This is a genomic window from Pseudomonas sp. CFBP2511, from assembly GCF_030209255.1.
GTDB lineage: Bacteria > Pseudomonadota > Gammaproteobacteria > Pseudomonadales > Pseudomonadaceae > Aquipseudomonas > Aquipseudomonas avellanae.
On record NZ_JARVSI010000010.1, the window covers coordinates 284,168 to 341,490 of the forward strand.

General features: G+C 58.7%; 53 protein-coding genes (2 of these 53 running past the window's edge). 33 read left to right on the forward strand and 20 right to left on the reverse strand.

Features of this window, described 5'->3' with window-relative positions:
• From QRN38_RS09845 to gap, 6 genes are all read right to left on the reverse strand, one after another.
• Positions 1–72 carry the beginning of a YbaN family protein gene (locus QRN38_RS09845; RefSeq protein ID WP_003375928.1) on the reverse strand. The gene continues 387 nt to the left of window position 1, outside the view, so only the first 72 of its 459 coding nucleotides appear in the window; the start codon lies at positions 70–72; its stop codon lies off the left edge, out of view.
• Positions 69–683: a biliverdin-producing heme oxygenase gene (locus tag QRN38_RS09850; RefSeq protein ID WP_010201830.1), complete on the reverse strand. Its 615-nt coding sequence runs from the start codon at positions 681–683 to the stop codon at positions 69–71. The genes QRN38_RS09845 and QRN38_RS09850 overlap by 4 nt, the downstream gene beginning before the upstream one ends.
• 130 nt (positions 684–813) lie before the next feature.
• Positions 814–3,387: a TonB-dependent receptor gene (locus tag QRN38_RS09855; RefSeq protein WP_057418517.1), complete on the reverse strand. Its 2,574-nt coding sequence runs from the start codon at positions 3,385–3,387 to the stop codon at positions 814–816.
• Positions 3,388–3,507: 120 nt separating this feature from the next.
• Positions 3,508–4,473, reverse strand: a complete 966-nt coding sequence (locus QRN38_RS09860) for a FecR family protein (protein ID WP_044390983.1) — start codon at positions 4,471–4,473, stop codon at positions 3,508–3,510.
• Positions 4,474–4,540: 67 nt separating this feature from the next.
• Positions 4,541–5,059 (reverse strand): RNA polymerase sigma factor, encoded by a 519-nt coding sequence (locus tag QRN38_RS09865; protein ID WP_024668461.1) that lies wholly within the window; start codon positions 5,057–5,059, stop codon positions 4,541–4,543.
• Between the two features lie 123 nt (positions 5,060–5,182).
• The gene (gene gap, locus QRN38_RS09870; RefSeq protein ID WP_003375919.1) at positions 5,183–6,184 is read right to left on the reverse strand and encodes a type I glyceraldehyde-3-phosphate dehydrogenase; all 1,002 of its coding nucleotides are present in this window, start codon (positions 6,182–6,184) and stop codon (positions 5,183–5,185) included.
• A gap of 219 nt (positions 6,185–6,403) precedes the next feature.
• Between gap and edd the strand changes: the two genes are divergently transcribed.
• The 10 genes from edd to QRN38_RS09920 all read left to right on the forward strand — a co-directional run bounded on the left by edd (position 6,404) and on the right by QRN38_RS09920 (position 18,404).
• Complete coding sequence (edd, locus tag QRN38_RS09875; protein ID WP_057418518.1) at positions 6,404–8,230, forward strand: phosphogluconate dehydratase; 1,827 nt, start codon at positions 6,404–6,406, stop codon at positions 8,228–8,230.
• Entirely contained in the window at positions 8,227–9,192 is a 966-nt protein-coding gene (locus QRN38_RS09880; protein WP_007244897.1) for a glucokinase, read from the forward strand. The genes edd and QRN38_RS09880 overlap by 4 nt, the downstream gene beginning before the upstream one ends.
• Before the next feature lie 50 nt (positions 9,193–9,242).
• Entirely contained in the window at positions 9,243–9,980 is a 738-nt protein-coding gene (locus QRN38_RS09885) for a response regulator (protein WP_005764051.1), read from the forward strand.
• A gap of 61 nt (positions 9,981–10,041) precedes the next feature.
• On the forward strand, positions 10,042–11,448 hold the full coding sequence (locus QRN38_RS09890; RefSeq protein WP_010201840.1) for an ATP-binding protein: 1,407 nt from the start codon (positions 10,042–10,044) through the stop codon (positions 11,446–11,448).
• A 171-nt stretch (positions 11,449–11,619) separates the two neighbouring features.
• Positions 11,620–12,906, forward strand: coding sequence for an ABC transporter substrate-binding protein (locus QRN38_RS09895; RefSeq protein ID WP_005736422.1), 1,287 nt, complete (start codon positions 11,620–11,622; stop codon positions 12,904–12,906).
• 104 nt (positions 12,907–13,010) lie between these two features.
• Positions 13,011–13,919 (forward strand): carbohydrate ABC transporter permease, encoded by a 909-nt coding sequence (locus tag QRN38_RS09900; protein WP_003375907.1) that lies wholly within the window; start codon positions 13,011–13,013, stop codon positions 13,917–13,919.
• The gene (locus QRN38_RS09905; RefSeq protein WP_005615493.1) at positions 13,912–14,757 is read left to right on the forward strand and encodes a carbohydrate ABC transporter permease; all 846 of its coding nucleotides are present in this window, start codon (positions 13,912–13,914) and stop codon (positions 14,755–14,757) included. Before QRN38_RS09900 ends, QRN38_RS09905 begins: the two co-directional genes overlap by 8 nt.
• Positions 14,758–14,759: 2 nt before the next feature.
• Positions 14,760–15,920, forward strand: a complete 1,161-nt coding sequence (locus QRN38_RS09910; RefSeq protein WP_054070071.1) for an ABC transporter ATP-binding protein — start codon at positions 14,760–14,762, stop codon at positions 15,918–15,920.
• A 133-nt stretch (positions 15,921–16,053) separates the two neighbouring features.
• Entirely contained in the window at positions 16,054–17,415 is a 1,362-nt protein-coding gene (locus QRN38_RS09915) for a carbohydrate porin (protein ID WP_005736419.1), read from the forward strand.
• Between the two features lie 113 nt (positions 17,416–17,528).
• Positions 17,529–18,404: a D-hexose-6-phosphate mutarotase gene (locus tag QRN38_RS09920; RefSeq protein ID WP_044390990.1), complete on the forward strand. Its 876-nt coding sequence runs from the start codon at positions 17,529–17,531 to the stop codon at positions 18,402–18,404.
• Between the two features lie 414 nt (positions 18,405–18,818).
• On the opposite strand, the gene QRN38_RS09925 is transcribed toward QRN38_RS09920, so the two are convergent.
• Positions 18,819–19,685 (reverse strand): MurR/RpiR family transcriptional regulator, encoded by an 867-nt coding sequence (locus QRN38_RS09925; protein WP_003375897.1) that lies wholly within the window; start codon positions 19,683–19,685, stop codon positions 18,819–18,821.
• 218 nt (positions 19,686–19,903) lie between these two features.
• Between QRN38_RS09925 and zwf the strand changes: the two genes are divergently transcribed.
• From zwf to QRN38_RS09940, 3 genes are read left to right on the forward strand one after another with little or no spacing between them, the layout of a single operon-like run.
• Complete coding sequence (zwf, locus tag QRN38_RS09930; RefSeq protein WP_003375894.1) at positions 19,904–21,373, forward strand: glucose-6-phosphate dehydrogenase; 1,470 nt, start codon at positions 19,904–19,906, stop codon at positions 21,371–21,373.
• Entirely contained in the window at positions 21,360–22,073 is a 714-nt protein-coding gene (pgl, locus tag QRN38_RS09935) for a 6-phosphogluconolactonase (protein ID WP_057418519.1), read from the forward strand. Before zwf ends, pgl begins: the two co-directional genes overlap by 14 nt.
• A gap of 28 nt (positions 22,074–22,101) precedes the next feature.
• Entirely contained in the window at positions 22,102–22,776 is a 675-nt protein-coding gene (locus QRN38_RS09940) for a bifunctional 4-hydroxy-2-oxoglutarate aldolase/2-dehydro-3-deoxy-phosphogluconate aldolase (protein ID WP_005764046.1), read from the forward strand.
• 130 nt (positions 22,777–22,906) lie between these two features.
• Here the strand turns inward: QRN38_RS09940 and QRN38_RS09945 are convergent, their stop codons facing one another.
• Positions 22,907–23,146: a DUF3820 family protein gene (locus QRN38_RS09945; RefSeq protein ID WP_081025436.1), complete on the reverse strand. Its 240-nt coding sequence runs from the start codon at positions 23,144–23,146 to the stop codon at positions 22,907–22,909.
• Between the two features lie 219 nt (positions 23,147–23,365).
• Here QRN38_RS09945 and QRN38_RS09950 point away from each other — a divergent pair, with 219 nt between their 5' ends.
• The gene (locus QRN38_RS09950) at positions 23,366–23,842 is read left to right on the forward strand and encodes a PA2169 family four-helix-bundle protein (protein WP_057418521.1); all 477 of its coding nucleotides are present in this window, start codon (positions 23,366–23,368) and stop codon (positions 23,840–23,842) included.
• A 94-nt stretch (positions 23,843–23,936) separates the two neighbouring features.
• Here QRN38_RS09950 and QRN38_RS09955 read toward each other — a convergent pair whose 3' ends face one another.
• From QRN38_RS09955 to QRN38_RS09975, 5 genes are all read right to left on the reverse strand, one after another.
• Positions 23,937–25,445, reverse strand: coding sequence for a sensor domain-containing diguanylate cyclase (locus tag QRN38_RS09955; RefSeq protein ID WP_007244889.1), 1,509 nt, complete (start codon positions 25,443–25,445; stop codon positions 23,937–23,939).
• A 205-nt stretch (positions 25,446–25,650) separates the two neighbouring features.
• Positions 25,651–27,015, reverse strand: a complete 1,365-nt coding sequence (locus tag QRN38_RS09960; RefSeq protein WP_057418522.1) for a heavy metal sensor histidine kinase — start codon at positions 27,013–27,015, stop codon at positions 25,651–25,653.
• A complete protein-coding gene (locus tag QRN38_RS09965; RefSeq protein WP_005764042.1) occupies positions 27,005–27,682 on the reverse strand; it encodes a heavy metal response regulator transcription factor in 678 nt (225 codons plus the stop codon). Before QRN38_RS09965 ends, QRN38_RS09960 begins: the two co-directional genes overlap by 11 nt.
• Before the next feature lie 10 nt (positions 27,683–27,692).
• On the reverse strand, positions 27,693–30,797 hold the full coding sequence (locus QRN38_RS09970) for a multidrug efflux RND transporter permease subunit (protein ID WP_057418523.1): 3,105 nt from the start codon (positions 30,795–30,797) through the stop codon (positions 27,693–27,695).
• Positions 30,794–31,960 carry an efflux RND transporter periplasmic adaptor subunit gene (locus QRN38_RS09975; RefSeq protein WP_007244886.1) on the reverse strand — a complete coding sequence of 389 codons (1,167 nt, stop codon included), beginning with the start codon at positions 31,958–31,960 and terminating at the stop codon, positions 30,794–30,796. Before QRN38_RS09975 ends, QRN38_RS09970 begins: the two co-directional genes overlap by 4 nt.
• Positions 31,961–32,253: 293 nt before the next feature.
• Here QRN38_RS09975 and QRN38_RS09980 point away from each other — a divergent pair, with 293 nt between their 5' ends.
• From QRN38_RS09980 to QRN38_RS10010, 7 genes are all read left to right on the forward strand, one after another.
• Complete coding sequence (locus QRN38_RS09980; RefSeq protein ID WP_024667515.1) at positions 32,254–32,631, forward strand: hypothetical protein; 378 nt, start codon at positions 32,254–32,256, stop codon at positions 32,629–32,631.
• A gap of 312 nt (positions 32,632–32,943) precedes the next feature.
• Positions 32,944–33,528 (forward strand): fimbrial protein, encoded by a 585-nt coding sequence (locus tag QRN38_RS09985; RefSeq protein ID WP_007244885.1) that lies wholly within the window; start codon positions 32,944–32,946, stop codon positions 33,526–33,528.
• A 63-nt stretch (positions 33,529–33,591) separates the two neighbouring features.
• Entirely contained in the window at positions 33,592–34,344 is a 753-nt protein-coding gene (locus QRN38_RS09990) for a fimbrial biogenesis chaperone (RefSeq protein WP_007244884.1), read from the forward strand.
• Positions 34,345–34,475: 131 nt separating this feature from the next.
• Positions 34,476–37,046 carry a fimbria/pilus outer membrane usher protein gene (locus tag QRN38_RS09995; RefSeq protein ID WP_081025437.1) on the forward strand — a complete coding sequence of 857 codons (2,571 nt, stop codon included), beginning with the start codon at positions 34,476–34,478 and terminating at the stop codon, positions 37,044–37,046.
• Positions 37,043–37,825 (forward strand): fimbrial biogenesis chaperone, encoded by a 783-nt coding sequence (locus QRN38_RS10000; protein WP_024667519.1) that lies wholly within the window; start codon positions 37,043–37,045, stop codon positions 37,823–37,825. The genes QRN38_RS09995 and QRN38_RS10000 overlap by 4 nt, the downstream gene beginning before the upstream one ends.
• Before the next feature lies 1 nt (position 37,826).
• Positions 37,827–38,825, forward strand: coding sequence for a fimbrial protein (locus QRN38_RS10005; RefSeq protein WP_057418524.1), 999 nt, complete (start codon positions 37,827–37,829; stop codon positions 38,823–38,825).
• Between the two features lie 104 nt (positions 38,826–38,929).
• A complete protein-coding gene (locus QRN38_RS10010) occupies positions 38,930–39,154 on the forward strand; it encodes a hypothetical protein (RefSeq protein ID WP_003375863.1) in 225 nt (74 codons plus the stop codon).
• A 17-nt stretch (positions 39,155–39,171) separates the two neighbouring features.
• Here the strand turns inward: QRN38_RS10010 and QRN38_RS10015 are convergent, their stop codons facing one another.
• The 3 genes from QRN38_RS10015 to QRN38_RS10025 form a co-directional block, all read right to left on the reverse strand.
• Positions 39,172–39,924 carry a YkgJ family cysteine cluster protein gene (locus QRN38_RS10015; RefSeq protein ID WP_005764030.1) on the reverse strand — a complete coding sequence of 251 codons (753 nt, stop codon included), beginning with the start codon at positions 39,922–39,924 and terminating at the stop codon, positions 39,172–39,174.
• Between the two features lie 114 nt (positions 39,925–40,038).
• Complete coding sequence (locus QRN38_RS10020; protein WP_005764028.1) at positions 40,039–40,512, reverse strand: GNAT family N-acetyltransferase; 474 nt, start codon at positions 40,510–40,512, stop codon at positions 40,039–40,041.
• A gap of 62 nt (positions 40,513–40,574) precedes the next feature.
• A complete protein-coding gene (locus QRN38_RS10025) occupies positions 40,575–41,471 on the reverse strand; it encodes a chemotaxis protein (RefSeq protein ID WP_003375857.1) in 897 nt (298 codons plus the stop codon).
• A 642-nt stretch (positions 41,472–42,113) separates the two neighbouring features.
• Between QRN38_RS10025 and QRN38_RS10030 the strand changes: the two genes are divergently transcribed.
• The 9 genes from QRN38_RS10030 to QRN38_RS10070 all read left to right on the forward strand — a co-directional run bounded on the left by QRN38_RS10030 (position 42,114) and on the right by QRN38_RS10070 (position 50,897).
• A complete protein-coding gene (locus QRN38_RS10030; protein ID WP_024667522.1) occupies positions 42,114–42,623 on the forward strand; it encodes a disulfide bond formation protein B in 510 nt (169 codons plus the stop codon).
• 465 nt (positions 42,624–43,088) lie between these two features.
• Complete coding sequence (gene cyoA / locus QRN38_RS10035) at positions 43,089–44,030, forward strand: ubiquinol oxidase subunit II (protein WP_005764024.1); 942 nt, start codon at positions 43,089–43,091, stop codon at positions 44,028–44,030.
• Positions 44,031–44,033: 3 nt separating this feature from the next.
• Positions 44,034–46,046 (forward strand): cytochrome o ubiquinol oxidase subunit I, encoded by a 2,013-nt coding sequence (gene cyoB, locus QRN38_RS10040; protein WP_007244877.1) that lies wholly within the window; start codon positions 44,034–44,036, stop codon positions 46,044–46,046.
• Positions 46,047–46,049: 3 nt separating this feature from the next.
• The gene (locus tag QRN38_RS10045) at positions 46,050–46,682 is read left to right on the forward strand and encodes a cytochrome o ubiquinol oxidase subunit III (protein WP_005615570.1); all 633 of its coding nucleotides are present in this window, start codon (positions 46,050–46,052) and stop codon (positions 46,680–46,682) included.
• Complete coding sequence (gene cyoD / locus QRN38_RS10050) at positions 46,682–47,014, forward strand: cytochrome o ubiquinol oxidase subunit IV (RefSeq protein ID WP_003375849.1); 333 nt, start codon at positions 46,682–46,684, stop codon at positions 47,012–47,014. Before QRN38_RS10045 ends, cyoD begins: the two co-directional genes overlap by 1 nt.
• 10 nt (positions 47,015–47,024) lie before the next feature.
• Positions 47,025–47,912 (forward strand): heme o synthase, encoded by an 888-nt coding sequence (cyoE, locus tag QRN38_RS10055; protein ID WP_003375846.1) that lies wholly within the window; start codon positions 47,025–47,027, stop codon positions 47,910–47,912.
• Positions 47,913–48,168: 256 nt separating this feature from the next.
• Positions 48,169–49,053, forward strand: coding sequence for a glycosyltransferase family 2 protein (locus tag QRN38_RS10060; RefSeq protein WP_024667524.1), 885 nt, complete (start codon positions 48,169–48,171; stop codon positions 49,051–49,053).
• Between the two features lie 43 nt (positions 49,054–49,096).
• Positions 49,097–49,738 (forward strand): CatB-related O-acetyltransferase, encoded by a 642-nt coding sequence (locus QRN38_RS10065; RefSeq protein WP_032710332.1) that lies wholly within the window; start codon positions 49,097–49,099, stop codon positions 49,736–49,738.
• 139 nt (positions 49,739–49,877) lie between these two features.
• Positions 49,878–50,897, forward strand: coding sequence for a branched-chain amino acid aminotransferase (locus QRN38_RS10070; RefSeq protein ID WP_057418525.1), 1,020 nt, complete (start codon positions 49,878–49,880; stop codon positions 50,895–50,897).
• A gap of 63 nt (positions 50,898–50,960) precedes the next feature.
• On the opposite strand, the gene QRN38_RS10075 is transcribed toward QRN38_RS10070, so the two are convergent.
• The 3 genes from QRN38_RS10075 to QRN38_RS10085 form a co-directional block, all read right to left on the reverse strand.
• Positions 50,961–51,956 carry a hypothetical protein gene (locus QRN38_RS10075; RefSeq protein WP_057418526.1) on the reverse strand — a complete coding sequence of 332 codons (996 nt, stop codon included), beginning with the start codon at positions 51,954–51,956 and terminating at the stop codon, positions 50,961–50,963.
• Positions 51,957–52,105: 149 nt separating this feature from the next.
• The gene (locus QRN38_RS10080) at positions 52,106–53,758 is read right to left on the reverse strand and encodes a methyl-accepting chemotaxis protein (RefSeq protein WP_007244873.1); all 1,653 of its coding nucleotides are present in this window, start codon (positions 53,756–53,758) and stop codon (positions 52,106–52,108) included.
• Positions 53,759–53,877: 119 nt separating this feature from the next.
• On the reverse strand, positions 53,878–54,669 hold the full coding sequence (locus tag QRN38_RS10085) for a transporter substrate-binding domain-containing protein (RefSeq protein ID WP_011103511.1): 792 nt from the start codon (positions 54,667–54,669) through the stop codon (positions 53,878–53,880).
• Between the two features lie 161 nt (positions 54,670–54,830).
• Between QRN38_RS10085 and QRN38_RS10090 the strand changes: the two genes are divergently transcribed.
• The 3 genes from QRN38_RS10090 to sodC all read left to right on the forward strand — a co-directional run bounded on the left by QRN38_RS10090 (position 54,831) and on the right by sodC (position 56,966).
• On the forward strand, positions 54,831–55,139 hold the full coding sequence (locus tag QRN38_RS10090) for an ArsR/SmtB family transcription factor (RefSeq protein ID WP_122212483.1): 309 nt from the start codon (positions 54,831–54,833) through the stop codon (positions 55,137–55,139).
• A 56-nt stretch (positions 55,140–55,195) separates the two neighbouring features.
• A complete protein-coding gene (locus QRN38_RS10095; RefSeq protein WP_024667528.1) occupies positions 55,196–56,206 on the forward strand; it encodes a zinc-dependent alcohol dehydrogenase family protein in 1,011 nt (336 codons plus the stop codon).
• Between the two features lie 241 nt (positions 56,207–56,447).
• Positions 56,448–56,966, forward strand: a complete 519-nt coding sequence (sodC, locus tag QRN38_RS10100; protein WP_005763994.1) for a superoxide dismutase family protein — start codon at positions 56,448–56,450, stop codon at positions 56,964–56,966.
• A gap of 67 nt (positions 56,967–57,033) precedes the next feature.
• Here the strand turns inward: sodC and QRN38_RS10105 are convergent, their stop codons facing one another.
• Positions 57,034–57,323 carry the end of an MFS transporter gene (locus QRN38_RS10105; RefSeq protein WP_057418527.1) on the reverse strand. The gene runs 898 nt beyond the window's last position, so 290 of the gene's 1,188 nt are visible here — the last part of the coding sequence; its start codon lies off the right edge, out of view — the gene reads right to left on this strand; it ends in the stop codon at positions 57,034–57,036.

A 57,323-nucleotide genomic window follows, 5' to 3' on the forward strand; every position in this document is an offset into this window, starting at 1 on the left:
TTTGTACGTCATGGTCTCTACAGGCAGGTTCGGAAAGCCCGGCCAGCTTAACAGCACCGGGCGCTTTTTCATGCCTGTACCATTTCCGTGACCGGTGCATCGGCATAGGCGTGCTGCAGCAGCACGTTGAAACGCTCGAATGCTGCGATGGCGCCTTGATCCAGTTGCGCTTCCTGTGCGGCGGTCAAAGGCAGTTCATTCAGCGTATTCACAAAGGCTTTCCATCCCGCCGCCCGGCCCCCGGCGGGCTCGCCCAGATGCCGTGCGCCAAAACGGTCGCTCAGTTGCAGTGCTTCGGCGCGCTTGATCAGAAAAGCGGCACCCAGCTTGGAGCCTTCGGAGACGAACAGCCAGCCCAGCGCCTCCGCAGTGCCGGGGCTTCTGACTGCGCCAGCCACCGGTAAAGGGGTGTCCATGTTCAGGTCGGCAAGGTCGGCTTTGGCCTGTTCGGCACGGCAGCGTGCGGGCAGATCGCTGATGATTGCCTGCAACGCAGGCTCGTTGTACAGGCCTTGCAGTTCACTCTGAAACAGGTATTGGGCGACCACAAAACGTGCATAACCGGCCAGCGTCTCGAACGGCGCATAGGCTTTGACTGCCTTGTCGAGTTGTTCATGCGGCGCGTGGGTGATCTGATTCAGTCGTTGCGAACGCAGGGTCGGTCGGTTCTGATCAAGCGTCATCGAAGTCTTCCTTGCTGAAATAGGAGGCATGTTGAAAAAAGGGCTTACTGAATAGACGAATAGCCACGCCCAAACGCGTAAAAAAGCCTGCCGCACAGGTTCGACGGCGGGCTTTGGGTCACGCGCCGTGTCAGATATCCCACACCACATTGACGCTGAAATTGCGCCCCGGCTGGGTCAGGCGATCCAGGTTGGCCGGTGCGGTCACACCGGCTTCGCCCACGCCGTCGTAGCCGCGCACATCGTCCCAGCGCCAGTACTTCTTGTCGGTCAGGTTGTAGAGGCCGGCATTGACGGTCACGTCGTCGCTGACCTTGTAATAGCCGGTCAGGTCGAGAATGCCGAAGCCCGGGGTCTTGAACTGGCTGGAAGTGCCGTCCGGGCTGTGGAAACTGCTGTCATCCACGCGGGTCTTGCGTTTGACCAGCGTCCAGCTCAGCTGGCTGCCATAGTCTTGCTGCTCATACCCCAGGCCGATGACGCCGGTCAGGGGGTTTACGCTGTTGATCGGCTCGCCCGTATCGTTGTTGCGGCCATGCACATAGGCAACGGATGCCTGGCTGTACAGGCCGTTCGGCGCACCGAGGCTGTCGAGATTGATGCGCCCTTTGACTTCAGCGCCTTTCATGGTGGCGTGCTTGATGTTGCTGGACTGGAACGTCAGCTCGCTGTAGCCGGGGGTGATGGCGTCCTCGTTGATGAAGTCGCGGTACTTGTTATGGAACACCGCGATGTCGAACGAGCCGGATTCAAAGCGGCCGCGTAGTCCGGTTTCATAACTCTTGCTGGTTTCCGGCTCCAGATTCGGATTGGGCTCTACCACGTATCCGGCGGTCGGGTTTTCGAAGCGGCCATAAAGGGCCTTGGCTGATGGGGTGCGGAAACCTTCGGCGTACTGGCCGTACCAGGTGTAGGCGTCGCTGAACGCGTAGGTCACGCCGAACTTGGGCGACAGGCGGTGCCATGTCCGCGTTTCGTCGTTGGCCTGACTTGGGTCGGTGAGGCTGACCGACCTGAGAAATTCTGGCGTGAACTTCGGGTCGAGCCGGGTGTGGTCGTAGCGTACGCCGGGCATAAAGGTCCAGTCTTTCCAGCTGATCTGATCCTGCGCGAACAGTGCATAGCTGGTGATGGTCGGGTCGGGGAAGTCACTGGTCGCGGCCAGTCGGTCGCTCGGGCTGTCTGCGCCGACCACGCGGCAGGTGCCGAACACCCGTGCGCAGGTCCCGCTGCCGCTGCGCAGCCCGGTGACTTTCTGTTGCTTGAGGGTGGTGCCGTAGGTCAGCACATGGTCGGTGCTGGCAATGGAGAATGCTTTATCCAGCTGCGCATCGAAGATCCACTGTTTTTCCTGGTACTGCGTTTCACGCTGGCGATACACGTCGCGGGAAAACGGGAAGTAACGTTCCTGAGAGCTCTGGTCGGTCTTGGCGGTCTGGTAATTGAGGCTCCATTTGAGGTTGTCCGCCAGCAGGCTGTCGAGGGCAAAGCTGTTTTCTATACCAAAACGCTCGCGGCTGATGGTGTCGTTACTTTCGCGCGACTGATACATGCCCAGCCCGCTGCCATTGGTGAACGGCCCGCCCACTGCGCTTTTCAGATTGGTGTTGCGGTCGTCCTTGTACTTTTCGTAAGCCAGCGCCAGCCGCGAGCCGTCGGCGTAGTTCCAGCCCAGCTTGGCCAGCACGTTGGTGCTGCGCGCATCCTCGGGGTTGGCTTCGGTACGGCTCAGGCCTGTGCCACCTGTTTCACCATAGGATTCGGTTTCGTGACCATTGCGCTGGCTCACGTGCAGCAAGCCGTCGAACTCGCCCTGACGACCTGCGACGGTGGCCGAGTTCAGCCAGCTTTCGTCTGCCGAGCTGTAACCGGTCTTGAGGCGCGCGCCGACATCCTTGCCGGGCTTGATGATGTCATCCGGGTCCAGTGTGTAATAACTGACCACGCCGCCAATGGCGCTGCTGCCGTACAGCGCCGAGGCAGGGCCGCGGAGGATTTCGACGCGCTTGACGATCTCCGGGTCGACATAGTTGCGGTGGGTTTGCGCATAAGGCCCGGTGAAGAAACTGTCGGGAACTTCAACGCCGTCTACCTGAGTCATGATGCGGTTGCCGTCGATGCCGCGAATGTTATAGCCGGTCGTGCCTGCGCGCTGGCCAGCACCGCCGACCGAAACACCCGGCTCGTAGCGCACCAGGTCACGGATGGTATTGACGTTGTTGCGATCCAGCTGTTCACGCGAATGCACGCTGACGGTACTCGGCACTGTCACCACTTCCTGAGCCTGACGCGTGGCGCTGACGGTGATCTGATCAAGAGCCATCACGCCCGCGGCGCGTTTTTCGAGCACCACGTTGTTGTTGCCCAGGTTGCGATAGCTCAGCGAGCTGCCGGCCAGCAGGGCGTCCAGCGCCTGGGCAGGGCTCAGGTTGCCGCGGGCACCCGGGGAGGTGACGTTTTGCGCGAAATCCGATGACACGCCCACCTGCCAGCCGGTGATGCGGCTGAATTCATTGAGCGCCGACACCAGCGATTGCGGACCGATCGAGAAGCTGTAAGTGCCTGCAGGGCGCACGGACCGGTTGGTTTCGGCGGCGGCGTGGGCAGGAATCGCCTGCAGGCTGGCGCCCAGTACCGCGACGGTCAGCAGCGAAAGTCTGAGTCGTGCGCGGTTTTGCACGGCAGGCGTGAACGTGGATGACATCGGTAGCGCTCCCTGGGGTGTTGCTCGTAATAGTGTTTGCAAACTGTTTCGAGATGAGAATCAGTTGCATTGGCTATAACTAGACGAACGGGAAACAGCTATCGAGTAAAAAAACTTTTCTCAGTTGAGAATCAGCAGCGCCGGCATCTCGTGCAGGCTTGCCGACGTGATCTGCGCCAGTGAGCGCACCACGTCCAGCGGGTTGTCCAGGCGGTAGTTCCCGGTCACTGCAACACGGTCCAGTTGCGCGTTGGTGCTGATTATCCAGCCGGGATAATAGCGACGCAGTTCGGCCAGCACCTCGCTCAGCGGGCAATTGTCGAACACCAGTCGACCCTGAACCCAGGCCAGATCGCGTGCCGGATCAAGCCTTTCTCGGTGGCCGAAGCCGCCCGGCCCGACGCGAACACTGTCGCCAGCACCCAGGCTGACGCTGGAGCCGCCGCGGGTGGCGCGTACATCAACGGCCCCGCGCTGCACCTGAACCTGTGCGACGCCGTCCAGATAACGCACGGAAAACTCGGTGCTGTTGGCACTCATGCGCACCGGGCCGGCTTCGATTTCCAGTGGCAGACCCGTTCTGGGCGCGACATCGAAAAAGGCCTCGCCTTGCAGTAGACGGGCCGAGCGCTGTTGTTCGTCGATCTTGCTGGAAAAAGCCGAATTGGTGTTGAGCAGCACCTTCGAGCCATCCGCCAGCTGCAGGCGTTGGCGTTCACCCACCACCGTCAGATGATCGGCTTGCAGGCGCAACGGCAGGTTGCTGAAGCTGAAAATCCCCAGCAACAGCACGGCAGCGGTAGCCAGCGGTTTCCAGTAAGTGCGGATGTGCCGCCGCGAAGTGGGTGTCAATGGCTGTGCGATGTCGGCGGCAGCCTGCCGGACGGGCTGCGAGTTCCACGCCGCGCAGGCCTTGTGATACGCGCGAGCGTGTTCGGGATCGGCATTCAGCCATTCCTGAAAACGGGCCAGTTGCACATCGTCGGCGCCCTCGAGTTCGATCAGCCAGCTCAGGGCCTGATCCATCGCGCGGTCGCTCAATACCTCTCGGGCAATCGCGCGCGGGCGTTCGTTTTTAGGGCTCACGGTGGTCCTCGGCAATCCTGAAACTGTATCGATAAGATTATGGCGGCTTGCCAGCCTGCGGCAGGGTTCAGGGCGGGTCAAGCCTTGACACCACGCCGATGCAGATCGCCATGATCAGTTTCAATTCCTTTTGCACCGTACTGGCCGAAACTTGCAACTGCTCGGCGATTTCCAGATAGCTGCAGCCGTTGAGGCGGCTGAGGGTGAAAATCTTTTGTTGACGCGGGCTCAATGTGCTCAGGCTGGCGCTCAGGCTTTCGAGCAGACGCTTGGCGTGGGCGGCATCTTCAGGTTTGCCGAGTTGCGCGACAACGCGTTCCAATTGGCCCGGCGAGACGTCTTCGACGAGGGTGCGGGCATGAATACGTCGCGCACGCAGATGGTCCAGCGCAAGGTTGCGCGCGGTCTGAAAAACGAAGGGTTCGAGATGGTCGACCGGGTGCTCGGTCAGCGCACGGCTGACTCGCAGCCAGGTTTCGTGCAGCAGGTCTTCTGCGGTGCTGGGGTTGCCGACCATGCGTTGCAATGTGCGTAACAGCACGGCGCGCTGGGCCAGAAAGACATCGTTGAAATGCGACTGCGACACAGAGAGGCCCGACCGGAGATTCAAGCAAATGATAATGCTTCTCATCTTCTGGTCGGGTCAAGCCTGCATCTGTAAAAAAATTTCTGTGCGCCGTGTATGGGGCGTTCCACTACGACGCTGAATTTACTCGGCGTTATGCAGCGCCAGGCAGTTGTCGAGCATACGGTTGGAGAACGCCCATTCGTTGTCGTACCACGAGAGCACTTTCAGCAACTTGCCGCTCACTTTGGTGTGATTGGCGTCGAAAATCGACGACAGCGGGTTGTGATTGAAGTCGTGGGAAACCAGCGGCAGGGTGTTGTAACCCAGGACCTTGGAGTGCTGGCTGGCTTCTTTCATCAGCGCGTTGACTTCTTCGGCCGTGGTTTCACGCTTCAGGGTGACGGTCAGGTCGACCAGCGAAACGTTGATCACCGGCACGCGAACAGCCATCCCCGTGAGCTTGCCCGCCAGTTCCGGCAGAACCAGGCCCACCGCTTCGGCAGCGCCGGTCTTGCTCGGGATCATCGACTGGGTGGCCGAGCGCGCGCGGTACGGGTCGGTGTGATAGACGTCGATCAGGTTCTGGTCGTTGGTGTAGGCATGAATGGTGGTCATCAGGCCGCTTTCGATACCCAGTTCACGGTGCAGCACTTGGGCGACCGGGGCCAGGCAGTTGGTGGTGCACGATGCGCTGGAGATGATCTGGTGCGACTGGCGCAGCGTGTCGTGGTTGACGCCATAGACGATGGTGGCATCGGCACCGCTGGCCGGTGCTGAGATAATCACCTTGCGGGCGCCGGCGGTCAGGTGCGCGGCAGCCTTGTCGCGGCTGGTGAACAGGCCGGTGCATTCGAATACCACGTCGATGTCCTGCGCTTTCCACGGCAGTTCGGCCGGGTTGCGAATGGCGCTGACCGAAATACGGTCACCATTGACGGTCAGGCTTTCCTTGTCACACTCCACGGTGCCGCTGAATGGGCCGTGTACAGTGTCGAAACGCAGCAGGTGCGCGTTCATTTCGCTGTCGCCAAGATCGTTGATGGCGACGACCTGCAGGTCCTGCCGGTAGCCTTGGGTATACAGTGCACGTAGGACGTTGCGGCCGATTCGGCCAAAACCGTTGATTGCGATACGGAGAGTCATACAGCCGTCCTTCTGAATTTGTTGTTGGAATTACAAGATTATTCTCATAGAAATAGAAAACAAGCCTTTTTAGTGGCAATATTTTGTTTTATCTACAACTACAAGCCTGAAAGGCCCTCCCGGTTGATCGAGATCAGGGTTCTGCTCCCTGACCGTCACTGCTCGAAAACCGGAACCGTCTTTACGGGTGACCTTAGACGTTAGCCTGGAGTTCATCACATGCATCCCCGCGTCCTTGAAGTAACCGAGCGGCTCATTGCTCGCAGTCGCGATACCCGTCAGCGCTACCTTCAATTGATTCGCGGCGCAGCGAGCGATGGCCCGATGCGCGGCAAGCTTCAATGTGCCAACTTTGCTCACGGCGTCGCCGCCTGCGGACCGGAGGACAAGCAAAGCCTGCGTTTGATGAACGCCGCCAACGTGGCAATCGTCTCTTCCTACAATGAAATGCTCTCGGCGCATCAGCCCTACGAGCACTTTCCTGCACAGATCAAACAGGCGTTACGTGACATTGGTTCGGTCGGTCAGTTTGCCGGCGGCGTGCCTGCCATGTGCGATGGCGTGACCCAGGGTGAGCCGGGCATGGAACTGGCCATTGCCAGCCGCGAAGTGATTGCCATGTCCACAGCAATTGCCTTGTCACACAATATGTTCGACGCCGCCATGATGCTGGGTATCTGCGACAAGATCGTCCCCGGCCTGATGATGGGGGCGTTGCGTTTCGGTCATCTGCCGACCATCTTCGTGCCGGGCGGGCCGATGGTGTCAGGTATCTCCAACAAGGAAAAAGCCGACGTACGGCAGCGTTACGCTGAAGGCAAGGCCAGCCGTGAAGAGCTGCTGGACTCGGAAATGAAGTCCTATCACGGCCCGGGAACCTGCACGTTCTACGGCACCGCCAACACCAATCAGTTGGTGATGGAAGTCATGGGCATGCACCTTCCCGGTGCCTCCTTCGTCAATCCCTACACACCACTGCGTGATGCGCTGACAGCTGAAGCGGCTCGTCAGGTCACGCGTCTGACCATGCAAAGCGGCAGTTTCATGCCGATTGGTGAAATCGTCGACGAGCGCTCGCTGGTCAATTCCATTGTTGCGCTGCACGCCACCGGCGGCTCGACCAACCACACGCTGCACATGCCGGCGATTGCTCAGGCTGCGGGTATCCAGCTGACCTGGCAGGACATGGCCGACCTCTCCGAAGTGGTGCCGACCCTCAGTCACGTCTACCCCAACGGCAAGGCCGACATCAACCATTTCCAGGCCGCAGGCGGCATGTCGTTCCTGATTCGCGAGCTGCTGGCAGCCGGTCTGCTGCACGAAAACGTTAACACCGTGGCCGGTTACGGCCTGAGCCGCTACACCCAGGAGCCGTTTCTGGAAGATGGCAAACTGGTCTGGCGTGAAGGCCCGCTCGACAGCCTGGATGAAAACATCCTGCGCCCGGTGGCGCGTCCGTTCTCGCCTGAAGGCGGTTTGCGGGTCATGGAAGGCAACCTGGGTCGCGGTGTCATGAAAGTATCGGCCGTTGCGCTGGAGCATCAGATTGTCGAAGCGCCAGCCCGAGTGTTTCAGGATCAGAAGGAGCTGGCCGATGCGTTCAAGGCCGGCGAGCTGGAATGTGATTTCGTCGCCGTCATGCGTTTTCAGGGCCCGCGCTGCAACGGCATGCCCGAACTGCACAAGATGACCCCGTTTCTGGGCGTGCTGCAGGATCGTGGTTTCAAAGTGGCGCTGGTCACCGATGGACGGATGTCGGGTGCCTCAGGCAAGATTCCGGCGGCGATTCACGTCTGCCCGGAAGCGTTCGATGGTGGCCCGTTGGCACTTGTACGCGACGGCGATGTGATCCGCGTGGATGGCGTAAAAGGCACGTTACAAGTGCTGGTCGAAGCGTCAGAATTGGCCGCCCGAGAACCGGCCATCAACCAGATCGACAACAGTGTCGGCTGCGGTCGCGAGCTTTTTGGATTCATGCGCATGGCCTTCAGCTCCGCAGAGCAAGGCGCCAGCGCCTTTACCTCTAGTCTGGAGACGCTCAAGTGAAGTTGGCCCTGGTCGGTGATATAGGCGGTACCAATGCACGTTTTGCCATTTGGGAAGACGACACGCTGCATTCTGTCCGGGTGTTCCCGACCATTGACTACGCAGGCCCCGAAAAGGCCATCGAAGTCTATCTGCAGGACCTTGAATTGCAGCGCGGTGACATTGGCTATGTGTGCCTGGCGGTCGCCGGGCCGGTCGATGGCGATCTGTTTCAGTTCACCAACAGCCACTGGCAACTGAGCCGTGAGGCGTTCTGCGCCGACCTGAAAGTCGATCACCTGCTGCTGATCAACGACTTCACCGCCATGGCGCTGGGCATGACCCGGCTCAAGGACGATGAATACCTGACGGTCTGTCATGGCGTCGGCAAGCCGGATCGCCCGCGCGTGGTGGTCGGGCCGGGCACCGGGCTGGGCATCGGCACGCTGATCAAACTGGAAGACAGCCGCTGGATGGCCTTGCCGGGCGAGGGCGGGCATGCCGACCTGCCAATCGGCACGGCGCGCGAGGCCCTGCTGTGGACGCGGCTGATGGCCGAGCACGAACATGTCAGCGCCGAAGTGGTGCTCAGTGGTGCGGGCCTGTTGTTGCTGTATCAGGTCAGTTGCGCGCTGGACGGCATGGACGCAGAGCTCAAGTCGCCTGCTGCGATCACGTCGGCTGCGCTGGCAGGCGATCCGGTCGCGGCGGCGGTGCTTGAACAGTTCTGCGTGTTCCTCGGCAGAGTGGTCGGCAACAACGTTCTGACCCTGGGCAGTCTGGGCGGGGTCTACATCGTGGGTGGCGTGGTGCCACGTTTCACAGAATTCTTCATGAACAGCGGCTTCAAGCGCGCCATGAGCGAGAAGGGCGTGATGAGCGGTTACTTCAAGAACCTGCCGGTCTGGCTGGTCACCGCCGAGTACCCAGGGCTTATGGGTTCAGGCGTTGCGCTGCAACAGGCGTTCGGTTCGCAAATCTGAGCAACACCTCATAACAACAAGGTTTCACGGTCAAACAAGGACGCCTTATCTTGAGTTCAGTCAGTAAATCGATCCTGCTGGTGGATGACGATCAGGAGATTCGCGAGTTGCTGGACACCTACCTGAGTCGTGCCGGTTTTCAGGTGCGCACGGTGGGCGATGGCGCGCAATTTCGCCGCGCCTTCAACGAAGAACCCAGTGATTTGCTGATCCTTGACGTGATGCTGCCGGATGAAGACGGTTTCAGCCTGTGCAAATGGGTGCGCCAGCATCCGCGCCAGCCGCACGTGCCGATCATCATGCTGACCGCCAGTTCGGACGAGGCCGACCGGGTCATCGGCCTGGAGTTGGGTGCCGACGATTATCTGGGCAAACCGTTCAGCCCGCGTGAGCTGCAAGCGCGTATCAAGGCGTTGTTGAGGCGCGCCCAGTTTGGTCAGGATCGTCCGGGTGGCGATGTGCTTCTGTTCGATGAATGGCGGCTGGATATGGTCAGTCACCGGCTGTTTCACAATGACGGCGAAGAGGTGATTCTTTCCGGTGCCGACTTTGCACTGCTCAAGCTGTTTCTCGACAACCCCCAACAGATTCTCGACCGCGACACCATCGGCAACGCCACCCGTGGCCGGGAGCTGATGCCGCTGGAGCGTATCGTCGACATGGCGGTCAGCCGCCTGCGCCAGCGTTTGCGCGACACCGGCAAGTCGCCGCGCCTGATCCGCACCATTCGTGGCAGTGGTTACCTGCTGGCGGCGAGTGTTAATTCGCACGCGAGCAACGGTTATTAATCCGCCTGCCGCAGGCCCGAGAAGAACCGGCCTGCCGCTACCGCGCTCGCTGCTCGGGCGCATGCTGCTGTTGACGTTGCTGGCGGTGCTGATGGCCCAGGCGCTGTCCAGCGTGATCTGGCTGTCGCAGTTGCGCGCCACGCAAATGGAAGGGCTGGTCACCAGTGCGCGCAGCCTGGCTTACTCGATGGCCGCCAGCGTCAGTTATTTTCGTTCACTGCCGCTGGCCTACCGGCCAATGGTGCTGGATCAACTGCGCAGCATGGGCGGCACGCGTTTTGTCGTCTCGCTCAATGATCACCCGCTGGACATGCAGATCATGCAGCCCACGCCGCGCAAACAGGCAGTGCTGGACGTGGTCGGCGAAGTGTTGCGCCAGCGCCTGGGCAGCGGCCCGGACATCACCGTGTGGTTTGCCCGCCCCGAAGAGCTGCGAATTTTCAACAGCGGCCTGAAGCTCGACGAGCTGCCGCGTTCCTGGGCGCATTACGCGCTGACGCTTGAGCCGGTGAACCCGCCGGTGCTGGTCACGCAGATCGAAATGGCCCCCGGCGAGTGGTTTTACATCGCCTCTTTGCTGCCCGAACCCTATACATCGCTGGAAGAACAGGAACTGCCCCTGCAACAGGTGTCGTTCATTGTCCTGACCAGCGCGTTTCTGTTGTTGTTCATCGGCTTGCTGGTGCACTGGCAGAGCCGCCCGCTCAAGCGTCTGGCGCGGGCAGCGCGGGACATGTCGCTGGGTGCGGATGTGGAGCCTGTGGTCGAGGGCGGCGGCAGTGAAGTCGTCGAGGTCAGCCGGGCGTTCAACGCCATGCGCACCCGGATCAGTCGCTACCTGACCGAACGCGGGCAGCTGTTCAGTGCCATTTCCCATGATCTGCGCACACCCATTACCCGCCTGCGGCTGCGGGTCGAATTGCTCGAAGATGAGCAACAGCAGCGCAAATTCAGCCGCGATCTGGACGAGCTGGAGTTGCTGGTGAAAGGCGCGCTGCAATGCGTCAAAGACACCGATATTCATGAAAACATCGAGCCGGTGGATCTCAATGCGCTACTTGAATGCCTGGTCGAGCCTTGGCTGACTGCCGATGGAGACGGGCGTGTCACGCAGCAGGGCGAGGCGCAGGCGGCCTATCCCGGCAAGCCGCTGGCGCTGATGCGCTGCATCGGTAACCTGATCGACAATGCCCTCAAATACGGCCATCGGGCGCATCTTAAAGTCGAAGATGATGCCCAGGCTTTCGTGCTGCACGTGGATGACGAAGGCCCCGGCGTACCGGAACAACGCCTCGAGCACGTCTTCGAGCCGCATTTTCGGCTGGCGGGTAATCAGCAGCAGGGTTATGGATTGGGGCTAGGCATCGCCCGCAACATTGCCCACAGCCACGGCGGCGAAGTCAGTCTGCAGAACCTGCGTGACGGCGGGTTGCGGGTGACGTTATACCTGCCGAGGACCGTGGAGTGATTCTGCACGTTAGTGGCTTTTGGCCCGTTGCGTCGGGGCTCTATGCGAATGTAACCATCCGGTGACATTCGCGCATCCCTTCGTTACTGTCGTGTCGTCTGGCTTGGTTAGACTCGCACGAAGCGCAAGCATCAGACTTGCTCATGCATAACAACAAGAAAGGTTAATTAGATGAATTCCATGTCACGTCTCGCCGTTGTCATCTCTCTCGCTTCGTTGTTCCCTCTGAGCGCTACCGCTGCTGAAACCAAAGGCACTGTCGAAGTCGTGCACTGGTGGACGTCTGGTGGCGAAAAAGCTGCAGTCGATGTTTTGAAAGCGCAGGTTGAAAAAGACGGCTTCGTCTGGAAAGACGGCGCAATCGCTGGCGGCGGTGGCTCCACAGCCATGACCGTGCTCAAGAGCCGTGCAGTTGCTGGTAACCCGCCAGGCGTTGCCCAGATCAAAGGGCCTGATATCCAGGAATGGGCATCCACAGGCCTGCTCGACACTGACGCGCTGAAAGACGTCGCCAAGGCCGAAAAGTGGGACTCCCTGCTGGACAAGAAAGTCTCCGATACCGTGAAGTACGATGGCGATTACGTGGCCGTGCCGGTGAACATCCACCGTGTCAACTGGCTGTGGATCAACCCGGAAGTCTTCAAGAAAGCCGGTATCGACAAGGCACCGACCACCCTTGAAGAATTCTATGCAGCGGGCGACAAGCTGAAAAAAGCCGGTTTCATTCCACTGGCGCACGGCGGTCAGCCTTGGCAGGACAGCACCGTGTTTGAAGCCGTTGTGCTTTCAGTCATGGGTGCCGATGGCTACAAGAAGGCGCTGGTCGACCTCGACAAGGGCGCGCTGACCGGTGAAGGCATGGTCAAGTCGCTGACCGAACTGAAGAAAGTCGCTACCTATATGGATGCTGACGGCAAGGGCCAGGACTGGAACCTGGAAGCGGCCAAGGTCATCAACGGCAAGGCCGGCATGCAGATCATGGGTGACTGGGCCAAGAGCGAATGGACCGCCGCCAAGAAAGTCGCGGGCAAGGATTACCAGTGCGTAGCCTTCCCGGGCACCGACAAGTCCTTCACCTATAACATCGACTCGCTGGCGGTGTTCAAGCAGAAAGACAAAGGCACCACTGCTGCTCAGCAGGACCTGGCCAAAGTTGCGATGGGTGAGGACTTCCAGAAAGTCTTCAGCATCAACAAGGGTTCGATCCCGGTTCGCCAGGACATGCTTGCCGACATGAACAAGTACGGTTTCGACTCTTGCGCGCAAACCGCTGCCAAGGACTTCCTGGCCGACTCAAAAACCGGCGGCCTGCAGCCGAGCATGGCGCACAACATGGCAACCACGCTGGCCGTGCAGGGCGCTTTCTTTGATGTGGTCACCAACTACATCAATGACCCGAAAGCCGACCCGGCAGAGACAGCCAAGAAGCTTGCTACCGCGGTCAAGTCAGCCCAGTAATTCGTTATTAATTGCCTGTAACCGCCGTCCGTGGTGTTGAAATCCTTCATTGATTTCACCCACGGCTGCGGCCTGGATTCGATACACCGGATGGGATACTCCCGATGAGCTCTGTCGCTGCGAACAGCAAAGCCTCGCCAATGGATGCGCTGCAACGCTGGCTACCTAAACTGGTGCTGGCACCCAGTATGTTCATCGTGCTGGTGGGCTTCTATGGCTACATCCTCTGGACATTCGCGCTGTCGTTCACCAACTCGACGTTCTTGCCGTCCTATAAATGGGTCGGCCTGGCGCAATATGCGCGCCTGATGGACAACGACCGTTGGTGGGTGGCGAGCAAGAACCTTGCTGTGTTTGGCGGCATGTTCATCGCCATCAGCCTGCTGATCGGCGTGCTGCTGGCTATCCTGCTGGATCAGCGTATCCGTCGCGAAGGCGTGATTCGCACTATTTATCTGTACCCGATGGCGCTCTCGATGATCGTCACCGGTACGGCCTGGAAGTGGCTGCTAAACCCGGGCCTCGGCCTGGACAAGATGCTGCGCGACTGGGGCTGGGAAGGTTTTCGTCTCGACTGGCTGGTTGATCCGGATCGCGTTGTGTACTGCCTGGTCATCGCTGCCGTGTGGCAGTCTTCGGGCTTTGTCATGGCACTGTTTCTGGCTGGCCTGCGGGGCGTTGATCAGTCGATCATCCGCGCCGCGCAAATGGATGGCGCGAGCCTGCCGATGATCTATTGGCGCGTTGTGCTGCCTAGTCTGCGCCCGGTGTTTTTCAGCGCGGTGATGATTCTGGCGCATATCGCCATCAAGAGTTTTGACCTTGTAGCGGCAATGACGGCCGGTGGCCCGGGTTACTCGTCGGACTTGCCTGCAATGTTCATGTACTCCTTCACGTTCAGTCGCGGCCAGATGGGCATGGGTTCGGCGAGCGCCATTCTGATGCTCGGCGCAATCCTGGCGATTCTGGTGCCTTACCTTTACTCCGAGCTGAGGGCCAAACGCCATGACTAGTCATATTGGCAAACCAGGCATCAGCTTCAGCCGTATCCTGATTTACGCCGTGCTGATACTGGCCTGCCTGATTTATCTGGTACCGCTGGTGGTGATGTTGTTCACCAGCTTCAAGACCCCCGAAGACATCGGCACCGGCAACCTGTTGAGCTGGCCGGGCGTGGTCACTGCGGTTGGCTGGATCAAGGCGTGGGACCTGGTCGACGGCTATTTCTGGAACTCGATCAAGATCACCGTTCCTGCCGTGATCATCTCCACCGCGATCGGCGCGCTCAATGGCTATGTGCTGTCGATGTGGCGTTTCAAGGGCTCGCAACTGTTCTTCGGTCTTCTGCTGTTCGGTTGTTTCCTGCCGTTCCAGACAGTACTGCTGCCGGCGTCCTTCACGCTGGGCAAGATGGGGCTGGCCAACACGACCGTCGGGCTGGTGTTCGTCCATGTGGTCTACGGGCTGGCGTTCACCACGCTATTCTTCCGTAATTACTACGTCAGCATTCCCGATGCACTGGTCAAGGCGGCGCGTCTGGACGGTGCCGGGTTTTTCACGATTTTCGGCCGCATCATTCTGCCGATGTCCACGCCCATCGTGATGGTCTGCCTGATCTGGCAATTCACCCAGATCTGGAACGATTTCCTGTTCGGCGTTGTGTTCTCAAGCGGCGACTCTCAGCCGATCACCGTGGCGCTGAACAATCTGGTCAACACCAGCACAGGCGCCAAGGAATACAACGTTGACATGGCGGCGGCGATGATCGCCGGGCTGCCGACACTGCTGGTCTATGTACTGGCTGGCAAGTATTTCCTGCGTGGGCTCACAGCCGGCGCGGTCAAGGGGTAATCATGGCGACTCTCGAATTACGCAACGTCAACAAGACCTACGGCAGCAACTTGCCGGACACGCTCAAGAACATCGAACTGTCGATCAAGGATGGTGAGTTTCTGATCCTGGTCGGCCCGTCCGGTTGCGGCAAATCCACCCTGATGAACTGCATCGCCGGGCTGGAAAGCATCAGCGGCGGGGCGATCCTCATTGATGGAGAGGATGTCAGCGGTACCAGCCCGAAAGACCGTGACATCGCGATGGTGTTTCAGTCCTACGCGCTGTACCCGACCATGACCGTGCGCGAAAACATCTCGTTCGGGCTCAAGATCCGCAAGATGCCGCAAGCCGCCATCGACGAAGAAGTCGCTCGCGTTGCCAAGCTGCTGCAAATCGAACACCTGCTCAATCGCAAGCCCGGGCAGATGTCCGGTGGTCAGCAGCAGCGTGTGGCGATGGGCCGTGCCCTGGCGCGTCGGCCGAAGATTTACCTGTTCGACGAACCGCTGTCCAACCTCGACGCCAAGCTGCGGGTCGAGATGCGTACTGAAATGAAGCTGATGCATCAACGCCTGAAAACCACCACCGTCTACGTGACCCACGATCAGATCGAGGCGATGACGCTGGGCGACAAAGTGGCGGTCATGAAAGACGGTATCGTTCAGCAGTTCGGTACGCCCAAGCAGATTTACAACGACCCGGCCAATCTGTTTGTGGCCAGCTTCATTGGCTCGCCGCCCATGAACTTCATTCCGTTGCGCCTGCAACGCAAGGATGGCCAGCTGGTTGCGCTGCTCGACAGCGGTCAGGCGCGTTGCGAACTGCCAGTGGGCGTTGCCGATGCAGGGCTTGAAGATCGCGAAATCATTCTGGGTATTCGCCCGGAACAGATTATGCTGGCTGCCGGCGACCAGGCGGGTCTGCCTACTATTCGTGCCGAAGTGCAAGTCACTGAGCCGACCGGCCCGGATACACTGGTGTTTGTCACGCTGAACCAGAGCAAGGTGTGCTGTCGTCTTGCCCCGGACGTCGCGCCGCAAGTGGGCGAGAGCCTGACGCTGCAATTTGACCCGTCCAAGGTGCTGATTTTCGACGCCAAGAGCGGCGAGCGTCTGGGGGTTTTAGGGCAGTCACCATCAGCCGAGCGGGTAAACAACGTCTCCCAGTTGAACCGCAAGTGATAGATTGATTCAATACCGAGCACCGCTGGCCGGCCGTTGACTGCGACGCTTAAACGGCCCGCTAATGGACACAGGCAGTGAACGAAGCAAGACGTCTACCAAAGCTAATAACAATAAAACGAGGATTGATGGGATGAAGAAGATCAACAAAGGTAAATCGCTTTCCCGGTTTCAGTTGGTAAGCACGCTGTCGGTGCTGGGTGCGATGGGGCTGGCAGGCAACGTTCATGCTGCCGAAGCATTTGCTGCCGATTCGCCGTGGATGACGGGCGACTGGAACGGCAAGCGTACCGAACTGCTCGACAAGGGTTATGACTTCTCCCTGGAATACGTTTCCGAGATGGCCAGCAACCTGAAAGGCGGCTCCAACGACGACACCACCGGCCGTTACAGCGATCAGTTCGCGCTGGGCATGAAAGTCGATTTGCAGAAAGTTCTAGGCTGGCAGGACGCGGAGTTCAAGCTGGCAATCACCGAACGTAGCGGCCGCAACATCTCCAATGACCGGATCGGCGATCCTCGTGCCGGCACGCTCAGTTCCTCGCAGGAAGTCTGGGGTCGCGGTCAGACCTGGCGTCTGACGCAAATGTGGGTCAAGCAGAAGTATTTTGATGGCGCGCTGGACGTCAAGGCCGGTCGTTTCGGACCGGGCGAAGACTTCAACAGCTTCCCGTGCGACTTCCAGAACCTGTCGTTCTGCGGCTCGCAGGTCGGTAACTACGTGAACACCTGGTACAACTGGCCAATCAGCCAGTGGGCCTTGCGCGTGAAGTACAACATCACGCCTGAAGTGTATGCACAAGTGGGTGTCTACGAGCAGAACCCGTCCAACCTGGAAACCGGTAACGGCTTCAAACTCAGCGGCAGCGGCACCAAAGGCATGATCCTGCCGGTGGAACTGGTCTGGACACCGACCGTCAATTCTCTGCCCGGTGAATACCGTGTCGGTTACTACAAAAGCACGCCGAATGCCGATGACGTCTATGAAGACGTAAACGGCCAGCCGCAAGCGGCTACCGGTGCTGCGTTCAAGTCGCATGACAGCAAGCACGGCTGGTGGGTTGTGGCTCAGCAACAGTTGACCTCTCACAACGGCGATGCGTCGCGCGGTCTGAGCATCTTTGCCAACGCCACTGTGCATGACAAGGAAACCAACTTCGTTGATAACTACCAGCAGATCGGTCTGACCTACAAAGGCCCGTTCAATTCGCGTCCGAAGGATGACATCGGTGTCGGTATTGCGCGTATCCACGTCAACGACGATGTGCAGGATCGTGTACGTCTGGCCAACCAGATCAGCGGCATCAACGACTTTGACAACCCTGGTTACCTGCCGGTGCAGAGCACTGAGTACAACTCGGAAATCTACTACGGCTTCCACGTCACCAACTGGCTGACCGTGCGTCCCAACCTGCAGTTCATCAAGCATCCTGGCGGCGTAGATCAGGTTGATGATGCGATTGTGGCGGGCATCAAGATTCAATCGAAGTTCTGAGTATTGATTGACGCGTAACGCGATCAAGGGTCGTGTGTGCTTTGCGGGCAGCCTGCTGGCTGCCCGTTTTTTTTATCGGTTTACCTCTTTATTTTTCAGGGACGCGATTGGCGATGACCTCTCACGACGCGCAGCTGCCTGAGCATCCATTGCAACGCTTCTTCCGATCCCTTCGTGCCAGACCGACTTTCGAGTGGGAGCGCTATCAGCTGCGCGACGTTCTGGTCATCGACCATCCGCAATGCCAGGCGGTGTTCAGTCGCCAGGGCGCGCAGTTGCTGCACTTTCAGCCGCACGGCCAGAAACCCTGGCTCTGGTGCGCCGCGCAATGGCCGCAAGTGGGCGCTATTCGCGGTGGCGTGCCGGTGTGTTGGCCCTGGTACGGGCGCCATCCGGGGGAAAGCGGCTGGCCGGCGCATGGCTGGGGGCGTTTGCTGGACTGGAAACTGATCGACAGCCGTGAGAGTGAAGAGGGCGTCAGCCTGCACTGGCGCTTGCAGCTGTGGGACTGGCAGGTCGATCTGCACGCCGAGTTGGGGCAGGGCATGGAACTGCGCCTGAGCACCTCTCACGAAGACAGCGAGCCTTGTCATTTCAGCCATGCGCTGCATGCGTATTGGCGGATCAGCGATGTTGCCGAGGTCGCCCTGGAAGGGCTTGATGGCGCCCAGGGCTATGACGAACTCAGTCGGCAGGCCTGTCAGCAACAAGGCGAACTGCGCGTGTTGGGCGGCTGTCAGCGAGTTTTTGAACATGCGGGCGCCTTGCAGCTCCAGGACCCGACCTGGCAACGCAAATTGAACATCGATACCGGCGACAGCACCAACACTGTGGTCTGGCACCCTGGTAGCAGACCGCTGCTGGGTGTGTGCGGAAGTGAAACCACAGGCTTCGTACGCGTCGAAGCCGCCTCAGGCTCCGGCGATGCCTTCAGCCTGAACCCGGGCGAACAGGTGCAGCTCAAATTGCAGGCAAGCCTGGCGGGGTGAGTTGCGTGTGACGCATAGCGTCACGAACTGCATGCCGACGCGGAGCGTCGGCACGATAGTCAACCGTTGTGTTGTGCTCCATGCCATAGATCTGCGCCGCACACTCAAGATGGGACGCAGAGCGTCCAGAACGGCATGCGACGCGGAGCGTCGCACGATAGTTGTATCTGTTGCGGCGACCCCCGGATCAGTGACAGGGCGAAGGAACCCGACGAAGTCGGGCCGGAAACGGAGCGAGGACTTTGCTTACTTTGGTCCCTCAAAGTAAGGCGCCGTAAGGGCGCAAAGGTGACCTGAGCAGAACCTCAATCCACCTGACAAAGAAAAACCGCCGTGTGACGCAGAGCGTCACGAACTGCATTCCCACGCGGAGCGTTGGAACGATAGTCAACGCATTCTCCCGATCACACCCAGTCAGCCCTGATCCTCGATCGGATAGCGGCTGTCGTTCAGGCTTTCCTTGATCTTGCGCAGGTGTGGCTGGAAATCAACGCCGCGGCGCAAGGTCATGCCGGTGGCCAGCACGTCGAGAACCGTCAACTGAATGATCCGCGAGGTCATCGGCATGTAAATATCGGTGTCCTCCGGCAGCGGAATATTCAAGCTCACGGTGCTGGCCTGCGCCAGTGGCGAACCCGCGGCCGTCAGGCCCAGCACCGAGGCGCCATTGGCCCGTGCGATACGTGCCACCTCCACCAGCTCACGGGTGCGGCCGGTGTAGGAGATGATCACGAACAACTCGCCAGTGTGGGCCACCGACGCAATCATTCGCTGCATCAACACGTCAGCGTGCGCCGTGACCGCCAGATTGAAGCGGAAGAATTTATGCTGCGCATCGAGCGCCACCGGCGCAGAGGCACCCAGCCCGAAAAAGTGGATCTGCCGCGCCTGAATCAGCATGTCCACAGACTTGCTGACCAGCGCCGGGTCCAGTTGCTGACAGGCGCTGTCCAGCGAGGCAATCGCGCTGCCGAAAATCTTCTGGGTGTACGCCTCGGGATTGTCGTCGGCTTCCACCGCACGGCTGACATAGGCCGCGCCACTGGCCAGGCTCTGGGCCAGTTGCAGCTTGAGCTCAGGATAGCCGCTGACGCTGAACGAACGGCAGAAGCGGTTGACCGTCGGCTCGCTGACTTTGGCCGCCTGGGCAAGCGCTGCAATGCTCAGACGCGTGGCCATCTGCGGGTTAAGCAGAATCACCTCGGCCACTTTGCGCTCGGCCTTGTTCAGCTCATCGAGTCGGCCCTGGATTTGCTCCAGGAGGTTTCTTACGCGGTCCATACAAAGTCCTTGTCGGGGCTGATTCACCAACGGTTTTGGCCTGAGCTTTTATTAGCCCTTTAGCCTGTAGCAAAGGTGGCCTATCGTACTGAGGGCCTGTGTTGATCACCACTGGAATATGCTTTCAGGCAGAATGTTGTGGTTATTACTACATATGGCCTTGAGTAACGCCTTTAAAAAAGGTATTTGTAGCCTAACTTGATAAAAGAACCAACATTATGCCCTTGATTACGGTTGAACCGTGCACATTTGCCCTGTTTGGTGCCCTGGGGGACCTGGCGGTACGCAAGCTGTTCCCGGCTCTTTATCAGCTTGATCGCGCTGGACTGCTGCATGAAGACACAAAAATTCTTGCCCTGGCGCGTGAACCAGGCGACGAACAGTCGCATCTGGCCTACATCGAAAAATCCATGCGCCGCTTCATTCCCGAGGCGGAGCTTGAGGCCGACAACGCAGCGCGCTTCCTGGCGCGCCTCAGCTACCTGCATGTCGATTTTCTCAAGGCCGAGGACTATGTTGCGCTGGCCGAGCGCGTTGGCAATGCCGAGACGCTGATAGCCTACTTCGCCACGCCGGCCTCGGTGTACGGCGCGATCTGCGAGAACCTCGCGTCGGTGAACCTGGCCGAGCGCACACGCGCCGTCCTGGAAAAGCCCATCGGCCATGACCTGGCCTCGTCGCGACGGGTCAACGACGCCGTTGCGCAGTTCTTCCCGGAAAACCGCGTCTACCGAATCGACCATTACCTGGGCAAGGACACGGTCCAGAACCTCATTGCCCTGCGGTTCGCCAACAGCCTGTTCGAGACCCAGTGGAACCAGAACCATATTTCCCACGTGGAAATCACGGTTGCCGAGAAAGTCGGCATTGAGGGCCGCTGGGGCTACTTCGATCAGGCCGGCCAGCTGCGCGACATGATTCAGAACCACCTGCTGCAGTTGCTCTGCCTGATCGCCATGGACCCGCCCAGCGACCTGTCGGCCGACAGTATTCGTGACGAGAAGGTAAAAGTGCTCAAGGCACTGGCCCCGTTCACCCCCGAGCGTCTGGCCACCCAGGTGGTGCGCGGTCAGTACACCGCTGGCTACAGCGAAGGCAAGGCAGTGCCGGGTTATCTGGAAGAAGAGAACTCCAACACCCAGAGCGACACCGAAACCTTTGTTGCGTTGCGTGCCGATATCCGCAACTGGCGCTGGTCGGGTACGCCGTTTTATCTGCGTACCGGCAAGCGCATGCCGCAGAAAATGTCGCAGATCGTGATCCACTTCAAAGAGCCGCCGCACTACATCTTTGCCCCTGAGCAGCGTTTGCAGATCAGCAACCGCCTGATCATTCGTCTGCAGCCTGACGAAGGTATTTCCCTGCAGGTGATGACCAAGGATCAGGGGCTGGACAAAGGCATGCAGCTGCGCAGCGGCCCCTTGCAACTGAATTTTTCCGACACCTACCGCAGCGCTCGTGTCCCCGACGCTTATGAGCGGTTGTTGCTGGAAGTCATGCGTGGCAATCAGAACCTGTTTGTCCGCAAAGATGAAATCGAGTACGCCTGGCAATGGTGCGATCAGCTGATTGCCGGCTGGAAGAAGGCGGGCGATGCGCCCAAGCCTTACCCGGCCGGAACCTGGGGGCCAATGAGCTCCATTGCCCTGATTACTCGCGACGGGAGATCCTGGTATGGCGATATGTGATCTAGAGATGCCGGCAGGGCTGGTAGCACGTGACTTCGACACCCCACAGCAACTGGCCGATGCGCTGGCCGGCAACGTGGCCGCGCGCTTGAAGCAGGCGATCAGCGAAAACGGTCTGGCCACGCTGGTGGTGTCCGGCGGACGTAGCCCGGTGGCGTTCTTTCAGAGCCTGGCGGCGCAGCCGCTGGAATGGTCGAACGTGGTCATCAGCCTGGCTGACGAGCGTTTCGTGCCCACCGAGCATGCCGACAGCAACGCCGGCTTGCTGCAACGCCATCTGTTGCAAGGCCCTGCGGCCAAGGCGAAGTTTGTGGGGCTGTACAGCGTGGCGGGCAATGTAGAGGACGCAGCACTGGCGGCCGATCAGGCGCTGGCCGAGCTGCCGCCTATCGATGTGCTGATTCTGGGCATGGGCGACGACGGGCACACCGCGTCGCTGTTCCCCGACAGCCCGAACCTCAGCGAGGCGCTGGACCTTGATGGCGAGCGTCGCTGCCTGCCGATGCTCGCACCCAGCGTGCCGCATCAGCGTCTGACCCTGACCCGCCGTTTGCTGGCGTCGGCGCGTTCGCCGATCCTGTCGGTCTCAGGTCAAGCCAAACTGGACACCCTGCGCGCAGCGCTGGCGGGCGATAACCTCGCCGAAATGCCGGTGCGTGCCTTTCTCAACCCGTCTCTCGAGATTTACTGGTGTCCATAAGCCCCATAAACACAAAGGAACCGTCGCCATGACACAGAACGAAAATAATCAGCCGCTCACCAGCATGGCGAACAAGATTGCCCGGATCGACGAACTCTGCGCCAAGGCAAAGATTCTGCCGGTCATCACCATTGCCCGTGATCAGGACGTATTGCCACTGGCCGACGCGCTGGCCGCTGGTGGCATGACGGCTCTGGAAATCACCCTGCGCTCGGCGTTCGGACTGAGTGCGATCCGCATTTTGCGCGAGCAGCGCCCAGAGCTGTGCACTGGCGCCGGGACCATTCTGGACCGCAAGATGCTGGCCGACGCCGAGGCGGCGGGCTCGCAATTCATTGTGACCCCCGGCAGCACGCAGGAACTGTTGCAGGCGGCGCTCGACAGCCCGTTGCCCCTGCTGCCAGGCGTCAGCAGCGCGTCGGAAATCATGATCGGCTATGCCTTGGGTTATCGCCGCTTCAAGCTGTTCCCGGCAGAAATCAGCGGCGGTGTGGCAGCGATCAAGGCCTTGGGCGGGCCTTTCAACGAGGTGCGTTTCTGCCCGACGGGCGGCGTCAACGAGCAGAACCTCAAGAACTACATGGCCTTGCCCAACGTCATGTGCGTCGGCGGGACATGGATGATTGATAACGCCTGGGTCAAGAATGGCGACTGGGGCCGCATTCAGGAAGCCACGGCACAGGCGCTGGCGCTGTTTGACTGATGGATAGTATTTCAGAGTCAGCGCTCAGCGGGCTGACTCTGGCAAGGAAGTTGTTGTTGGTTGTATGGCTTTTGCGGTGCTCCCTGGTCCGGAGCACCGTTTTTTTCATCCCGGACCGTATCCCCTTTGCTTATCCCCTGTCCTTGAACGACTGACGCGGACGCGTGCGCAGCGGTTCCAGCAGCGTGCTGAGGCCGTTGTGATCGATTTCCTGCATCAGCGCCAGCAGGCCGCCCAATTCTCCTTTGGGAAAGCCCTCCCGGGCGAACCAGTTCAGGTAATGCCCCGGCAAATCGGCGATCAGCCGCCCTTTGTATTTGCCGAACGGCATTTCCTGCGTCACCAGTAACCTGAGTTTCTCCGGGTTCACCTGCGAGCCCTCCCATCAATAGATAACGACCTGCACGATACGTGCATTCTGCATGCAGGCCAAATGACAGTTCATGCAGAAGTCACGACCAGTCAAATGTGAAAATTTCGTAAGTTTTTGATTTTAAAGGATTATATTCGCATCTAAAACTGGCACGGTGCCTGCAATTGTCTATTCATCCAACACTTTCGTATCAACCTGCCATTAGGAAATTATCAAATGACTGATATCAACATCAATAAAGAAACGATCTCTATCCTGAATGACCTGATCGAAACCAGCATCGACGGCAAAGAAGGGTTCCAGACCAGCGCAGAGAATGCGAAGACCCCATCGGTGAAAACGTTTTTCACACGCCGTTCTGCGGAAGTTGGCGCAGCAGTCACTGAGCTGCAGCAGCATGTACAGCAGCTGGGCGGCAAGCCAGAAAGTTCGTCCAGCGTATCCGCTGACCTGCACCAGGCATGGGTCAAGCTGAAAACCGCGTTCACCAGCAACGATGATCTGGCTGTACTGGAAGAAGCGGAACGTGGCGAAGACGTTGCCAAGAAAGCCTATAGCAAGGCGCTTGAGAAGTCGCATGAGAAGGGTGTTTCCCCAGCCGTTATCGCGGTCATCGAAAAGCAGTACCAAGGTGTTCTGAAAAATCACGACGAAGTCAAAGCACTGCGTAACGCAGCCCGCGCCGCATCGTGATTCGATGACCCCGCGGTAACAAAAACGCCAGCCAGTCTGGCGTTTTTTTATGTCGATTGTCAGGTGATCATGTCTGGTCAGAAGCCTGCAACTCTTACGTCACAGCCACGTGCTGCTCGACCCGATTGCGACCGTTGTGCTTGGCCTGATAGAGCGCCTTGTCGGCGATGCCGAAAAACGCTGCCAGTTTGTCGCCCTGCTCTACGATTTGCGAGGCCACACCGATGCTCACGGTGATCGGCTGTTCGTCATCGGCATAACGCGGCAGGGATTCGACCGCTGCGCGAATTTTCTCGGCGATCACCAGCGCGCCGTTCATGTCGGTTTCCGGTAGTACCGCCACAAACTCTTCGCCACCATAACGGGCAAGCTGGTCACCCGGTCGGCGAATGGTGCCCGCAACAGCTTGCGCAATTCGCCGCAAGGCCTCGTCACCGCCCTGGTGGCCATGGCGCTCGTTGAAGGCCTTGAAGTGGTCGACATCAATCATCAGCAGCGAAAGCCATTTACCGGAACGTTGCGCGCGCGCCCACTCGGTTTCCATCGCTTCGTCAAGTTGACGCCGGTTGTCGAGCCCGGTCAATCCGTCGGTTGCGGCCAGGCTGGCCAGTTCGTCTTCGGCACGATGGCGCCGACGCAACTCACCGCACAGCAGCCAGGTCAGCCAGACAATTCCCAGGCATAGCAGGCTGGTGGCGGTGCCGATCAGCCAGGCATTGCGATGCCAGACCGCATAGACCTCGTCCTCGGACTGCCCGATCACCACCAGCAACGGCAGATTGCCGACGCGCGAAAACGTATACAGCCGACGTGAGTTCAATTGCGTGGAGAGGGCGGCGAAACTGCCATCACCTTCCTTGAGAATGCGCTGGAAGTTGGCCGTGTGGCTGTAGTCCTTGCCGGTCAGATCCTGACCTTCCAGCTCTGGATAACGCACGATCAGCGTGCCATCGGTGTTGATCAGGTTGATGCTGCTGCCATCGCCCAGGCGCTGGCTCATGAACAGGTGTTTGAAATACACCAGGCGCATGGCCGCACTCACAATACCTTTGAACTCGCCGTCAGGCCCTGAAATGCGTCGACTGAAACTGATGCACCAGTCCTTGTAGCCCCAACGCGTCTTGTAAGGTGGGCTGACATGCAAATCCAGCGAAGGGTCCAGCGCATGAGTTCTGAAATAGTGACGATCGGAAAAATTGTCGTTTCGGGGAATGACCGACAGTGAGTCAGCCAATATTTCGCCCCTGTTATCCAGCAGTACCAGATCGCCTTTATACGCCGCAGCCGTGGAGCGATCAAACAGGACAAGTTGTCGCAGTTCAGGCGACAGGTCCTTGAGGTCCGGGCGCTCCCATGCGCTCATCATGCCCAGCAATGACGAATCGTAAAGTTCTGCGTTATGCAAAACGTCGGCATCGATCAATTGCACGATATTGGCCGCTGCACGCGCTGCTGTCTGCGCTGCGTCGTCGCGTTCCCTTGCCAGTAAAGACGCCACAATCGCCAGAATGGCAAGCATCGAGACCGAGCTGCCAACGATCAGCATAAGCTCCGGACGTGTCCATTTGAGCCGGGCTTGCCGAGAGGATGCAAACAACATCATTGGTTGTTCTACCTGCAGACGAATGGTTCTTGATAAAAGGTTAAGTCCGTTATCAATATTTTATAAACTTAAGGCGGGTGTATATCACGCTCCTTATATCCTCATATGAATGGAATGTGAATAAACCAAGTGCATTAAAAAAGATGAGAACGGATGCACATCTGTTGCGGTGCTAAAAAGAGTTCGCCAGTTTTTTTTCCGGTTCTCAGCGAGGAAGCTGGATACCAAACGTATTGGCCCCGTGTGCACTGTTAACAAATACGCTGCCGCCGTGCATCAATGCAATTGCTTTGACAATGGCCAGCCCCAGGCCATGATTGGCACCGCTGTTACTGCGTGAGGCATCGACCCGATAAAAGCGCTCGAACAGTCTGGGCAGATGTTCCTGGGCAATTTGCGCGCCCGGATTGGTCACGCCGATACTCACATGCGCCTCGCGCGACTCGATGCTGACCTCGATTACCTGCCCGGCCTCGGTGTGTTGCACGGCGTTATGCAGAAGGTTGATCAGGGCGCGGCGCAGGTGAGGTTTTTCAATTGGTGCGCTGGCATCGCCCTGGACCCGAACCTGCACTTGTGCGTCTTCCAGAATGAAGTCCAGGTAATCCAGCGTCGTCGCCACTTCTTCGGCCAGTGACGCACAGGTCAGCGCCTTGACCTTGGTGCCCTGATCGGCGCTGGCCAGAAACAACATGTCGTTGATGATCGAACGCAGGCGTTCGAGCTCTTCAAGGTTGGATTGCAAGACCTCGAAATAATGCTCGGCGGAACGGCCGCGGGTCAGCGCCACCTGGGTTTGACCGATCAGGTTGGTCAGTGGCGAGCGCAGTTCGTGGGCCACATCGGCGTTGAACGACTCCAGCCGCGAGTAGGCCTGTTCGACGCGTTCCAGCGTGGAGTTGAACGAGGCGACGAACTGCTCGAGCTCCGGTGGCAGCGGTGACAGTTGCAGGCGCCCGGACAGGCGTGGCGGGGCCAGCTTCTGGACCTCCTGCGAGAGGCTGGCCAACGGGCGCAGGCCGATGCGCGCCACCCAGTAACCCAGCGCCGACGCCAGCAGCACGCCCAGTGTGGCCAGGCTGATCAGCGCGACCAGCAGCGAGTGCTGGGTGTGCCAGAAGGTTTCGGTGTCGATGGCGGTGAGAAAACGCAGCGCCGGACGCTGTTCCTTGGCCGGGAATTCGCTGACCAGCACCTTGAAGGCGAACGGGTGATCGGCCAGCTTCAGGTCATGCATGCCCGGCGCGCCTTGCGCGAATCGGCGAATGTTCGGGTCCGGGTTGCCGAATTCGTACAGCGGGTTGTCGCTGACGACCCAGAAACGCAGGCGCTTGTCTTCTTCGCTGAGCAACTCCAGTTTTGCCTTGATCTTGCTCCAGTGCTCGGGATTGCCGAAACGCCCGATGGCCGATTCCAGTACGCTGTAGCGCGCATCCACTTCGGCGCGCGGCAGCAGGTCGAGGCTCTTGTCGACCTGCAGGTACAAGGCCCAGCCGATTAGCAGGAAAACCACCAGCGCGACCAGCGCAAACAGGCCGCTCAGGCGCAGGGCAATCGAATCAACCCGCACTGCGGTTCTCCAGCACGTAGCCCATGCCGCGAATGGTGTGCAGCAGTTTGTGCTCGTGAGGACCGTCGAGCTTGGCGCGCAGGCGCTTGATCGCCACTTCGACCACGTTGGTGTCGCTGTCGAAGTTGATGTCCCAGACCATCTCGGCGATTGACGTTTTGGACAGAATGTCGCCCTGACGCCGGGCCAGCACACTGAGCAGCGAAAACTCCTTGGCGGTCAGGTCCAGTCGTGCTCCGGCGCGGGTTGCCTTGCGGCTGATCAGGTCGATCCACAGGTCGGCGATGGTGATCTGCAGCGGTTCGTGGCCCCCGCTGCGACGGGTCAGGGCCTGCAGGCGGGCGACCAGTTCCAGAAACGAAAACGGTTTGCCGAGGTAATCGTCGGCACCTTCGCGCAGGCCGCGAATGCGGTCATCGACCTGTTCGCGAGCGGTCAGCATGATCACCGGCGTTTGCTTGCGCGCGCGCAGTGCACGCAACACGCCAAAACCGTCGAGCCCCGGCAGCATCACGTCGAGAATGACGATTGCGTGGTCATTCTCCAGGGCCAGATGCAGGCCTTCGATGCCGTCGCGGGCCACGTCCACCGTATAGCCCTGTTCGGTCAGGCCACGGCGCAGGTAGTCTGCGGTTTTCTCTTCGTCTTCGATGATCAGCACGCGCATCGGGCGATTCTCACTTGTGAAGGGCCAGCGCCGGTGCGCCAGGTGCCGGGTGGCGGCGATGAAACAACCGCTCCAGTTGCAGGTAAATGACCGGCGTGGTGAACAGCGTCAGCATCTGGCTGACCAGCAGGCCGCCGACCACGGCGATCCCCAGCGGCTGGCGCAACTCGGCACCGACGCCGAAACCGAGCATCAGCGGCAGCGCGCCCAGCAGCGCGGCGAGGGTGGTCATGATAATCGGTCGAAAGCGCGTGATGCAGGCCTCATAAATCGCTTCCTGCGGCGTGAGGCCCTGTTCGCGCTGCGCCTGCAAGGCGAAGTCCACCAGCAGAATGCCGTTCTTCTTGACGATGCCGATCAGCAGCACCACACCGATCAGGGCCATGATCGAGAAGTCCTGGCCCATCATCCACAGCAGCAACAGCGCGCCGATACCCGCTGAAGGCAGGGTGGAAATAATGGTCAGCGGGTGCACGAAGCTTTCGTAAAGCACACCCAGAATGATGTACACCGCCACCAGCGCCGCGAGAATCAGCCACGGCTGGTTGGCCAGCGAACTCTGAAACGCCTGCGCCGCACCCTGAAAGCTGCCGATGATCGCGGCCGGCATGCCGATCTCGATCTTGGCCTGATCAAGCATGCGCACCGCGTCGCCCAGTGCGACCCCGGGAGCGAGGTTGAATGACAGGTTGGCCGCCGGGAACATGCCGTCGTGGCTGATCGAAAGCGGTCCCATGCGTGGCGCGCCGACCTTGGCCAGCGCCGACAGTGGCACCATTTCGTTGGTCAGCGGTGAGCGCAGGTAGAAGTACGCCAGGCTTTCGGCCTTGCCGCGCTGCTGGGCATCCAGTTCGAGGATGACCTTGTACTGGTTGACCTCGGTCTGATATTCGCTGATCTGCCGTTGGCCAAAAGCGTCGTACAGCGCCTGATCGACATCGGCCGTGGTCAGGCCGAAGCGCGCTGCGGCGCTGCGATCGATATCGATGTGCGTCACGCTGCCGCCCAGTTGCAAGTCGTTGGACATGTCGCGGAACGCCGGGTTGCTGCGCAGCTTTTCGGTCAGGCGTTGCGTCCAGGTGTTGAGCAGCGCGCCGTCATTGCTTTTGAGCACGTACTGATACTGGCTGCGGCTCGGACCGGAGCTCAGGTTGATGTCCTGCCCGGCGCGCAGGTACAGAACAATGCCCGGCACCCTGGCCAGTTTGGGGCGCAGGCGGTCGATAAACTCGCTGACTGACACATCACGTTCGGACTGCGGCTTGAGCGAGATCCAGAAACGGCCGTTGGCGATGGTCTGGTTACTGCCCGACACCCCCACCGAATGAGAGAACGCCAGCACCGCAGGGTCCGCGCCGACGATTTTCGCCAGTTGCAGGTGTTTTTCGACCATGTCCGGGTAGGAAATATCGGCAGCGGCTTCGGTGGTCCCGAGTGCAAAAGCGGTGTCCTGAACCGGAAAGAAGCCTTTGGGTATGAGCACGTAACCGACCACTGCCAGCACCAGGGTCAAGCCGAACACGCCGAGCATCAGCCGCTGATGGGCCAGCGCCTTGCGCAAGCCTCGCTCGTAGGAGGCCAGTAATCGTTCGCCAAACCCTGGCTTTTGGTTCGGGTTGTGGGTGGGTGCACGCATGAACAAGGCCGCCAGCGTCGGGGCCAGGGTCAGGGAGACGACGACCGAGATCAGGATGGTCGCTGTCGCCGTCAGCGCAAACTCCTTGAACAGCCGCCCGACCACGCCGCCCATGAACAGCAGCGGAATGAACGCGGCCACCAGCGAGAAGCTGATCGACACGACAGTAAAGCCGATCTCCCCCGAGCCTTTTATGGCCGCCTCGCGCATGCCTTGCCCGGCTTCGAGATGGCGGTGGATGTTCTCGACCACCACGATTGCGTCGTCCACCACGAACCCGACCGCAACCACGATAGCCACCAGCGTCAGGTTGTTCAGGCTGAAGCCGAACAGGTACATCATCGCGAAGCTGGCAATCAGCGACACCCCGAGCACCGCGCTGACGATCAGTGTGGCCGAGAGCTGGCGCAGAAACAGCGCCATGACCGCGACCACCAGCAACACCGCGATCAGCAGTGTCATTTCCACTTCATGCAGCGAGGCACGAATGGTCCGGGTACGGTCGTTGAGCACCGATACATCGACAGTGGCCGGGAGCATCTCCTGCAAGCGTGGCAGTTCGCGCTGGATGCGGTCCACGGTCTCGACAATGTTGGCGCCGGGCTGACGGAAGATGGCGATGTTGACACCCTGCTGGTCGCCGGACCACGCCTTGACGTAGGCGTTTTCCGAGCCTGCGACCACTCGTGCGACGTCCTTGAGCTGGACGGGAGCGCCGTTCTTGTAGGAAACGATCAGTTGCGCGTAGTCCTGCGGTTTGAATAACTGGTCGTTGGAAGAGAGGGTCGAAATACTGTCCTTGCCGTACAAGGCACCTTTGGCCAGGTTAAGGCTGGTCTGCTGCACAGCGAGGCGGATGTCTGCCAGGGTCAGGCCCAGCACCGCGAGTTTTTCCGGGGCGGCCTGCACGCGGATTGCCGGGCGTTGCTGGCCGGTGATGAACACTTGGCCTACGCCCTCGATCTGGCTGAGCTGGCGCGCCAGAATGGTTTCGGTGACGTCACTGAGTTCGGTGCCGGGCATCAGGCTGGAGCTGACGCTCAGAATCAGCACCGGGCTGTCCGCCGGGTTGACCTTGCGCCAGGTCGGCAGGCTGGGCATGTCGGCGGGCAGGCGTCCTGCCGCCGTGTTGATCGCTGCCTGGACTTCCTGGGCGGCGGTGTCGATGCTCTTGTTGAGGGTAAATTGCAGGGTCAGGTTGGTAGACCCCAGCGCGCTGCTCGACGTCATCTGGGTCATGCCGGGTATCGCGCTGAACTGCACCTCCAGCGGCGTCGCAACCGAGGACGCCATGGTTTCCGGGCTGGCACCGGGAAGCTGCGCGGTCACCTGAATGGTCGGGAATTCCGCTTCCGGCAACGGCGCGATTGGCAGGCGCGGAAAGGCAATGACCCCCAGCAGCACTATCGCGAAGGTCAACAACAGCGTGGCGACCGGGTGGTCGATGCACCATGCCGAGACCGAACCGCGGCCATTCATCGTGCCAGCTCCACGGGCACGCTCGCAACTTCCGGGGCGGGTGCGGTGACCACTTCCACCGTCGAACCCGGCCTCAATCGCGACTGGCCATCACTGACCAGCACGTCGCCAGCCTGCGGCCCGCTGATCAATGTCTGCTCGCTGTCCTGATACAAAACCTTGACCGGTACCACTTCCACTTTGTTATTGGCCGTGACCCGATAGACAAAGTGCTGGTCAATGCCGCGCTGTACCACCTGGGGTGGCACCTTGAGCGAGTTGAGTTCGATACCGGTCTGAATCTTCACGGTGACCAGTTGCCCCGGCCAAAGCTGTTCGCCGGGGTTTTTGAACCGGGCCTTGGCGCGGATTGTGCCGGTGGTTGCCGACACCTGATTGTCGATCAGCGACAGCGTGCCTTCACCCAGCAGCAGGCCATTGGTTGCCCCATCGCCCTGATAGGCTTTGACGGCAGCAGCGCTGTGCGCGGCAATAAGCCCTTGCAGTGTCGGCAGCATTTGCTGTGGCAGGGAAAACTCGACGGCAATCGGGTCGATCTGCGTGACCGAAAATAATCCCTCTGCATCGCTGACACGCATGAAGTTGCCTTCATCGACATTGCGAATGCCGACCCGGCCCGTCACCGGTGAACGAATCTGCGTGTAGGAAAGCTGCACCTGCGCAGCATTGATGCTGGCCTCGTTGCCTTGCGCAGTGGCCGCCAGTTGCCTGACCAGCGCTTGTTGCTGATCGAAAGTCTGACGCGAAATGCCGTTGTCTTCGGTGAGCTGACGATAGCGTTTGAGGTCCAGTTGCGCGACGTCCAGCTGCGCCTTGCTCTGCGCCAGCTGGGCGCGGGTCTGTTCCAGCGAGGCGCGGATGGAGCGATCGTCGAGCGTGGCCAGCAATTCGCCGGCCTTGACCTGTTGACCCTCCCTGACCAGTACGCGGGTCAGCACGCCGTCCACCTGGGGGCGGATCACCACGCTTTGCAGGGACAGCACCGAGCCGATACCCGTCACGAAACGAGGCACGTCCTCCATGCTCACGGTGATGACCTTGACCGGCACCGCTGTGCTGACATTTTTCGCAAGGGTGGCAGGGCGTGTCAGCTTCCAGCCGGCGATTGCCGCACAGGTGATCAGCAGGGCTACAGCGGTAACGGTCAGGGTCGATCTGCGCATATGAAGAAAACGCCAAATGTCGGTACGGGAGTCATATTTTTTGTCTGCTTCCTTATAGCCTGCAAACCCGGTCAGCAGAATGACTTTCAGCTGTCAGGTTTGTCAGAAAGCCTCCACCGGGCATGGCGTCCAGTCAAGAAAAGTCAGTATCGGGCGATATCTATGTTGAAGGGATATTTGTCCAGATGTTTATAAATTCCTAGGAAGGCTCCTACATTTTCCTTGGCAAGCGTCTGGCAGTTAATTCTCCCGTCAACTTTACTCACTGTATGAGCCTATGAATGGAGAACGCCATGAACAGTCAAAAACCGGTTTGGAAAAGTGTCTTGAAAACCCTGTCCCTTCATCAAGGTGTCATGGCTGCAATCGTGGCGATTCCGTTGCTGGCTGCTCCTACTTTTTCATGGGCGAAAGACGGCGTATTGAGCCTGCATGGCAGTATTGTCAACAGCAGTTGCAGTGTTTCACGCAGTGACGTCACTACCTCTGATGCGCATTCGCGAGTGCTGGAAGTTGCGCCGGGCGTCAACATGCGAGTCAACACCGAACATAACGCTTGCGGCGATCAGGCTGTGCCGTTCGTTGCGCACTATCAGGCCATACCGGTCACCGCTCAGACAGGCGGCGATGCTCGGCCCGACGCTGTAGTTATTACGCTAAGCTACCAGTAACTGCGCATCTGTATGCCTTTCTCTTTCGGACTGTCACACACCAAGGTGGGACAGTTTGTTGTCTGATACGCCCGCCTCGCAAATAATACCGACAGCGTAATGGTGTGCTGGCCTAGTTACGCCTTGTTATGGGTTGCCTGAGGGTATCTGCCTGTCAGTTGTGTCAATTCCTACAGACCCATCCTGCGCGTTGTGTTGTGTTCTCCGAGGGTTAAAAGTTATCGGCCTGACAGCGGTTAAAAAGACCGGAGTCTATAGTGCTGGCCGTCCGATAGTGGGCACACACGAAATAACACAAGGAAGGTAGTCAGCATGAAAAAGCTTTCTCTTACATTGGCAGTTCTGGGCGTAATGGGCTTTGGTATGGCAGGTACTGCCAGTGCTGCGAACAACGGTAAAATCATCTTTAACGGAACACTGACCAATATATCCTGCGATGTAGGTCCTGGGGCGGGCGTCAGCGCGGGCACCAATCCGGGTGAAATCAATGTCGACCTGGGGAACGTGTCCTTCTCCGATATCGGCGTTTCCAGCGAAAACCGGTTTGAAACGGCAATGCCTATTCAGTTGCTGGTCAACTGCAGCGCGGGTGCCGATCAGTACAACATGGTGAAGATGCGCCTGACTGCCCGTAACGGCAGCGGTCTGGACAATAACGACGCCAAACTTCTGCGCACCACCGGGGCGGCGGATGGCGTAGGTATCGGCCTGCTCAATGCATCGAGCGTACTCATGGATCTGAGTGGTACTGAAACCATCGATACCACGCTGATCAAGGATGGTGTCAGCGGCGCTACTGCCGAGATCAACTTTGGTGCGGTCTATGTGCTTAATGGCACACCGACCAATCCGGGGAATGCCGACGGCTTCCTGCCGTTCGTGATGGATTACGAGTAACCGTGTCGGGCAGGGCGGGCCTGGCCCGCCTTGTCCTCTATCGAATTCAAGGCGAACACCCGTATGTATTCTGATTTTTTTCGCGCTGCGGTAGGTGTTGCGATGGTGTCATGGTGCGCCTCTGTTCAGGCGGGCATTGTGTTGAACACCACACGGGTTATTTACCAAGGCAATGACAAGGAGGTCAGTCTGGGCGTTCACAACAGTGGCGGGGGAGAGATTCTCCTGCAGTCCTGGCTCGAAGCGCCGGCACTTGCCACTGGCAATGACCCAGCCACCCAGCGCCTGCCATTTATCGTAACGCCGTCACTGACGCGCATGGCCGGCGGCGGCAAGCAACTGCTGCGCATTATTCATTCCGGTACCGACATGCCCACCGATCGCGAGTCGGTACTGTGGCTCAATGTTCAGGAAATACCCCAGACTGCTGCGCAGAACACGTTGCAGATCGCAATACGTCAGCGCATAAAAGTCTTTTTCCGGCCTGACGGAATGCCGGGTGATCCACTGCAAGCACCCGAGCAGTTGAACTGGAAAACGGGGAATAACGACAGTCTGCAAGTCGAAAATCCAGGTCCTTATCATGTTTCCATGCTGAAGATTTCCGTGCGTCAGGATGACGTCGAACTGGCCAGTATCGAGAGTCAGATGTTGGCGCCGCAGCAGAGTCTGCACATCCCGTTATTGCGCAAAAAGGGGGGGGCACCGCTGGTGGTGAGTTTTGTCAGTATCAATGATTACGGCGGACAAGTGCCTTATCGCGCAACACTTGCCAATCACGAGTCGGGCTATGCCAGCAAGGTCATGCCTCGATAGTCAGCAGTATCAAATGTCAGCGTTCACTATTCAAACCGTTGGGCTCCGGCGACAGGTCGGCCCGGCAGACCTGCGTCTGTGTAAAAGGATTGCGCGGCGCGCGCGACAGCCGAAGTAGAGTGAAGACCGCTATGGAATGGCGCAAAAAAGATAATGAGGGAGCCATTGCAAGGTTCGTGCTCCCTTACCCCCGACGTTATGTCCTCGGCCTGTGCCGATGTGACCCGTTGGGCATCGGCCTGGGGCTGAGCCTGATGTTTTCGGTCAGCGCATTTGCCGCATCGCCCGGCACCGCGCAAGGCGACGGTTCGGTCAAATTCAATACGGCTTTCATTCAAGGCAGTGATCAGCCGCCTGACCTTCAGGAGTTTCTACGCAGCAACAGCGTATTGCCCGGTACTTATCGGGTGGATATCTACGTCAATCGCACGCTGAGTGGCAGGCGGGATATCACGTTTTCAAAAAATCAGGCGTCAGGTCTTATAGAACCCTGCCTGTCGCAAGAGATGCTCCAGGGCTTTGGTCTGGACCTGAGTCGCTTGCCGGCGGATACGGCACAGCCTGATCAGGCCTGTGTTGATCTGCCTGGGCGTGTCGAGTTTGCGCGCGTCGATTATCAGCCGGCGGCGTTGCGACTCACTATCAGTGTTCCGCAGGCTTTCATGTCACGCGGCACCCGCGGTTATGTTTCGCCGGAACTCTGGGAGCAGGGCGAAACGGCGGGCTTTATCAATTACAACTTCAATGGCAGCAGAAGACGCAACAAAGGGTTGGAAACCGATCAGTATTATCTCGGGCTGCGTAATGGCCTGAACCTCGGTGCATGGCGACTGCGCAATGAGTCTTCAGTGGTGCGAAGCAGTGATCGGCCTTTGCGTTATCGCAGTAATCGTACTTTCGCGCAGCGCGACATCACGGCCCTTAAAAGCCAGTTCACCGTGGGCGAGACATTTACCGACTCGCAGGTCTTCGACAGCGTGCGTTTTCAGGGGGCGGCGCTGGCTTCTGACGACGGCATGCTGTCTGACAGCGAGCGCGCTTACGCCCCGGTCATCCGTGGCATCGCTGAAACCAACGCGACGGTGGAAGTTCGTCAGAACGGCTTTCTGCTTTACAGCGGCAGTGTGTCCCCCGGGCCTTTTGAAATCACCGATATCTACCCCAGTGGTTCCAATGGCGACTTGTCGGTGTCGGTCATCGAAGCCGATGGACGCGTACGTTCCTTCACTCAGGCTTACGCCTCGTTGCCGATCATGGTCCCGTCAGGATCCCTGCGCTACAGCCTGGCGATTGGCCAGGTAGACAGCAACGATGCGCTTCAGGCCTCTCCGGGCTTTACCAGCGCAGCCTTGATCTACGGCCTTTCCGAGGGGATCACCGGGTTCGGCGGCGTACAGCTGGCCGAAGATTATCAAGCGGCGAACATGGGCGCAGGGGTCAATACCGGGCTGGGCGCTGTGTCGCTGGACGTCACCCATTCCGTCAGCCAACCGGACCAACAATCGCGTAGCGGGCAAAGCCTGCGGATGCGTTATGCCAATACGCTGGACGTGACCGACACCACGCTGGCAGTGGCCGGTTATCGCTATTCGACCGAGGAATATCGCACCCTCAGCCAGCATGTCAGCGACACCGACCCACAGAGGCGAGTGACGAGCACCGGCCTGGCTCGCGATCGACTGGAGCTCAGCGTCACTCAGATACTGCCCGCGCAGGCCGCGTCATTGAGCCTGACCGCTTCCGAGCAGCGTTACTGGAACCTGCCGGGCAAGACGCGGCAACTTTACCTGTCCTATAACGCCGCCTGGCACACCGTCAATTACAGCCTGTCCATCGAGCGCAACGAGGATTTCGGGCGTGACGGTGACGCCAGCACCGACCATCGCATTGCCTTGAGCGTGACCGTGCCGCTCGGATCAAGCCCCGGCTCGTCGCGCCTGTCGTTCAATGCGGTGCGTGACAGTTCCGGCGATTACAACGCTCAGGCCGGGCTCAACGGTCAGGTGCTGGGAGATCGCGATACGTTCTATTCGGTTCAGGCCGGCAACGACAGCAACTCCGGCAGTTTCGGCGCAGGAAAAATCAACACCACCACCGGTTTCGGTCGTTTCGAGGCCGGTTACAGTCAGGGTCAGGACTACGACGCGTTGACCCTGTCCGCAGCAGGTTCGCTGGTGGCGCATGCCGGTGGCGTGAACCTGGGGCAAACGCTGGGTGAAACCTTCGCCCTGGTTCAGGTGCCGGACGTCAGCGGTGCCCGCTTGAAGTCCTACACCAACGTTGCAACCGCAGCCAATGGCTATGCGGTTTTGCCGTATGCGCAAGCCTATCGGACCAACTGGGTCAGCCTGGACACCCGACAGTTGGGCGCTGATGTCGACCTGGATAACGCCATTACCCAGGTCGTGCCGCGCAGGGGCGCGATGCCGGTGGTGCGCTTCAAGGCGGCTGTGGGGCGGCGCGTCCAGTTTGAACTGGTGCGCGCCGATGGCAGCAACGTGCCGCTGGGTGCCAGTGTCGAGGATGAGCAGGGCAGGGCGCTGGCGGTGGTCGATCCTGGCAGTCAGGCGCTGGTGCTCAGCGACCGGGACAGCGGCAGCCTGAGCGTGCGCTGGTCCGACCAACGGTGTCAGGCTGCATTCGTACTGCCGCCCAGAGACCCTGCCCGTGCCTACGAGCGAATCAGGGTGGTCTGCCAATGAGCATGATTGTTCAGGTGCGCAGGCTGCTGGTGGTGGTGCTTCTGGCAAGCAGCGTCGCGGCGCAAGGGGCGATAGCGCTCAGTGGAACGCGGCTGATCTTCGATGGCCGGTATCACGAGGTGAGTATCGAGGTGCGCAATCGCGGCAAGGCCGAGGCACTCGTGCAGACCTGGCTGAGCGATGCACGTGATGACGGCGACAGGTTGCCGGCTGAACGCAGGTCGCTGCCCTTTGTTGTCACTCCACCTCTGACGCGCCTGTCGGCTGGCGACCGGCAGGTGCTGCGTGTGCTGTATCAGGGCGCAGGCATGCCGCAGGAGCGTGAATCGTTGTTGCATCTGTACGTGCTCGAGGTGCCCCGCCGCCAGAACGGCGTTCGACAACTGAATATTGCTGTGCGTCAGCGCATCAATGTGTTCTATCGCCCCCCCGGACTTGCCGGAGATCCGGCCGACACTGCCAGTGCATTGTTGTGGGCGTTGACTTCAAACCAGTCGGCCAGCGTGGTGCTGACAGTCCACAACCCCACGCCTTATCACGCTTCGCTGCAAGCACTGCACATCGATGGTGTTCAGGTCGCAGAGTCACTGTTACTGGCGCCGGGCGAACAGGTTGAACGGGTTTTACCCAAGAACGTAATGCCCTCTTTGCACCCTCGTTTTTCTTACCGGGCCCTGACCGACTATGGCGGTCAGCGACGCTATTGCGCACGGTTTAACGGGCAGGCGACCTTGACGGCGCGCCTGCTGGAGAACAACGCCTTTCAGGAAGAATGCTGATATGAAACTTCTGTCTGCCAAACATTGGCTACGGTCCATTGTTGTGCTGCTGATGCTGAGCCCGAATTGCGTTTTCGCATTGGTCTGTACCACTCAGGGTTCTGGCGAAAGCGAGATCCACGATGATTTGAACAGCACTGTGGCGATCCCCGAATCGATTCCCAGTGGCGAGGTCGTCTGGCGTTCCGAGCCATTGAATGTACAGGTCGAGTGCGCCAAGGATGGCTTGCAGTCGGTCGAAGAAGAGATTTTCATCTACCTGAACCCGGACAATCGGGTGATTGGCCAGGGTATTCGTGCCGGTCTGACCCTGCGCGGCGCCGATTACCTGCAAGGCAGCGGGCGCATCAGTACCGGCAACTTTCTGCCGATCTGCCATGAAGGCGAGGACAACATCGGTAACTGCCCGAAGGTGCGCTTCACTCTGGCGTTTTCCGTGTTCATTCAGAAGTTCGGCGCCACGCCACCATCGGGCGTTGCCAGCGATCTGCTCGACTACCGGTTTTTTCAGCTGGGCGGCGCAACAGACACGAATCGGGTGCCAGGGCGTAGCCTCAGTTATGTGATCAACAACCTCAGAGGACTACGCTTTGTGGCCTGCGATGCCGACCTGACGGTAAGCCCGGAAACCGTGGAATTCGGCGACGTGGCGATCCAACAGGTGGTGGTCGGCAAATTGATCGCCACGCAGACTTTTTCCCTGCAGACCAGCCGGTCGTGCGATTCACCGTTCAGCATCGATGCGCGTTTCAGGCCGATAACCGGTACGCTGCAGGGCGAGTTGCTCGTTCCTGTGGCCAACGATTCGCTAGGCATACTCATCACCAGCGCGGTCAATGGTGAGCCATTGCGTTACAACGAGCCTTTCCACCTGGCGGAGCTGTTGGGCGAAACCAATGCTGCCAGTGCGGACTTCAATGCCGAATTGCACTGGAACACCGACAAGCCAAGGCCCGGGCCATTCGATGCGGAGATCACGGTGGATCTGTTTTATAAATGATCTGCGCACACACTCGACAGGAGGCTCGGGCAGTCGCGCGGCGATTGATGTATGCTGCGCGACCGCGGGCACTGGCCCGGCCAATTCGACTTTCTGGTGACACCATGACCACTCCTGAACAACCCCCTGTTCAAGACGCCGCAACCGACTCCGTCGCAGACACTGAAAAGAAGGCGGTCATTGCGCCTTTCAGCTTTCCGTTCAAGCCATCGGAGTTTGCTCAGGCCAAAAAGGATCAGGCCTGGCACCAGAAAGGCAACAAACATGGCCATCACAAGACGCCAGGTGTCGCCCCTGCCGGTACGCGTCGGTCGATGGGCAAGCGCTGATCGGGTGACCGATCCGTTCAGGCCGCCTGCAACGGAATGAACAGATAAGACACCGGCTCTCGGTCGGTGACGTCGGCACCCTCCTGTTGCAGGGTGTCGACAACGTGTTGCCCGGCCACATGAAACTCCCAGTCTGAATTCTCGGGCGCTGCACCAGCAAGGTTCGCGACGTTTTCGATGGCGGCAGCAAAGGCATTCATGTCCGGCAGATACGCGACGAAACCGTTGCCCTTGAGGGCTGTAGTGCGAATGCCCAGTTGCTGACAGATCAACTGTTTGGCCGCTATCTCGTCGCGATCAGCCTGGCGAGACTGCTCGATCAGGCTCATCAATTGTGTATCAACCAGCGTGTCGCCAACGATCAGGTCGGGACCCTGTTCCCAGGATTCCGGCGGGCAGCCTTTGGTTTCAGGGCGCAACGGAATGTGCGGGTTGATCTCCATCGGATAGATCCGGCACACGAGCGGGCGTCGTTCGTAAATGCGGCAGAGGTTTTCTTCGTCAAGATTCCGGCAACGCCCGACGTTATAAGCCGCGAAAGTGATCGCCACAAAGGCCGTTGTGCTGCCGCTGTTCACTTCAGTCGAGCGTCGTGTGGCATGGGTCAGCTGGTTTTGCGCAACCCCATAGCCATTGCTCAGAAATGCCTCGGTCAAGACAATCACGTTGCCGCCGTCTGCTGCCCACTGCCTGGCTTCGAGAAGGGTAAGCGGCACGTGGTGATCCGTGCAGCAACCGCCGCAACCCACACAGGAAAACTTGGTATCCATTGGTTCGATGACCCGTCCAGAAGTGCGCGCCGAGCGACAGAAATTGGTCGTTTACGGCCTGATGCAGGTCAGAAAGCAAGTTGTGCGCCAGCCAGGTCCGGGCAGCAGACGGGGTCAGCGTACCGGGGCGTTGAAGCGCTTGACGTAGGACATCACTGATTTCTCGTACAGCCGCCGCGCCGTGAGGTTGTTTTCCATGACGTGCAGGTCGACCGCTGCTTCGCGTGGTCGGGTCACGGGGCCACGCAACTGGCTGAACAGATGATTGAGCAGCGCGAAGCCAATTCCGCCAGCGCGCGCATCGGGGTGCACGACCAGATCCTTGATGAACGCGCTGGTCCAGCAAGTGATCACGCCTACGACAGCGTCGTCACGCAAGGCCAGGAAACACAATGACAAGTCGAATTCTGGGTCGCGCTCGAATGCGCTCAGCCAGGCCGGATAGTCCGGCACGCTGCCGGCACCGTCGCAATAGCCCTGTATCAGCAGATCGTGAGCTTCGGCCGCGCGGTCGAGGGTAAGAGGGTGCGGACTGACCCCGGCAGGCCATTGCACAGCGGGCAATGGCTCGGCCAGGCTGCGACGCATCAACCAGTAATGTTCGGCAGATGCATCGCCCGGGTCAGGGCGCTGGTGGGTGTGCTCAAGGGTCAGAGCCCTTGAGCGACTACCGTGCGCGCGGCCTCGATCAGGCATTTGGTCAACTCGGGGGACGAAAACTTGGTCAGCACAGCGTTGGCCCCGGCAATCTGGGACTTTTCGCTGTTCATCGCGCTGTCGAGCGAGGTGTGCAGCAGGATGTAAAGGTCGCTGAAATCAGGTGTGTCACGCAGTGTGCGGGTCAGCGCGTAGCCGTCCATCTCCGACATCTCGATGTCGGAAACCACCACGTTGATCTGCCTCGCAGTACCCTGCAGGTCAAGCAGCACGTCAATCGCTTCTCGGGCACTGCGCGCCGTGTGGCATTCGATGCCCAGATTGCGCAGAGTGATGATCGATTGTTGCAAAGCAACCTGGCTATCATCGACGACCAGAATCCGCGCCTTGCTCAGCACCTCGGCGTCTTCTTTGGCCAGCTCTGTCGATTGCACGACGATTTGCGCCGGAGCAATACCGTGAATCACTTTTTCGATATCCAGCACCTGCACCAGCACGCCGTCAACCTGAGTGACGCCGGTGATGAACGATTTGCTGCTGGAGCCATAAGGCGGCGGACGAATATCCGTGGTCAGGCAATGCACGATCTTGCTGACCGCCTGAACATGCAGGCCCTGTTTGGAGCGGCTCACGTCGGTAACGATCAGGCAGCCGCCATCGGGATCGGCCAGCGGACGCTCGCCGATTGCCCGGCTGAGGTCGATCACTGCAAGCGATGAACCGCGCAACGTCGCGATGCCTTTGACGTGCGGGTGTGATTCTGGAAGATGGGTAAGGGCGGGGCAGGGAATGATCTCGCTGACCTTGAGCAGGTTGATCGCCATCAGCTTGCCGCTGCGCAACGTGAAAAGGAGCAGCGAAAGTGAATCTGCTCGGACGTTATTGGACATATTGACCTTCTGGCTGTAGGTGTTTCGTCGCCTGGAGGCGGCAAACAACTTTCTATGACAGGTTATCGACCTGCGGCGGGCTGGCTTGAGGATTTTTAACCGACCGTCGGCCGCTGCGCTGAAAAAGCGGGGCTCACCAGAGGGTGTCATCGAAATCGTTTCAGGGCGCCGTGTTGCTTCAAGCCTGTGGCCCGGACCAGCGAGCTGGCACAGGCGCCATAGTGGCAGTCTGGCTCCGGGTGCGTCAAACCGCTCAGGGGGCGACGTATTGTCGCTCGCCAGCTTCCCACACGTTGTGTCGCGTGTTCGCACGCAGCTGCGCTTTGATCAGAACGCAGCCTGCGGCAAAATACCGCAGCTATATATAGAAGAGCTGGTGCGACAAAGTGACGCACCTCTATATATAGAAGGTTTTTGATTTTGGCCGCTGGCTGAAGCGCTGCTGATCGTGTGCGTCCTGCGCAGCAGACCATCCGGCTGGCAAATGCGTCCGTATGGCTGGCGAACGCTTGAGTTGCCTGTCCAGACAGATGATCATCGCGCACGATTCTGTGCGGCCGGGCAGTACACTGCCTTTCAAGCCTCGCCAGCACGCAGTAACGCCTTTGGCGAACCACCTCATCAATTCAGTAAGGTATGTGAATGAGCAACGACACGTTTTACCTAAAACGCGAAAAGCGCTTTCTGGTTTTGCTGGGTATCATCTGCCTGTCCCTGATCGGCGGTGCGCTGTACATGCAGATCGCGCTGGGCGAAGCGCCTTGCCCGCTGTGCATCCTGCAGCGCTACGCATTACTGTTCATCGCAATCTTCGCCTTCATCGGCGCAGCCATGAACGGACGCCGTGGCGTCACGGTGTTCGAAGCGCTGGTAACCCTCAGTGCCCTGGGCGGTATCGCCGCCGCTGGCCGGCATGCCTGGATTCTTGCCCATCCGTCAGATAGCTGTGGAATCGACATCCTGCAACCCATTGTCGACGGCCTGCCATTGGCTACACTGTTTCCTACAGGGTTTCAGGTCAGCGGGTTCTGCACCACGCCGTATCCGCCGGTGCTTGGGCTGTCGCTCGCGCAATGGGCACTGACAGCGTTTGTCCTGACGGCAATTCTGGTACCGGCGTGCATCATTCGCAATCGCCGCAAACCTTACTAAAAACAGGGGCTTTCGATCATATAGCCCCGTGATTACGGGGCTTTTTTTCGTCACAATCACCCGTTTGAAGGTCTATTGTTACGCATTGGGAGATTAACTGTTACAAAATTAGGCATAGTCATTAAAAATTTACGTATCTACAATCCCCGTCACTTGTCGTCCAGCCTGGCTGAACGATCAGCATTTTGAGGCTTGGAGCGTCCCCTGTGTACTCTGAACAGGCAGCGCAATGCTTGCCTCGGAGGGCGTATGATGGCCGCGTCGAAAGCGTCTGCTCTGAACCATGAGCAGTTCCAGCAACTCAAAAAACAAGAATCCATAGCTAAACCCGGACTTGTCGATACGCCGTTGCGTGTAGGGGCAGGTCCTTGTTCAATCTAAAAAAATTAGCCGGCACTGGCAGGGCGAAGTGTTGGCGGTCGAAACCCAACTGCACCGCGCAAGCTGCTTTTTAGAGGTCGTGAAATGAGTAAAAAAAGGTACCCCAGGTTTTTTGGCTTCTTGGCCCTTTTCTGTATGCTTTTGCTCAGTGGATGCGAAGGCGTACCTCTGCTCGATCCAAAAGGGCAGGTGGGTATCGAGCAGCGGAACCTGATCATAATCGCTACGCTGCTGATGCTTATCGTGGTGATCCCGGTCATCCTGATGACCCTGATCTTCGCCTGGAAGTATCGCGCGTCCAACAAGGCCGCCAAGTACACGCCGGACTGGTCGCACTCCACCAAGATCGAAATCGCAGTCTGGGGCGTACCCATGCTGCTGCTGGTCTTCCTGGGGTACATCACTTACGTCTCGACTCACTCGCTGGACCCTTACCGTCCGCTTGATTCGAACGTCAAGCCGATCACCATTCAGGCGATCTCGGTCGACTGGAAGTGGGTATTCGTCTACCCGGACTACGGCATCGCCACGGTCAACAAGATCGTGTTCCCGGCCAAGACTCCGATCAATTTCCAGGTGACCTCCGACAGCGTGATGAACTCCTTCTTCATCCCGGGTCTGGGTGGTCAGATCTACGCAATGGCTGGCATGCACACAAAGCTGCATCTTATTGCCAACGAGAATCACGAGTTCAACGGTATTTCGGCCAACTACAGTGGCGCGGGCTTTACCGGTATGAAGTTCAAGGCCATCGCTACCAGCCAGGAAGATTTCGATGCCTGGGTCAGCGAAGTCAAGAATTCACCTAAAAAGCTTGGCACCGCCGAGTACGCCGAGCTGATCAAGCCGAGCGAACGTAACCCTGTCGAACTCTTTTCCTCGGTCACTCCGAACCTGTTCCAGATCGTCATCGACAAGTATGAAGGTATGAATCCAGGCAAGAAGATCGTCGCTGGTGAAGAAAAGGAAGTGGCCGGTGACGCTGCGGAAAAAGGCAAAAATTCAGCTGCTGGGGCAGAGGAGTAAACGATGTTTGGCAAATTAAGTCTGGAAGCGGTGCCGTTCCACGAGCCGATAGTCATGGTGACACTCGCCATGATTGCGCTCGGCGGCATTGCGGTTGTCGGGTTGATCACCTATTTCCGCAAGTGGACGTACTTGTGGTCTGAATGGCTGACGTCTGTCGACCACAAGAAAATCGGCGTGATGTACATCATCGTTGCCATGGTCATGCTGCTGCGCGGCTTTGCCGACGCAATCATGATGCGTACCCAACTGGCGATGGCCCAGAACGGTGCCGAAGGGTTCCTTCCGCCTGAGCACTATGACCAGATCTTCACCGCGCACGGTGTGATCATGATCATCTTCATGGCGATGCCGTTCTTCACGGGCCTGATGAACATCGTTCTGCCTCTGCAGATCGGTGCCCGCGACGTGGCGTTCCCGTTCCTGAACTCCCTGAGCTTCTGGCTACTGGTTGCAGGCATGCTGCTGATCAACCTGTCGCTGGGCGTCGGTGAATTCGCCAAAACCGGCTGGGTCGCGTATCCGCCTCTCTCCGGGCTGCAATACAGTCCTGGCGTCGGGGTCGACTACTACATCTGGGCACTGCAGTTATCCGGGCTAGGTACGACATTGACCGGGGTCAACTTCCTCGTGACGGTACTAAAGATGCGTACCCCAGGCATGAAACTGATGGACATGCCGATCTTCACCTGGACCTGCACCTGGGCAAACATCCTGATCGTGGCTTCGTTCCCGATCCTGACCGCTACCCTGGCGCTGCTGACCCTCGACCGCTATATGGACTTCCACATCTTCACGAACGAAATGGGTGGTAACCCCATGATGTACGTGAACCTGTTCTGGGCGTGGGGCCACCCTGAGGTGTATATCCTGATCCTGCCGGCATTCGGCGTGTTCTCGGAAGTCATCTCCACGTTCTCCGGCAAGCGTCTGTTCGGCCACAAGTCGATGATCTTCGCCTCCGGTGCGATTTGTATCCTTGGCTTCATGGTCTGGTTGCACCACTTCTTCACGATGGGTGCCGGTGCCAACGTCAACGCCTTCTTCGGCCTGGCGACGATGCTGATTGCCATCCCGACGGGTGTGAAGCTGTTCAACTGGCTGTTCACCATGTATCAGGGTCGTCTGCGCTTCACAGCGCCGGTGCTCTGGACCCTGGGCTTCATGGTCACCTTCTCGATCGGCGGCATGACCGGCGTTCTGTTGGCGATTCCAGGTGCTGACTTCGTCCTGCACAACAGCCTGTTCGTAATCGCTCACTTCCACAACGTCATCATCGGCGGTGCGGTCTTCGGTTACATCGCCGGCTTCGCGTTCTGGTTCCCTAAAGCGTTCGGTTTCACCCTGAACGAGAAGTGGGGCAAGGCAGCGTTCTGGTTCTGGATCGTCGGCTTCTTCGTCGCATTCATGCCGCTGTACGCGCTGGGCTTCCTGGGCATGACCCGTCGTCTGAACGCTACCGACATGCCAGAGTGGAACATCTACCTGGACGTCGCGCTGTTCGGTGCGGTGCTGATCGCAATGGGTATCGCTTCGCAGCTGATCCAGTTGTTCGTCAGTATCCGTGACCGCGACAGCAATCGCGATCTGACCGGTGACCCGTGGAATGGCCATACCCTGGAATGGTCCACTTCTTCGCCTCCGCCGTTCTACAACTTTGCCGAACTGCCAAAAGCTGACGACATCGACCCGTTCACCGATGCCAAGCGTGCTGGCACCGCGTACAACGTACCGGCTCGCTACTCGGCGATCCACATGCCTAACAACACGGCCACCGGCCTGTACATGGGCATGTTGCTGACGGTCTTCGGCTTCGCATTCATCTGGCACATCTGGTGGCTGGTGGGCGTGAGCCTGGTCGCAACCATTGCGGTCTTCGTTGCTCACGCTGTACGTGACGACCAGGGCTACATGGTGCCTGCTGAAGATGTAGCGCGTATTGAAGGTGAGCATCACAAGGTCCTGGCGGCCAACGGTGCATACACTCCTGTCAAGTCCTCGCTGGAACAGGTTTAAACAATGTCAAATACTGCAATCAACTCCGGAGCCCACGATCACGGTCACGACCATGATCACGGGCACGACGATCACCACGACAGCGGTGGCATGACGGTCTACGGCTTCTGGCTGTACCTGATGACCGACTGCGTGTTGTTCGCCTCGTTCTTCGCGGTCTACGCCGTGATGGTCAACAGCGTCGCGGGTGGCCCGTCGGGCCAGGACATCTTCCTGCTGCCATTCGTGGCCGTGGAAACCGCGTTCCTGCTGGTCAGTAGTATCACGTACGGCTTCGCCATGCTGGCGCTGTACAAGGGCAAGAAGAGTCAGGTGCTGGGCTGGCTGGCACTGACCTTCCTGTGTGGTGCTGCGTTTATCGGTATGGAAATCTATGAATTCCATCACCTGATCCACGAAGGCTACGGTCCGAGCCGCAGCGGTTTCCTCTCAGCGTTCTTTGCGCTGGTCGGTCTCCACGGCGTCCACGTGACCAGCGGTCTGATCTGGATGGCGATCATGATGTTCCAGGTCCAGAAGAAGGGCCTGACCAACACCAACAAGACGCGCCTGAGCTGCCTGAGTCTGTTCTGGCACTTCCTGGACGTTGTCTGGATCGGCGTGTTCACCGTTGTCTATCTGATGGGAGCTTTGTAATGTCAAATTCGCATCACTCCGCTGAAGACAATAGTCATGGCTCCGTGAAGTCGTACATCATCGGTTTCGTACTGTCGGTCATTCTGACCGCCATTCCGTTTGCCCTGGTGATGTCGCCTATGTTGCCCAAAGACATGACGATTGCGATCGTCCTGGTCTTCGCGATCATCCAGATCCTCGTGCATCTGCATTACTTCCTGCACCTGGATTTCACGAGTGTGCAGCGCAACAACGTGATGGCCTTCGCCTTTACCACGATGGTTATTGTCCTGCTGGTCGGCCTGTCGCTGTGGATCATTTTCAGTGTCCACCGCGAAATGATGGCGCATTGAGGAATCCCAGATGTCACTGAAGCACTTTATCCAAATCACCAAGCCGGGGATCATTTTCGGTAACGTGCTTTCGGTGGCAGGTGGCTTTTTTCTGGCTTCCAAGGGAAATATCGACTTCGGCGTGTTCCTCGCTGCGGTAATCGGTACTTCCCTGGTCGTTGCGTCCGGTTGCGTGTTCAACAACTGCATCGATCGCGATATCGATCAGCGAATGGAAAGGACCCGTAACCGGGTCCTGGTGCAGGGTCTGGTTTCACTGAAACTGGCCCTGCTCTACGCCACCCTGTTGGGTATTGCAGGTGTCGCCCTGCTGTACACCGAGGCCAATCCACTGGCTGCACTGTTTGCAGTGATCGGGTTTGTGATCTACGTCGGCTTCTACAGCCTGTACCTCAAGCGCAGATCCGTTCATGGCACGCTCGTTGGCAGCCTGTCGGGGGCAATGCCTCCGGTTATCGGCTACTGCGCAGTGAGCAACAGCTTCGACTTTGCGGCCCTGACGCTACTGGTGATGTTCAGCCTGTGGCAGATGCCGCATTCGTATGCAATCGCCATCTTCCGTTTCAATGACTATCGTGCGGCGAAGATTCCAGTTCTACCGGTTCAGCGCGGCATTCTGGTCACCAAGCGCCACATCCTGCTCTACATCCTGGCGTTCCTCGTGGCGACCCTGATGTTGACCGTAGGTGGTTATGCGGGCCTCAACTACCTGGCTGTTGCAGCAGGCATGGGCATGTACTGGTTGTACATGGCCTGGAAGGGCTATAAGGCCGTTGACGATACGGTCTGGGCTCGCAAGCTGTTCGTGTTCTCCATCTTCACCATCACTGCCCTGAGCGTAATGATGTCGGTGGACTTTCAGGTGACAAAAGAGTTGTTGGTGACGTACGCCTTCTGACTTCTCCTGATACACATCGAAAACCCCGTTCTGCGAAGGACGGGGTTTTTTTTCGGATGCAAATCTACACTCAATGACTAATCGTCGATAGCGGCGGGTTTTTAGCGGCCAGATATGCCTCGTTACAGGGCGTTTGTGACCTGCCGTAGAAAATCCGGGCTGTTTATTGCATGATGTGCCGGTTTTTCGAACGACCTGTTATGGATATCCCGGTCTCCGAGCCCTCCAGGGCCGATCATGATTATGGCTGTCACCCATGATGCCTTCAGAAAGTCAGAGCCTCACGCCCAAACCCTTGGTTTCGATCGTGGCCCCTTGCTACAACGCCGAGCGTTTCCTCGACGCTGCGATTCAGAGCATCTTTGCTCAGGACTACGAGCATTTCGAGGTCATCATCGTTGACGATGGCTCGACCGACAACAGCATCGCGATGCTTGAGTCCTTGCAGGAGCGTTACCCGTTCCAGCTTTATCGTCAGGCCAACCAAGGGGTCAGCGCTGCTCTCAATCATGGTCTTCGGTATGCCAAAGGCGTTTATCTCTCCACGCCGGATCTCGATGACATCATGCTTGCGTCTTCAGTGCGTATCCGTGCGGAGTATCTGGACAAGCACCCCGAAGTCGGCTGCGTCGGTGCGCTGATCAGCTACATGGACTGTGACGGCAAGAGGATCAAATGCCAGTCGCGTGATTACATAGAGCGGCTGACATTCGACGACGTGTTGCGTGGCGCGGTGGTGGTCGGAGCGCCTGTGGCGCTGTACCGGATGAAGGCCATGCGCGACGCGAACGGCTACGACCCGACAATCAAGGTTCAGGATTTCCAGGCGACGTTGAGAATTGCCTATCTGGGTTACCAGATTCATGTCATTCCCGAGGTCGTGACGCGCTATCGCCGTCATCCGAACAACCTTTCACGCAAGTACAAGGTCTTGCTGGACGCCGACCTGAAAAGCATCGAGCCCTACCGCAATCATCGCGAATATCAGCGGGGGCGTACGTTGCTCGTCAACAAGGCGCTAAAATACGCGACGGTCGCCGATAAACGCTATGCATGGAGCCTGCTGCGCTCCATCCCGTTGAGATACGCCAATCTAACGACCCTGCGGCGCTGCAAGCGCTTGCTCCTCAGCTATAGGTGAGCAAGGCAGTGCTGTTCGGAAATCAATTTGATTCAAGGTCGTCATGAAATTTATCGAGCTTTTGAAAACAAGGAAAGTGCGCAGGCAGTTGCGCAAAATGGACAAGCTGGAACGGCATGCCGAAAAGATCAGATTGAAATACCCGCGTGCTGTTGTAGGTGTAGGGACCTACGGCATACCGGATATAGTCGACTTTGGTGACAACTCGATACTGCGAGTCGGTTCGTACACTTCTATCGCCGAAGGCGTGAAGATTCTGCTAGGCGGGGAGCATCGCACCGACTGGATCACGACCTATCCGTTTCCTGCGATGGTTGAGCAAGTTTCCGATATCCAGGATTACGCCCCCAGCAAAGGCGATGTCGTCATTGGCAGCGACTGCTGGATCTGCGCCAACGCGGTGATTGTGTCGGGCGTCACAATTGGTCATGGCGCCATTGTCGGTGCCGGTGCAATGGTAGTGCGTGATGTGGCCCCTTATTCAGTCGTGGGCGGCAACCCCTGCAAGTTCATCCGCTGGCGTTTTGAAGAGGATGTTCGCGACCTCTTGTTGCAGGCCGCCTGGTGGGATTGGCCCATGGAAGAGGTCAAGTCCGTCGCGAGAACCTTGTGCAGTTCCGACATGGACGCCTTCCTTGCCTATATTCGCCAGCGTCAGGCATCGGTGAAGCAGCCGGCCAACTGACGTGGCGCCTGTGTATGGCGTTGCTTCAGAAACGCCCTGTCAGTTTGCATTTATTTCAAGCCTCAGAGCCTGAATGATCTGGCAGAATAAGGCATTGGCCTGACTCGTCCAGGCAGTCGCTAAAATGATAGAGGGCGTTATGAGTCAAGAAAGCATCAACTGGGACACTCTGGGTTTTGACTACATCAAGACTGACAAACGCTATCTGTCTCATTGGCGCGACGGTGCCTGGGATCAGGGCTCGCTGACTGAAGACAACACGCTGCACATCAGCGAAGGTTCGACCGCGCTGCATTACGGTCAACAGTGCTTTGAGGGCCTGAAGGCCTATCGCTGCAAGGACGGCTCGATCAACCTGTTCCGTCCCGACCAGAACGCACAGCGTATGCAGCGCAGCTGTTCCCGTCTGCTGATGCCCCATGTACCCACCGACGTGTTCATCGAGGCCTGCAAGCAGGTCGTCAAGGCCAACGAGCGTTTCATCCCGCCGTATGGCTCCGGCGGTGCGCTGTACCTGCGCCCGTTCGTGATCGGAGTGGGTGACAATATCGGCGTGCGGACTGCGCCAGAGTTTATCTTCTCGATCTTCTGCATTCCGGTTGGTGCTTATTTCAAGGGCGGCCTGAAGCCGAACAACTTCGTGATCTCCGGTTACGACCGTGCTGCGCCCAACGGCACCGGTGCTGCCAAGGTCGGTGGCAACTATGCCGCCAGCCTGATGCCGGGTTCGGAAGCCAAGAAACACAGCTTCGCGGACTGTATCTACCTCGACCCGCAGACTCATTCCAAAATCGAGGAAGTGGGTTCGGCCAACTTCTTCGCCATCACCAGCGACGATGTGTTCCTGACGCCTAAATCGCCATCAGTGTTGCCAGGCATTACCCGCCTGTCGCTGATCGAACTGGCAAAAAACCGTTTGGGCCTGACGGTCGAGGAGGGCGATGTGTTCATCGACCAGCTCGACACATTCAAGGAAGCCGGCGCGTGCGGCACGGCTGCAGTGATCACCCCGATCGGCGGCATTTCCTTCCAGGACAACCTGCACGTGTTCTACAGCCAGACCGACGTCGGCCCGGTTACCCAGCGTCTGTACAAGGAACTGACCGGTGTGCAATCCGGTGACATCGAGCCGCCCGCCGGCTGGATCGTCAAGGTCTGATAAAAACCCGCTGTTCGCATGCCAATGTTCTGCATTGGCATGCGTTTTATCAGGGCATGAGCATCACTCACCCCCCGCAGCCTTCCCTTCTTCAACCAGCTCTTTCGCTGGCCCCAGCACAATTGCCAGGTGCCGCAGGTCATCGACCTCGACGCTGTAGCTCTTGCCTGACGGGCTTTGGGTGACGGTGCCCAGTGCGTACACCGTGAAGAACTTTACCTCATCCGCATGGCTGAGCAGTTCGCTGATGTAGCGGCTGGAGCGGTAGGCCTGCATTTGCGCAGGTGATACGTAGAGGGTCACCAGTTTGCCGTCGAGGCGGTCGAAGAATTTGAATTTGAAGCCCTGCCCGTAGCGTTGTTCTATCAGCCCGCCGCCAAACAGTACGCGGCCGTTGTCGCCCGATTTGGCGAATTTGATATGGCGAAAATACGAGCGCAACGCGACGTCGCCCTGGCCGGGAATTCTTAGTTTCAACAGCTTGAAATCGTCCAGTGACAACTCGGCCTTGGCCTGTCGATAGCTGTCTACCAGGCGCTCCAGGTTGTTGGTGCGGGTTTCGCTGTAGCGAGCGGCCCTGGGTGTCGCGGGCTCGGTCAATGGCTGGCTGACGGGGGGCTGTGGGTTGCCTGCACCGGCTTTTTCTTCCCCGGATTTCTCTTTGCTCGGTGCTTTGAGCGTTGGGTCGAATATGTCGATGTAATCATCCAGCTTACACTTGGCCTGGCGCAGGCGCGTCTGAACATCGGTTTCTTCAACCGGGATGTCCGGCTTTTCGTCTGCGCTCTCATCCACCCACTCACAGTCCGGATGATGATCGTGATGCGGGTTGGCGCGAAAATGCGCAGCGACAAAGGTCGGGTTGTCCTGTGGCTTCACGTCGTAGCGAACCCCGGTCACTTTAGCGCCCAGCGCTCTGCAAGCTTCGTTGGAGCAGAGAAACTCGAAGCGCTTGCGTGGCGGTTCCTGGGAAAAGTACTCGCGGCGGGCAGCGGCAATCGACAACTCTTGTTGTAATTCGACGCAGAATGCGCGGGTGATGGGCTTGCTGGGCTTCATGCGGGCCGTCCTTGTTCGTCCAGGACACCACGCTATTTCAGGCGCGAGGGGCTTGCAACAAAATATGTAGGCAGACGTGCAGATTGGCCAGAAAAGGACGGAAGGGGCGCACTCTGCGCGCTGTGGCAGCGCGCAGAGTGCGTGTCGGATCAGGACAGGCGGAAGCGCCCGACGATATTGTTCAGATTCAGCGCCAATGTCGACAGCTCACGGCTTGCACTGCTGGTTTGCTGCGCGCCCGATGAGGATTGCGCAGACAAGTCACGGATGTTGACCAGGTTGCGATCCACTTCCCGTGCCACGTGCGCCTGCTGTTGCGCGGCGCTGGCAATGACCAGATTGAGGTCGTTGATCTCGCTCACCGCCGCGCTGATGGCGGTCAGAGAGTCATTGGCGCCCTCGGCGATAACGAGCGTTTCGCTGGCCAGTTCGGTATTGCCACGCATCGAGCCCACAGCCCGCTCAGTGCCGCTCTGGATGTTGGTCACCAGACGTTCGATTTCGCTGGTTGATTGCTGGGTTCTGTGAGCCAGAGCACGAACTTCGTCCGCCACCACGGCAAACCCGCGTCCGGCTTCACCTGCGCGAGCGGCTTCGATCGCGGCGTTGAGGGCCAGCAGGTTGGTCTGCTCGGCCAGACCACGAATCACATCCAGCACCTTGCCGATGTCGCGCGACTGACCTGCCAGCTCGCCAATCAAGGTGGCCGTTTTTTGTACGTCGGTGCTCATGGTGTTGATCGCGCTGGCGGTTTTCTTGACCAGCCCCAGACCGGCCTGCGCCGCGCTGGTCGCATTGCTTGACGAGCGTGCGGTGTGTTCGGCGTTACGAGCGACTTCTTCCACTGCGCTGGTCATTTCATTGACAGCCGTTGCGGCCTGGTCAATCTCGTTGTTCTGTCGCTGGATGCCTTGAACGCCGTCTTCGGTGATGGCCGTCATCTCTTCGGCAGCGGCGGCCAGTTGGGTTGCCGAATTTGAAATCTGCTGCAGGGTGTCGCGCAGTTGGGTCTGCATGGCAACCACGGCAGCAGCGACGCTGGTGTTGTCATCGGCATTGACCTTGATGGTGCTACTCAAGTCGCCCTTGGCGATGGTGCGCGTGATAGTGGCCACTGTTGAGGGTTCGCCACCAATGGCCGCCAGAATGCTGCGTATGGTCAGCAGCGTTACCATGACACCCAGTATCGCAATCACCAGCGTGGCGCCGATGGCCAGTTTGCTGGCCTGGTTGGCGCTGCCTTCCTGCGCCTCAAAACGCTCGCCAGCATGTTGCTTGCCTTGCTCGCGCAGGGTCTGCAGGGTCTTGAACACCTGCTCGGCAAACGGTTTGACCTCAGTACGGTTGATAGTGGTGGCGGCGGCGATATCACCCGTCTGGATAACGCTTGTCTGATGGCGCATGCCGTCACGCAGCTTTGCGTAATCGCGCTGCAACTGCTGAGTGAGCGTCACATCCAGCGTTTCAGCGGTGTTCTTGCCGAGCTGCACGGTCAGTTCATCGAGTTTGGCGAAAGCGGCTTCGTTCTCATTCTTCCAGCCGGCGGTCTGCTCCGGATTGCCGATGGCGATCATGCGCAGAATGTTGATGTCCACGCGGGTCAGCGCGCCATCGATATTGTTCACCGCCTCGGTTGCCAGGAAATCCCGGTTATAGAGCGCGTCGACGTTCTCGGTCGATGTCTTGAGTGTATGGATCATGAAAACCGATAGCGCTACAAACGCGACGATGATGGCGAAGGTCGAGGCCATCAATCGCTGTTTTACGGTGAGGCCAGCATGGGCCGCTTGGGTCTGGGACATGAGGGTTTCCCTATAGGTTTGCGCTTACAGAATCAGAAGCCGTGCGAAATGCATCACAGGTTCAAACACTATCGGCGTCCCCGACCCAAGCTTTAAATAATGGCAAAATGATATGCTTTTTACAGTTGTGTCGGCACTGCCAGCCACTCTCCCAACGCCTTTTGATATTCACCGGTGGCCTTGCTCAGATGCAGCCATTGGTCCACGTAGCTTTTCCAGGTCACGTCATCGCGTGGCAGCAGGTAAGCTTTCTCGCCGTATTGCATGTAATGGGTCGGGTTGACTGCGCACAGGCCGGGCATGCGTTTCTGCTGATAAAGTGCTTCGGAAGCATCGGTGATCATTACGTCGGCTTTCTTGTCCAGCAACTCCTGAAAGATGGTCTTGTTATCGTGAAACGCCAGAGACGCATTGGGCAGATGGGCGCGTGCGAACGCCTCGTTGGTGCCACCGGCCGGTTCTATCAGGCGCACTGACGGTTGATTGATCTGCTCGACAGTCTGATACAAGGCCTGATCTTCACAGCGGACCAGCGGGATCTTGCCATCGACATCCAGCGTACTGCTGAAAAAGGCTTTCTTCTGGCGTTCCAGACTGACCGAAATGCCGCCCATGCCAATGTCGCATTTACCGGCAACCATATCCGGCAGCAGGGTTTTCCAGGTGGTAGGCACCCATTGCACAGTCGCGCCCAGGCTCTTGGCCAGCGAGCGGGCCATGGTGATATCAATTCCTTCGTGTTCACCGTCTTCGCGCAGCAGGGAGTAGGGTTTGTAGTCGCCTGTGGTGCAGACCGCCAACTGACCTGTCTGCAATACCTTGTCCAGATGCGACGCTGATTCCTGGGCCTGAGCCATCGCTGCCATGCCCAGAAGCAGGGCGCTAAATACGCTGTATTTCAGATTGATCATGAGACGGTCCTGGCTTTGATACGAAGTGCGCTCGCGACTGCGTAGCGGATTTTATAAGTGCCGACAGAGTGCTTTATCCGGCATGCCGATGTGAAGCGGCAATCACGTTCTGTGCCATGTGTATTTCTGCACGGGGGTTGAACATTTCGTAAAAAGGCGTAATGTTAAACCCCATGATTCTTGAGCAAATCAAAGCGGTCGGCAATGACACTCGCATGTTGATCATGGAGTGGCTGAAAGACCCACTAACCCATTTTCCTCCCCAGGACCACGGTGATCCGGCGATAGGGGTGTGTGTGTCACATATTCAGGCCAAGGCCAATCTGTCGGCTTCCACGGCGTCCGCGCATCTGGCCATCCTGCAGCGTGCCGGGCTGGTGCAGGCGACGAGGATCGGCAAGTGGACGTACTTCCGCCGTGACGAGCAAGCCATCGACCGGTTCGCGGATCGGCTCAAGAAAGAGTTGTAAGTTTTATTTATACATTTCGTCATTTTGCGTAATGTTGAATTGATAGGAGATTGACCATGAGCAACACAACCATCTACGTGCAGGCTGGCGGCGGCTACGATCAGGTCAGCGTTGGCGAAAGCGAAGTGCTGGCACCCAAAAGCGGTGAAATTACCGTGCGCCTGCACGCCAACTCGCTCAACTACCACGATTTCGCCGTTGTCACCGGCATGTGGGCACCGACTGAGAAGCGCATTCCCATGGCCGACGGTGCCGGTGTGGTGACAGCGGTCGGCGAGGGCGTCAGCGAGTTCAAGGTGGGCGACTCGGTCGTCAGCACCTTCTTCCCTGAATGGATCAGCGGTGAGCCACTGGTTGAAGGCTTTGTCACAGTGCCTGGCGACGGCGTTGATGGCTATGCCCGTGAACAGGTTACCGCTCGCGCAACCTCGTTCACCCGCGCGCCATTGGGTTACAGCCATGCCGAGGCGTCCACACTGACCACTGCCGGCCTGACTGCATGGCGTGCGCTGATGGTCGATGACTCGTTGAAAGCCGGTGATACCGTGCTGGTGCAAGGCACTGGCGGCGTGTCGATCTTCGCCCTGCAATTCGCCAAGATGGTCGGCGCTACGGTTATCGCCACCTCTTCGAGCGATGAAAAGCTGGAGCGTCTGCAGGCGATGGGTGCCGACCATCTGATCAACTACCGCAAGGACAGCAACTGGGGCGAAACGGCCCGCAAGCTCACCGGCGGGCGCGGTGTGGACCACATCATTGACGTAGGCGGCCCATCGACGCTGCAGCATTCCATGAACGCAGCACGGGTTGCCGGCCATATTTCGGTCATTGGCATTCTCAGCGGCGTGGCCGGTCAGCTGGAGTTCGTTCCGGCGCTGGTCAAGCAACTGCGCATGCAGGGTGTGCTGGTGGGCAGCCGCACGCAGCAGCAGGACATGATTCGCGCGATTGACGCCAACGGCATGCGCCCGGTCATGGACCGTTCGTTCCCGATGACCGACATTGTCGAAGCGTTCAAGTATCAGGAAACCAACCAGCATTTCGGCAAGATCTGCCTGGATATCTGAAGCCAGTCGTAGCGCTGGCAGCCCGGCGCTCACTGAACTCACTGGCTTGCCAACCTGTCTTGGCAGGCCAGTGTGAAGTTTTGCATCACTTCCCCGAGCGCTTCTCGCTCATCTTTTTGCATCAAAGTGCGCGCCTGTGGTCTCACCTTCTGTGACATCAATGACGTTGCGTGGCGTACCGATTCACGCCGCTCAGAGCAACGTTCACTTCGATCAACAGATCAGGGACGCATTAAAACCTATGAAACCTCATCTTTTGCTTGGCCTTCTTGGCGCCTTTTCCCTCAGCGTTCAGGCAGCATCGCTGGACGTTCCGATCAATCTGGTCAGCGCTGACGGCGCGCCCAAACCGATCGGCAGCGTTACGGTGAGCGAAACAGAGTACGGCTTGCTGTTCACCCCAAAGCTGACCGGTCTGCCTGCGGGCATTCACGGTTTCCACGTGCATGAAAACGGTAGTTGCGAGGCAGGCACCAAGGACGGCGTGAAGGTTGCGGCACTGGCGGCCGGTGGTCACTTTGACCCGGCCAAGACCGGCAAACACCTGGGGCCTTATGCGCGAGGTCACTTGGGCGACCTGCCCGCGTTGTACGTCACGGCTGACGGCACTGCCGACTATCCGGTATTGGCACCGCGCCTGAAAAAACTGTCCGAAATCAAAGGCCATGCATTGATGGTTCATGCCGGCGGCGATAACCACGCCGACATGCCTAAACCTTTGGGCGGCGGCGGTGACCGTGCTGCTTGCGGTGTGATCTGAGAGTATTGATCTCATCCGGGGTGCCTGCGGCCGATAAGGTGTAGGCACCCTCATTGAGGATCTTCGATCAGCGTCGGGTTCGCCATCCCCCGAATAGCCACAGCGCGGCGAGGCCCAGCAAAGCGGTCTGCGCAGCGAGGATGAGGATTACCTGACGAATACCCAACGGAGCGGCCAGCAGCGCAACCAGCAACCCAGCCAGCGGCTGCGACAGATTGTTGAGCAAGGTGATAACGCCTACCGTCTTGCCGAAGTCCTGCCTGGGTATCACGCGCTGTCGAGTGCTGCGCAGGTAAACGTTGAACATTTTGTCGAATCCGACAATCAGCAGAAAGCCGCACACATACCCGTCCAGGC

Excerpts from the sequence above, each read along its gene's own strand:
- QRN38_RS09940 (WP_005764046.1), top strand. The coding sequence starts at position 22,102 with ATGACACAGAACGAAAATAATCAGCCGCTCACCAGCATGGCGAACAAG.
- QRN38_RS10045 (WP_005615570.1), top strand. The coding sequence starts at position 46,050 with ATGTCAAATACTGCAATCAACTCCGGAGCCCACGATCACGGTCACGAC.
- QRN38_RS10000 (WP_024667519.1), top strand. The coding sequence starts at position 37,043 with ATGAGCATGATTGTTCAGGTGCGCAGGCTGCTGGTGGTGGTGCTTCTG.
- gap (WP_003375919.1), bottom strand. The coding sequence starts at position 6,184 with ATGACTCTCCGTATCGCAATCAACGGTTTTGGCCGAATCGGCCGCAAC.
- zwf (WP_003375894.1), top strand. The coding sequence starts at position 19,904 with ATGCCCTTGATTACGGTTGAACCGTGCACATTTGCCCTGTTTGGTGCC.
- QRN38_RS09850 (WP_010201830.1), bottom strand. The coding sequence starts at position 683 with ATGACGCTTGATCAGAACCGACCGACCCTGCGTTCGCAACGACTGAAT.
- QRN38_RS09890 (WP_010201840.1), top strand. The coding sequence starts at position 10,042 with ATGCTGCTGTTGACGTTGCTGGCGGTGCTGATGGCCCAGGCGCTGTCC.
- QRN38_RS10075 (WP_057418526.1), bottom strand. The coding sequence starts at position 51,956 with ATGAAGCCCAGCAAGCCCATCACCCGCGCATTCTGCGTCGAATTACAA.
- QRN38_RS09955 (WP_007244889.1), bottom strand. The coding sequence starts at position 25,445 with ATGATGTTGTTTGCATCCTCTCGGCAAGCCCGGCTCAAATGGACACGT.
- QRN38_RS10060 (WP_024667524.1), top strand. The coding sequence starts at position 48,169 with ATGATGCCTTCAGAAAGTCAGAGCCTCACGCCCAAACCCTTGGTTTCG.
- QRN38_RS09855 (WP_057418517.1), bottom strand. The coding sequence starts at position 3,387 with ATGTCATCCACGTTCACGCCTGCCGTGCAAAACCGCGCACGACTCAGA.
- cyoA (WP_005764024.1), top strand. The coding sequence starts at position 43,089 with ATGAGTAAAAAAAGGTACCCCAGGTTTTTTGGCTTCTTGGCCCTTTTC.
- cyoE (WP_003375846.1), top strand. The coding sequence starts at position 47,025 with ATGTCACTGAAGCACTTTATCCAAATCACCAAGCCGGGGATCATTTTC.
- cyoB (WP_007244877.1), top strand. The coding sequence starts at position 44,034 with ATGTTTGGCAAATTAAGTCTGGAAGCGGTGCCGTTCCACGAGCCGATA.
- QRN38_RS09920 (WP_044390990.1), top strand. The coding sequence starts at position 17,529 with ATGACCTCTCACGACGCGCAGCTGCCTGAGCATCCATTGCAACGCTTC.
- QRN38_RS10020 (WP_005764028.1), bottom strand. The coding sequence starts at position 40,512 with ATGCGTCGCAGCCTGGCCGAGCCATTGCCCGCTGTGCAATGGCCTGCC.
- edd (WP_057418518.1), top strand. The coding sequence starts at position 6,404 with ATGCATCCCCGCGTCCTTGAAGTAACCGAGCGGCTCATTGCTCGCAGT.
- QRN38_RS10025 (WP_003375857.1), bottom strand. The coding sequence starts at position 41,471 with ATGTCCAATAACGTCCGAGCAGATTCACTTTCGCTGCTCCTTTTCACG.
- QRN38_RS09975 (WP_007244886.1), bottom strand. The coding sequence starts at position 31,960 with ATGCGCAGATCGACCCTGACCGTTACCGCTGTAGCCCTGCTGATCACC.
- QRN38_RS10070 (WP_057418525.1), top strand. The coding sequence starts at position 49,878 with ATGAGTCAAGAAAGCATCAACTGGGACACTCTGGGTTTTGACTACATC.
- QRN38_RS10010 (WP_003375863.1), top strand. The coding sequence starts at position 38,930 with ATGACCACTCCTGAACAACCCCCTGTTCAAGACGCCGCAACCGACTCC.
- QRN38_RS10095 (WP_024667528.1), top strand. The coding sequence starts at position 55,196 with ATGAGCAACACAACCATCTACGTGCAGGCTGGCGGCGGCTACGATCAG.
- QRN38_RS09985 (WP_007244885.1), top strand. The coding sequence starts at position 32,944 with ATGAAAAAGCTTTCTCTTACATTGGCAGTTCTGGGCGTAATGGGCTTT.
- pgl (WP_057418519.1), top strand. The coding sequence starts at position 21,360 with ATGGCGATATGTGATCTAGAGATGCCGGCAGGGCTGGTAGCACGTGAC.
- QRN38_RS09910 (WP_054070071.1), top strand. The coding sequence starts at position 14,760 with ATGGCGACTCTCGAATTACGCAACGTCAACAAGACCTACGGCAGCAAC.
- QRN38_RS10015 (WP_005764030.1), bottom strand. The coding sequence starts at position 39,924 with ATGGATACCAAGTTTTCCTGTGTGGGTTGCGGCGGTTGCTGCACGGAT.
- QRN38_RS09895 (WP_005736422.1), top strand. The coding sequence starts at position 11,620 with ATGAATTCCATGTCACGTCTCGCCGTTGTCATCTCTCTCGCTTCGTTG.
- QRN38_RS09965 (WP_005764042.1), bottom strand. The coding sequence starts at position 27,682 with ATGCGCGTGCTGATCATCGAAGACGAAGAGAAAACCGCAGACTACCTG.
- QRN38_RS09970 (WP_057418523.1), bottom strand. The coding sequence starts at position 30,797 with ATGAATGGCCGCGGTTCGGTCTCGGCATGGTGCATCGACCACCCGGTC.
- QRN38_RS10065 (WP_032710332.1), top strand. The coding sequence starts at position 49,097 with ATGAAATTTATCGAGCTTTTGAAAACAAGGAAAGTGCGCAGGCAGTTG.
- QRN38_RS10005 (WP_057418524.1), top strand. The coding sequence starts at position 37,827 with ATGAAACTTCTGTCTGCCAAACATTGGCTACGGTCCATTGTTGTGCTG.
- QRN38_RS09905 (WP_005615493.1), top strand. The coding sequence starts at position 13,912 with ATGACTAGTCATATTGGCAAACCAGGCATCAGCTTCAGCCGTATCCTG.
- QRN38_RS09915 (WP_005736419.1), top strand. The coding sequence starts at position 16,054 with ATGAAGAAGATCAACAAAGGTAAATCGCTTTCCCGGTTTCAGTTGGTA.
- QRN38_RS10085 (WP_011103511.1), bottom strand. The coding sequence starts at position 54,669 with ATGATCAATCTGAAATACAGCGTATTTAGCGCCCTGCTTCTGGGCATG.
- QRN38_RS10080 (WP_007244873.1), bottom strand. The coding sequence starts at position 53,758 with ATGTCCCAGACCCAAGCGGCCCATGCTGGCCTCACCGTAAAACAGCGA.
- QRN38_RS09990 (WP_007244884.1), top strand. The coding sequence starts at position 33,592 with ATGTATTCTGATTTTTTTCGCGCTGCGGTAGGTGTTGCGATGGTGTCA.
- cyoD (WP_003375849.1), top strand. The coding sequence starts at position 46,682 with ATGTCAAATTCGCATCACTCCGCTGAAGACAATAGTCATGGCTCCGTG.
- QRN38_RS09950 (WP_057418521.1), top strand. The coding sequence starts at position 23,366 with ATGACTGATATCAACATCAATAAAGAAACGATCTCTATCCTGAATGAC.
- QRN38_RS09925 (WP_003375897.1), bottom strand. The coding sequence starts at position 19,685 with ATGGACCGCGTAAGAAACCTCCTGGAGCAAATCCAGGGCCGACTCGAT.
- QRN38_RS10090 (WP_122212483.1), top strand. The coding sequence starts at position 54,831 with ATGTTAAACCCCATGATTCTTGAGCAAATCAAAGCGGTCGGCAATGAC.
- QRN38_RS09995 (WP_081025437.1), top strand. The coding sequence starts at position 34,476 with ATGGAATGGCGCAAAAAAGATAATGAGGGAGCCATTGCAAGGTTCGTG.
- QRN38_RS09980 (WP_024667515.1), top strand. The coding sequence starts at position 32,254 with ATGAACAGTCAAAAACCGGTTTGGAAAAGTGTCTTGAAAACCCTGTCC.
- sodC (WP_005763994.1), top strand. The coding sequence starts at position 56,448 with ATGAAACCTCATCTTTTGCTTGGCCTTCTTGGCGCCTTTTCCCTCAGC.
- QRN38_RS09900 (WP_003375907.1), top strand. The coding sequence starts at position 13,011 with ATGAGCTCTGTCGCTGCGAACAGCAAAGCCTCGCCAATGGATGCGCTG.
- QRN38_RS10030 (WP_024667522.1), top strand. The coding sequence starts at position 42,114 with ATGAGCAACGACACGTTTTACCTAAAACGCGAAAAGCGCTTTCTGGTT.